The sequence below is a fragment of the Streptomyces sp. NPDC059718 genome (assembly GCF_042733315.1).
In the GTDB taxonomy this organism is placed as follows: Bacteria; Actinomycetota; Actinomycetes; order Streptomycetales; family Streptomycetaceae; genus Actinacidiphila.
In genome coordinates, this window is sequence record NZ_JBHWGA010000028.1 from 12,583 (window position 1) to 69,350 (window position 56,768).

The 56,768-nt window shown below is 73.7% G+C and carries 50 protein-coding genes and 2 pseudogenes (1 of these 52 running past the window's edge); 32 read left to right on the forward strand and 20 right to left on the reverse strand.

Annotated elements, in window-relative coordinates; genetic code table 11:
• Window positions 1–135: 135 nt before the first annotated feature.
• Window positions 136–2,094 (reverse strand): annotated as a pseudogene (locus ACFV3E_RS28330) (DEAD/DEAH box helicase); the annotation flags it as partial.
• Between the two features lie 194 nt (window positions 2,095–2,288).
• On the opposite strand from ACFV3E_RS28330, the gene ACFV3E_RS28335 reads away from it, so the two are divergent.
• Window positions 2,289–3,023 carry a ferritin-like fold-containing protein gene (locus tag ACFV3E_RS28335; RefSeq protein WP_499513804.1) on the forward strand — a complete coding sequence of 245 codons (735 nt, stop codon included), beginning with the start codon at window positions 2,289–2,291 and terminating at the stop codon, window positions 3,021–3,023.
• 19 nt (window positions 3,024–3,042) lie between these two features.
• Here ACFV3E_RS28335 and ACFV3E_RS28340 read toward each other — a convergent pair whose 3' ends face one another.
• The 4 genes from ACFV3E_RS28340 to ACFV3E_RS28355 form a co-directional block, all read right to left on the reverse strand.
• Window positions 3,043–3,318 (reverse strand): hypothetical protein, encoded by a 276-nt coding sequence (locus tag ACFV3E_RS28340; RefSeq protein ID WP_500537228.1) that lies wholly within the window; start codon window positions 3,316–3,318, stop codon window positions 3,043–3,045.
• Window positions 3,319–3,471: 153 nt separating this feature from the next.
• Window positions 3,472–3,702, reverse strand: coding sequence for a DUF3107 domain-containing protein (locus ACFV3E_RS28345; RefSeq protein ID WP_499513806.1), 231 nt, complete (start codon window positions 3,700–3,702; stop codon window positions 3,472–3,474).
• A 135-nt stretch (window positions 3,703–3,837) separates the two neighbouring features.
• Complete coding sequence (locus ACFV3E_RS28350) at window positions 3,838–4,473, reverse strand: TetR/AcrR family transcriptional regulator (RefSeq protein ID WP_499513807.1); 636 nt, start codon at window positions 4,471–4,473, stop codon at window positions 3,838–3,840.
• A gap of 100 nt (window positions 4,474–4,573) precedes the next feature.
• Window positions 4,574–4,792 carry a hypothetical protein gene (locus ACFV3E_RS28355; RefSeq protein WP_500366566.1) on the reverse strand — a complete coding sequence of 73 codons (219 nt, stop codon included), beginning with the start codon at window positions 4,790–4,792 and terminating at the stop codon, window positions 4,574–4,576.
• A gap of 186 nt (window positions 4,793–4,978) precedes the next feature.
• Here ACFV3E_RS28355 and ACFV3E_RS28360 point away from each other — a divergent pair, with 186 nt between their 5' ends.
• The 7 genes and pseudogenes from ACFV3E_RS28360 (at window position 4,979) to ACFV3E_RS28390 (ending at window position 12,936) form a co-directional block, all read left to right on the forward strand.
• Window positions 4,979–5,947, forward strand: a complete 969-nt coding sequence (locus tag ACFV3E_RS28360) for an alpha/beta fold hydrolase (RefSeq protein ID WP_500537229.1) — start codon at window positions 4,979–4,981, stop codon at window positions 5,945–5,947.
• Window positions 5,948–5,951: 4 nt separating this feature from the next.
• The gene (locus ACFV3E_RS28365) at window positions 5,952–7,343 is read left to right on the forward strand and encodes a DUF3152 domain-containing protein (protein ID WP_500537230.1); all 1,392 of its coding nucleotides are present in this window, start codon (window positions 5,952–5,954) and stop codon (window positions 7,341–7,343) included.
• Window positions 7,344–7,383: 40 nt separating this feature from the next.
• A complete protein-coding gene (locus ACFV3E_RS28370) occupies window positions 7,384–7,500 on the forward strand; it encodes an Ms4533A family Cys-rich leader peptide (RefSeq protein ID WP_018561500.1) in 117 nt (38 codons plus the stop codon).
• A gap of 160 nt (window positions 7,501–7,660) precedes the next feature.
• Window positions 7,661–9,376: an ABC transporter substrate-binding protein gene (locus ACFV3E_RS28375; RefSeq protein WP_500366560.1), complete on the forward strand. Its 1,716-nt coding sequence runs from the start codon at window positions 7,661–7,663 to the stop codon at window positions 9,374–9,376.
• Window positions 9,377–9,398: 22 nt separating this feature from the next.
• A pseudogene (locus ACFV3E_RS28380) lies at window positions 9,399–10,325 on the forward strand (ABC transporter permease); the annotation flags it as partial.
• A complete protein-coding gene (locus ACFV3E_RS28385; protein WP_500366557.1) occupies window positions 10,322–11,320 on the forward strand; it encodes an ABC transporter permease in 999 nt (332 codons plus the stop codon). The pseudogene ACFV3E_RS28380 and the gene ACFV3E_RS28385, both read left to right, overlap by 4 nt.
• On the forward strand, window positions 11,317–12,936 hold the full coding sequence (locus ACFV3E_RS28390; protein ID WP_500537231.1) for a dipeptide ABC transporter ATP-binding protein: 1,620 nt from the start codon (window positions 11,317–11,319) through the stop codon (window positions 12,934–12,936). Before ACFV3E_RS28385 ends, ACFV3E_RS28390 begins: the two co-directional genes overlap by 4 nt.
• Window positions 12,937–13,001: 65 nt before the next feature.
• Here ACFV3E_RS28390 and thrS read toward each other — a convergent pair whose 3' ends face one another.
• Window positions 13,002–14,288 carry a threonine--tRNA ligase gene (thrS, locus tag ACFV3E_RS28395; RefSeq protein WP_500537232.1) on the reverse strand — a complete coding sequence of 429 codons (1,287 nt, stop codon included), beginning with the start codon at window positions 14,286–14,288 and terminating at the stop codon, window positions 13,002–13,004.
• A 306-nt stretch (window positions 14,289–14,594) separates the two neighbouring features.
• On the opposite strand from thrS, the gene pelF reads away from it, so the two are divergent.
• The 5 genes from pelF (at window position 14,595) to moeZ (ending at window position 20,371) form a co-directional block, all read left to right on the forward strand.
• The gene (gene pelF / locus ACFV3E_RS28400) at window positions 14,595–16,259 is read left to right on the forward strand and encodes a GT4 family glycosyltransferase PelF (RefSeq protein ID WP_500537233.1); all 1,665 of its coding nucleotides are present in this window, start codon (window positions 14,595–14,597) and stop codon (window positions 16,257–16,259) included.
• Complete coding sequence (locus tag ACFV3E_RS28405; RefSeq protein WP_500537234.1) at window positions 16,256–17,299, forward strand: hypothetical protein; 1,044 nt, start codon at window positions 16,256–16,258, stop codon at window positions 17,297–17,299. Before pelF ends, ACFV3E_RS28405 begins: the two co-directional genes overlap by 4 nt.
• Before the next feature lie 118 nt (window positions 17,300–17,417).
• Window positions 17,418–18,338 carry an NAD-dependent epimerase/dehydratase family protein gene (locus ACFV3E_RS28410; protein WP_499513818.1) on the forward strand — a complete coding sequence of 307 codons (921 nt, stop codon included), beginning with the start codon at window positions 17,418–17,420 and terminating at the stop codon, window positions 18,336–18,338.
• Window positions 18,326–19,087: a spherulation-specific family 4 protein gene (locus tag ACFV3E_RS28415; RefSeq protein ID WP_500327956.1), complete on the forward strand. Its 762-nt coding sequence runs from the start codon at window positions 18,326–18,328 to the stop codon at window positions 19,085–19,087. The genes ACFV3E_RS28410 and ACFV3E_RS28415 overlap by 13 nt, the downstream gene beginning before the upstream one ends.
• Window positions 19,088–19,192: 105 nt before the next feature.
• Window positions 19,193–20,371 (forward strand): adenylyltransferase/sulfurtransferase MoeZ, encoded by a 1,179-nt coding sequence (gene moeZ / locus ACFV3E_RS28420; protein WP_500537235.1) that lies wholly within the window; start codon window positions 19,193–19,195, stop codon window positions 20,369–20,371.
• Window positions 20,372–20,449: 78 nt separating this feature from the next.
• Here the strand turns inward: moeZ and ACFV3E_RS28425 are convergent, their stop codons facing one another.
• The 5 genes from ACFV3E_RS28425 to ligD all read right to left on the reverse strand — a co-directional run bounded on the left by ACFV3E_RS28425 (window position 20,450) and on the right by ligD (window position 26,170).
• Window positions 20,450–21,637, reverse strand: coding sequence for an acyltransferase family protein (locus ACFV3E_RS28425; RefSeq protein ID WP_500537236.1), 1,188 nt, complete (start codon window positions 21,635–21,637; stop codon window positions 20,450–20,452).
• Between the two features lie 111 nt (window positions 21,638–21,748).
• Window positions 21,749–22,618, reverse strand: a complete 870-nt coding sequence (locus ACFV3E_RS28430; protein ID WP_500537237.1) for a glycerophosphodiester phosphodiesterase — start codon at window positions 22,616–22,618, stop codon at window positions 21,749–21,751.
• A 282-nt stretch (window positions 22,619–22,900) separates the two neighbouring features.
• Entirely contained in the window at window positions 22,901–23,968 is a 1,068-nt protein-coding gene (locus ACFV3E_RS28435) for a phosphotransferase family protein (RefSeq protein WP_500537238.1), read from the reverse strand.
• The gene (locus ACFV3E_RS28440; RefSeq protein WP_500366543.1) at window positions 23,965–25,056 is read right to left on the reverse strand and encodes an Rv3169 family protein; all 1,092 of its coding nucleotides are present in this window, start codon (window positions 25,054–25,056) and stop codon (window positions 23,965–23,967) included. The genes ACFV3E_RS28435 and ACFV3E_RS28440 overlap by 4 nt, the downstream gene beginning before the upstream one ends.
• An 82-nt stretch (window positions 25,057–25,138) precedes the next feature.
• Window positions 25,139–26,170: a non-homologous end-joining DNA ligase gene (ligD, locus tag ACFV3E_RS28445; RefSeq protein ID WP_500366541.1), complete on the reverse strand. Its 1,032-nt coding sequence runs from the start codon at window positions 26,168–26,170 to the stop codon at window positions 25,139–25,141.
• Between the two features lie 76 nt (window positions 26,171–26,246).
• On the opposite strand from ligD, the gene ACFV3E_RS28450 reads away from it, so the two are divergent.
• Window positions 26,247–27,299, forward strand: coding sequence for an ATP-dependent DNA ligase (locus ACFV3E_RS28450; protein ID WP_500366539.1), 1,053 nt, complete (start codon window positions 26,247–26,249; stop codon window positions 27,297–27,299).
• On the opposite strand, the gene ACFV3E_RS28455 is transcribed toward ACFV3E_RS28450, so the two are convergent.
• Together ACFV3E_RS28455 and ACFV3E_RS28460 are read right to left on the reverse strand one after the other, a co-directional pair.
• Window positions 27,272–27,898, reverse strand: a complete 627-nt coding sequence (locus ACFV3E_RS28455; protein ID WP_500537239.1) for an NIPSNAP family protein — start codon at window positions 27,896–27,898, stop codon at window positions 27,272–27,274. The genes ACFV3E_RS28450 and ACFV3E_RS28455 overlap by 28 nt on opposite strands.
• A gap of 52 nt (window positions 27,899–27,950) precedes the next feature.
• Entirely contained in the window at window positions 27,951–30,860 is a 2,910-nt protein-coding gene (locus ACFV3E_RS28460; protein WP_500537240.1) for a lysylphosphatidylglycerol synthase transmembrane domain-containing protein, read from the reverse strand.
• 173 nt (window positions 30,861–31,033) lie between these two features.
• On the opposite strand from ACFV3E_RS28460, the gene ACFV3E_RS28465 reads away from it, so the two are divergent.
• Window positions 31,034–31,435, forward strand: a complete 402-nt coding sequence (locus ACFV3E_RS28465) for an MGMT family protein (protein WP_500537241.1) — start codon at window positions 31,034–31,036, stop codon at window positions 31,433–31,435.
• Window positions 31,436–31,669: 234 nt separating this feature from the next.
• Window positions 31,670–34,957, forward strand: coding sequence for an ATP-dependent helicase (locus ACFV3E_RS28470; protein WP_500537242.1), 3,288 nt, complete (start codon window positions 31,670–31,672; stop codon window positions 34,955–34,957).
• 10 nt (window positions 34,958–34,967) lie between these two features.
• Here the strand turns inward: ACFV3E_RS28470 and ACFV3E_RS28475 are convergent, their stop codons facing one another.
• Together ACFV3E_RS28475 and ACFV3E_RS28480 are read right to left on the reverse strand one after the other, a co-directional pair.
• Window positions 34,968–35,375, reverse strand: a complete 408-nt coding sequence (locus ACFV3E_RS28475) for a type II toxin-antitoxin system VapC family toxin (RefSeq protein ID WP_500537243.1) — start codon at window positions 35,373–35,375, stop codon at window positions 34,968–34,970.
• Window positions 35,372–35,563, reverse strand: coding sequence for a hypothetical protein (locus ACFV3E_RS28480; RefSeq protein WP_500537244.1), 192 nt, complete (start codon window positions 35,561–35,563; stop codon window positions 35,372–35,374). The genes ACFV3E_RS28475 and ACFV3E_RS28480 overlap by 4 nt, the downstream gene beginning before the upstream one ends.
• 121 nt (window positions 35,564–35,684) lie before the next feature.
• Here ACFV3E_RS28480 and ACFV3E_RS28485 point away from each other — a divergent pair, with 121 nt between their 5' ends.
• Genes ACFV3E_RS28485 through nudC form a run of 3 tightly spaced genes read left to right on the forward strand, consistent with a single transcriptional unit; the run spans window position 35,685 to window position 41,524 of the window.
• The gene (locus ACFV3E_RS28485; protein WP_500537245.1) at window positions 35,685–39,128 is read left to right on the forward strand and encodes an ATP-dependent helicase; all 3,444 of its coding nucleotides are present in this window, start codon (window positions 35,685–35,687) and stop codon (window positions 39,126–39,128) included.
• A 10-nt stretch (window positions 39,129–39,138) separates the two neighbouring features.
• A complete protein-coding gene (locus tag ACFV3E_RS28490; protein WP_500537246.1) occupies window positions 39,139–40,527 on the forward strand; it encodes a dipeptidase in 1,389 nt (462 codons plus the stop codon).
• 43 nt (window positions 40,528–40,570) lie between these two features.
• Window positions 40,571–41,524: an NAD(+) diphosphatase gene (gene nudC, locus ACFV3E_RS28495; protein WP_500537247.1), complete on the forward strand. Its 954-nt coding sequence runs from the start codon at window positions 40,571–40,573 to the stop codon at window positions 41,522–41,524.
• A gap of 54 nt (window positions 41,525–41,578) precedes the next feature.
• On the opposite strand, the gene ACFV3E_RS28500 is transcribed toward nudC, so the two are convergent.
• The gene (locus tag ACFV3E_RS28500; protein WP_500366519.1) at window positions 41,579–41,836 is read right to left on the reverse strand and encodes a glutaredoxin domain-containing protein; all 258 of its coding nucleotides are present in this window, start codon (window positions 41,834–41,836) and stop codon (window positions 41,579–41,581) included.
• A gap of 153 nt (window positions 41,837–41,989) precedes the next feature.
• Here ACFV3E_RS28500 and ACFV3E_RS28505 point away from each other — a divergent pair, with 153 nt between their 5' ends.
• From ACFV3E_RS28505 to ACFV3E_RS28525, 5 genes are all read left to right on the forward strand, one after another.
• Window positions 41,990–44,200 carry an ATP-dependent DNA helicase UvrD2 gene (locus tag ACFV3E_RS28505; protein WP_500537248.1) on the forward strand — a complete coding sequence of 737 codons (2,211 nt, stop codon included), beginning with the start codon at window positions 41,990–41,992 and terminating at the stop codon, window positions 44,198–44,200.
• Between the two features lie 152 nt (window positions 44,201–44,352).
• On the forward strand, window positions 44,353–44,643 hold the full coding sequence (locus tag ACFV3E_RS28510) for a hypothetical protein (protein ID WP_500537249.1): 291 nt from the start codon (window positions 44,353–44,355) through the stop codon (window positions 44,641–44,643).
• A 105-nt stretch (window positions 44,644–44,748) separates the two neighbouring features.
• The gene (locus ACFV3E_RS28515) at window positions 44,749–45,096 is read left to right on the forward strand and encodes a WhiB family transcriptional regulator (protein WP_499513838.1); all 348 of its coding nucleotides are present in this window, start codon (window positions 44,749–44,751) and stop codon (window positions 45,094–45,096) included.
• Entirely contained in the window at window positions 45,093–45,404 is a 312-nt protein-coding gene (locus ACFV3E_RS28520; protein ID WP_499513839.1) for a putative WhiB-interacting protein, read from the forward strand. The genes ACFV3E_RS28515 and ACFV3E_RS28520 overlap by 4 nt, the downstream gene beginning before the upstream one ends.
• Window positions 45,405–45,477: 73 nt before the next feature.
• Window positions 45,478–45,678, forward strand: a complete 201-nt coding sequence (locus ACFV3E_RS28525; protein ID WP_500537250.1) for a hypothetical protein — start codon at window positions 45,478–45,480, stop codon at window positions 45,676–45,678.
• Between the two features lie 21 nt (window positions 45,679–45,699).
• On the opposite strand, the gene ACFV3E_RS28530 is transcribed toward ACFV3E_RS28525, so the two are convergent.
• Window positions 45,700–47,070, reverse strand: a complete 1,371-nt coding sequence (locus ACFV3E_RS28530) for an ABC1 kinase family protein (protein ID WP_500357354.1) — start codon at window positions 47,068–47,070, stop codon at window positions 45,700–45,702.
• A 70-nt stretch (window positions 47,071–47,140) separates the two neighbouring features.
• Window positions 47,141–48,262, reverse strand: coding sequence for a TOMM precursor leader peptide-binding protein (locus ACFV3E_RS28535; RefSeq protein WP_500537251.1), 1,122 nt, complete (start codon window positions 48,260–48,262; stop codon window positions 47,141–47,143).
• A 216-nt stretch (window positions 48,263–48,478) separates the two neighbouring features.
• Between ACFV3E_RS28535 and ACFV3E_RS28540 the strand changes: the two genes are divergently transcribed.
• The 4 genes from ACFV3E_RS28540 to ACFV3E_RS28555 all read left to right on the forward strand — a co-directional run bounded on the left by ACFV3E_RS28540 (window position 48,479) and on the right by ACFV3E_RS28555 (window position 52,289).
• A complete protein-coding gene (locus tag ACFV3E_RS28540; protein ID WP_500537252.1) occupies window positions 48,479–49,054 on the forward strand; it encodes a M48 metallopeptidase family protein in 576 nt (191 codons plus the stop codon).
• An 87-nt stretch (window positions 49,055–49,141) separates the two neighbouring features.
• A complete protein-coding gene (locus ACFV3E_RS28545) occupies window positions 49,142–50,815 on the forward strand; it encodes a TerD family protein (RefSeq protein WP_500537253.1) in 1,674 nt (557 codons plus the stop codon).
• 12 nt (window positions 50,816–50,827) lie between these two features.
• Window positions 50,828–51,511, forward strand: a complete 684-nt coding sequence (locus ACFV3E_RS28550) for an AIM24 family protein (protein ID WP_326572541.1) — start codon at window positions 50,828–50,830, stop codon at window positions 51,509–51,511.
• 16 nt (window positions 51,512–51,527) lie between these two features.
• The gene (locus ACFV3E_RS28555; protein WP_500537254.1) at window positions 51,528–52,289 is read left to right on the forward strand and encodes an AIM24 family protein; all 762 of its coding nucleotides are present in this window, start codon (window positions 51,528–51,530) and stop codon (window positions 52,287–52,289) included.
• 33 nt (window positions 52,290–52,322) lie between these two features.
• Here the strand turns inward: ACFV3E_RS28555 and ACFV3E_RS28560 are convergent, their stop codons facing one another.
• Both ACFV3E_RS28560 and ACFV3E_RS28565 read right to left on the reverse strand, forming a co-directional pair.
• Window positions 52,323–52,850 carry an NUDIX hydrolase gene (locus tag ACFV3E_RS28560; RefSeq protein ID WP_500537255.1) on the reverse strand — a complete coding sequence of 176 codons (528 nt, stop codon included), beginning with the start codon at window positions 52,848–52,850 and terminating at the stop codon, window positions 52,323–52,325.
• Complete coding sequence (locus ACFV3E_RS28565; protein WP_500537256.1) at window positions 52,847–54,295, reverse strand: zinc-dependent metalloprotease; 1,449 nt, start codon at window positions 54,293–54,295, stop codon at window positions 52,847–52,849. The genes ACFV3E_RS28560 and ACFV3E_RS28565 overlap by 4 nt, the downstream gene beginning before the upstream one ends.
• 128 nt (window positions 54,296–54,423) lie before the next feature.
• Between ACFV3E_RS28565 and ACFV3E_RS28570 the strand changes: the two genes are divergently transcribed.
• The 4 genes from ACFV3E_RS28570 to ACFV3E_RS28585 form a co-directional block, all read left to right on the forward strand.
• The gene (locus ACFV3E_RS28570) at window positions 54,424–55,527 is read left to right on the forward strand and encodes an SDR family oxidoreductase (protein ID WP_499513846.1); all 1,104 of its coding nucleotides are present in this window, start codon (window positions 54,424–54,426) and stop codon (window positions 55,525–55,527) included.
• Between the two features lie 68 nt (window positions 55,528–55,595).
• Window positions 55,596–56,045, forward strand: coding sequence for a molybdenum cofactor biosynthesis protein MoaE (locus ACFV3E_RS28575; RefSeq protein ID WP_500537257.1), 450 nt, complete (start codon window positions 55,596–55,598; stop codon window positions 56,043–56,045).
• 146 nt (window positions 56,046–56,191) lie between these two features.
• Complete coding sequence (locus ACFV3E_RS28580; protein ID WP_179279782.1) at window positions 56,192–56,359, forward strand: hypothetical protein; 168 nt, start codon at window positions 56,192–56,194, stop codon at window positions 56,357–56,359.
• Window positions 56,360–56,403: 44 nt separating this feature from the next.
• Window positions 56,404–56,768, forward strand: the 5' end (the start) of a protein-coding gene (locus tag ACFV3E_RS28585; protein WP_500537258.1) for a YlbL family protein. Its footprint extends 703 nt past the window's final position; 365 of the gene's 1,068 nt are visible here — the first part of the coding sequence; the start codon lies at window positions 56,404–56,406; its stop codon lies beyond the right edge, outside the window.

A 56,768-nucleotide genomic window follows, 5' to 3' on the forward strand; every position in this document is an offset into this window, starting at 1 on the left:
GCGGTGGCTCGCGGGGCGGGTGGCCCCCCCCCCGCCGGGGGCCCCGCCCCCGGGCGCCGCCCGGGCCACCGCGGACGGGGGGGCGCCCCACGAGGGGCGCCCGGCCGTCCGGGTACGGGTGTCGTGTCAGCCGGTGGCCTCGTCGGCCGGCTTGGCCGTCCGCGTGCGGCGACGGCGGCGGACGGTCTTGGCCGCGCCCTCGCCCTCTGCCGGAGCCGCTTCCGGGGCCGCCGCCTCGGCGGCGGCCGGAGTCTCGGCACCGGTGGCGGCGCCGGACCGCGTACGGCGACGGCGCGGGGCCGGGACCTCCTCGGCCGTCGGGGCGGCGGCCGCGACGGTCTCGGTGCCCGAGGTGCCCGAGGTGCCCGAGGTGCCCGAGGTGCCCGAGCCCGTACGGGTGCGGCGACGGCGGCGCGGAGCCGCAGCCTCGGAGGCCGGGCCCTCGACGGTCTCGACGACCGCCTCCGCCTCGGCGGACACCCCGTCGACCGTCTGTCCGCCGCGGGTGCGGCGGCGCTGGCGCGGCGTACGGGTGCGGGCCGGACGCTCCTCCGCCTCGGCCGAGGCGGCCGGGCCGGACTTGCGGCCACCACGGCCGCGCCCGCGGCCGCCGGTCTCGCCGAGGTCCTCGATCTCCTCCGCGTCGAGGCCGGCCCGGGTGCGCTCCGCCCTCGGCAGGACGCCCTTGGTGCCCTCGGGGATGCCGAGCAGCTCGTAGAGGTGGGTGGAGGTGGAGTACGTCTCCTCCGGGGCGTTGAACGGCAGGTCCAGCGCCTTGTTGATCAGCTGCCAGCGCGGGATGTCGTCCCAGTCGACCAGCGTGATCGCCGTGCCGGACGCCCCCGCGCGGCCGGTGCGGCCGATGCGGTGGAGGTAGGTCTTCTCGTCCTCCGGCGTCTGGTAGTTGATCACGTGGGTGACGCCCTCGACGTCGATGCCGCGGGCGGCGACGTCGGTGCAGACCAGGACGTCGACCTTGCCGTTGCGGAAGGCGCGCAGCGCCTGCTCGCGGGCGCCCTGGCCGAGGTCGCCGTGGACGGCGCCCGAGGCGAAGCCGCGCTGCTCCAGCTGCTCCGCGAGGTCGGCCGCGGTGCGCTTGGTACGGCAGAAGATCATCGCCAGACCGCGGCCCTCGGCCTGCAGGACGCGGGAGACGAGCTCCGGCTTGTCCAGGGAGTGGGCGCGGAAGATGTGCTGGGTGATGTTGGCGACGGTGGCGCCCTCGTCGTCCGGCGAGGTGGCGCGGATGTGCGTGGGCTGCGACATGTAGCGGCGCGCCAGACCGATGACGGCGCCCGGCATCGTCGCGGAGAAGAGCATGGTCTGCCGCTTGACCGGCAGCATCTCGATGATCTTCTCGACGTCGGGGAGGAAGCCCAGGTCGAGCATCTCGTCGGCCTCGTCGAGGACGAGGGCGCGGACGTTGCGCAGGCTGAGCTTCTTCTGGCCGGCGAGGTCCAGCAGACGCCCCGGGGTGCCGACGACGACCTCGATGCCCTTCTTCAGGGCCTCGACCTGGGGCTCGTACGCGCGGCCGCCGTAGATCGCCAGCACGCGCACATTGCGCACCTTGCCGGCGGTCAGCAGGTCGTTGGTGACCTGCTGGCACAGCTCGCGGGTGGGGACGATCACCAGGGCCTGGGGACCGTCGACGACGTCCTCGGGCTTGGCGCGCCCGGCCTCGACGTCGACCGGGACGACGACCCGCTCCAGGATCGGGAGGCCGAAGCCCAGGGTCTTGCCGGTGCCGGTCTTGGCCTGGCCGATGACGTCGTTGCCCGCGAGGGCGACCGGGAGCGTCATCTCCTGGATCGGGAAGGGAGTGGTGATGCCGACGGCCTCGAGGGCCTCGGCGGTCTCGGGGAGGATCCCCAGGTCACGGAAAGTCGTGATGGTGGTCAGGATGCTCTGCCTCTTCTGTTTGGGACGCGGCGCTGAGCGTGTGAACGGGGGAGGGTCGAGCGCAGGGAACTGCGCTGACCGCGCGAGGTGTCGTACGGCCCTGGGTGGCCGAGGTGCGCGGGACCGCTGCCCTCGCGCGCGCCGCGATACGGGCCCCTCCCCATGTGGGGAGGGCGGTCGGTAGGAGCCGATCGGGCCACCGACCGGGCATCCATTCATGCGTGACCCGCCGGGTCACCTGGCGGGTCCATATCACTGTACCCCGGAATGACACACCTGCGGCGGATGGATTTCGGGGTACGTGGGACAGGTCACGTCGCGGCTTCCGCGCGCCGGGGCCGCACGGGATGGTTGCCGCGCTGGTGGGGTTGGCTATTGTGCGCAGCATGGAGACGCCTGACACCCCCGCCGACACCCCCGCCGAGACGACCATCGCCGCCAAGGACTGGGCCGCCGCGTCCGCGGACCCGCAGTACCGCGCGGCGGTCGTGGACCTGCTCGGGGCACTCGCGTACGGCGAGCTGGCCGCCTTCGAGCGGCTCGCGGAGGACGCCAAGCTCGCGCCGTCCCTGGAGGACAAGGCGGAGCTCGCGGCGATGGCGTCCGCCGAGTTCCACCACTTCGAGCAGCTCCGCGCGCGGCTCACCACCGTCGAGGCGGACCCGACCGCGGCGATGGAGCCCTTCGCCGCCGCACTGGACGAGTTCCACCGCCTGACCGCGCCGTCGGACTGGCTGGAGGGCCTGGTCAAGGCGTACGTCGGCGACTCCATCGCGTCCGACTTCTACCGCGAGGTCGCCGCCCGCCTCGACGCCGACACCCGCGAGCTGGTGCTTGCCGTGCTGGACGACACCGGCCACGCCTCCTTCGCGGTGGAGAAGGTGCGCTCCGCCATCGAGGCCGACCCGCGGGTCGGCGGGCGGCTCGCGCTGTGGGCGCGCCGGCTGATGGGCGAGGCGCTGTCGCAGGCGCAGCGGGTCGTGGCGGACCGGGACGCGCTCAGCACGATGCTGGTCGGCGGGGTCGCGGACGGCTTCGACCTCGCGGAGGTCGGCCGGATGTTCACCCGGATCACCGAGGCCCACACCAAGCGGATGGCGGCGCTGGGCCTGGCCGCCTGAGCGGTCCGGGCCGTGCGGCTCAGGCCGTGCGCGGCGACGACCGGCGGGCGTTCCGCGGCGGGCGCACCAGCAGCGAGAGCAGGGCGGCCGCCACCCCCACCGACACGGCGAGGCTGATCAGGAACCGGTCCGAGCCGAGGACGGTACGGGTGATGAGACCGCCGAGGACGGCGGCGACCGTTCCCGTGGCGAGCACCAGCGTGGCCGCGGGAAGGCGGCGGCGGGGGAGCATCCGGGTCGCGGCGTACGCGACGGACAGTCCGACGGCGGCGAACGCGAGCGCTTCCCACATCATCGTGCGGCCCCTCCCGGAGACTTCGGTCGCACGGGTCCTACCCCGCGGGCCCGCACGGCGAAACGGCGGGTCACCCCATTCGGGGGTGACCCGCCGTGCGTCGTCCCGGTGCGGGAGCGGCGAGGCTCTGACCTGCCCTGCTCCCTGCCCTGCTTAGAGCTGGGCGCCGAAGCCCACCCGGCGCGCCGCCTGCTCACCGATCTCCACGTAGGCCAGCCGTTCGGCCGGCACGAGCACGCGCTTTCCGTGCTCGTCGGTGAGGCTGAGCAGCTTGGCGGTGCCCGTGAGCGCCTCGGCGACGGCCTTCTCGACCTCCTCGGCCGTCTGCGCGCTCTCGATGATGATCTCGCGCGGCGCGTGCTGCACGCCGATCTTGACCTCCACGGCTTTTGTCCCTCCGAACGGTCTGCGGTGTGCGCGGTTGGAAATCGCGCCGTACGCAGGACACATTAGCCGCGCCCGGCACCAGGGCACCGGCCGACGGGCACGCCCAGAGCGAACAGCCGCCGGGCGGAGGCGTCAGTGCTCGGCGCCGTGCAGCGGGAAGCCCGCGATGCCGCGCCAGGCCAGCGACGTCAGCAACTGCACCGCGGTCTCGCGGGGCATGGAGCTGCCGCTGGAGAGCCAGTAACGGGCCACGACCTGCGAGACGCCGCCGAGGCCGACGGCGAGCAGCATGGACTGCTCGGTGGTCAGCCCCGTGTCCTCGGCGATGACCTCGCTGATCGCCTCGGCGCACTGCAGCGCGACCTTGTCGACGCGCTCGCGGACGGCCGGCTCGTTGGTGAGGTCGGACTCGAAGACCAGGCGGAACGCACCGCCCTCGTCCTCCACGTACGCGAAGTAGGCGTCCATGGTGGCCGCCACGCGCTGCTTGTTGTCGCTGGTGGAGGCCAGTGCGGTGCGCACCGCGTCCAGCAGGGCCTCGCAATGCTGGTCCAGCAGGGCCAGGTAGAGCTCGAGCTTGCCGGGGAAGTGCTGGTAGAGCACGGGCTTGCTGACGCCCGCGCGCTCCGCGATGTCGTCCATCGCGGCGGCGTGGTAGCCCTGGGCGACGAACACCTCCTGGGCTGCGCCCAGCAGCTGGTTTCTCCGGGCCCGGCGCGGCAGGCGTGTGCCGCGAGGGCGCGCCTCAGTCTGCTCGATGGCTGTCACGCCGCCTCCCATGTGATGTCGTTCTGCGCTGCGGGTGCCATCGTACTTTTCGGTAGCGGGGGCATGCGCTGTGCGAACGCACATTCTCACCAAGTGGAACTCAGCGATAGTCGTCCTCGTCGAGTTCCACCACCCTGTGCTGCTCGGCGACGTCGGCCGGATCGGCGTCGTCGGGGCGTTCGGTGATCGGGACATCGCGGTGCTGCAGCAGTTCGAGGTGCTGTTCGGCGATGTCCGCCTCGGGCGCCTCGATGTCGGTCTCGGCGTCCTCCAGGTCGTCGATGACGTCGTCGTCGAAGGTCTCGATGTCGTCGGACACGGGCACCTCCCGTCTGGTCGTGCGCTGCCGTCCCCCGCTGCTACCCACTGTCCCCCTCTTTCCCCTTCTGCGAGCGTAGGAGACAGGAACGGGGTGTGCAGAGTGACGGGAGGGGCGGAAAATCCCCACGACGCGTGTGAGGGCGAACACACGAGCGCACGCGTGATCACCTCGTAACATTGCCCCATGTCCTCGACGGAGTCGCCCGAAGCCGCGTTCGCCGCCGTGCCCGTACCGCCTTCGGGAGCCAGAGCCGGGGACGGGGAGACGGTGCGGACCGTGGCCTTGCCGGGGCGGACGCTGACCGTACGGGCGCGGGCGGAGCAGGCCGAAGGGCTGCCGCCCGCGCTCTTCGTGCACGGCCTGGGCGGGTCGTCCTCCAACTGGTCGGCGCTGATGCGGCTGCTGGCGGACCGGGTGTCCTGCGAGGCCCTGGACCTGCCCGGTTTCGGGCACTCCCCGCCGCCGGACGACGGCAACTACTCGATCGGGGGGCACGCGCGCGCCGTCGTGCGCCTGCTGGAGGCTTCCGGGCGCGGGCCCGTGCACCTCTTCGGCAACTCGCTGGGGGGAGCGGTCGTCACCAAGGTCGCCGCGGCCCGGCCCGACCTGGTCCGCACCCTGACGCTGATCTCGCCCGCGCTGCCGGAGGTGCCGCCCCAGTACGGCGCCTGGCCGACCGCGTTCCTCGGGCTGCCGGGCGCGACCGCGCTGGTGTCCCGCGCCACCCGCGACTGGTCCGTGGAACGGCGCACCCGGCAGCTGCTGTGGCTCTGCTACGGCGACCCGTCGCAGGTCAGCGAGGAGTCCTTCGCCGAGCACGCCACGGAGTACGAGCGCCGGCTGGCGCTGCCGTACTTCTGGGACGCGCTGACCCGCTCGGCGCGCGGCATCGTGGACGCCTACACGCTCGGCGGCCAGCACAGCCTGTGGCGGCAGGCCGAGCGGGTACTCGCGCCGACACTGCTGGTGTACGGGGGCAAGGACAAGCTGGTGGCCCCCCGGATGGCGTACCGTGCCGCCCGGACGTTCCGTGACTCGCGGTTGCTGACGCTCCCCGACAGCGGGCACGTCGCGATGATGGAGCACCCCGATGCGGTGGAGCGGGCCTTCCGCGAACTGCTGGACGCCACGGACGCGCGGACGGATCACTGACTTCATGGGCAGGCACAGCGCACCGGGCGGCCGTGACGGCCGCCGCGACGACGTACCGGGCATAGCCGGCGGCAACTCGGGCACCGGCCGCCGCCGGCGTTCCGGCCCGGGGACGACGACCCCGCAGCGGCCGGGCGGACCGGGCCAGGCGCCCGGTGGTTCCGTGCCGGGCGGCCGGGACGGCTTCCGGCCCGGGGACGCCGGGCACGGTCACGACGACGTCCCGGGCCACTCCCACCCCGAGCACCGCGAGCACTCGGCCTGGGGCCGGGCCGGTTCCTGGGCCCCGCCGCGCACGCCGCGCGGGACCCGGCCCGCGGAGCTGGCGGACACCGCGCTCGGCACGGAGAACCCGGAGGACGACGACCCCCTCGACGCGGACCTCTTCACCGCGCCCCGAATAGCGGGCTTCCCGCGCCAGCGCCGGGCGCCCGGCGCGGGAGCCCGTGGCGGCCCCGGCCCGCGGCGGGACTTCGTCGCGGCCTTCGACGCGCCCTCCGCCACCACGGAATCCGGGGCACCCGTGGAGGGCGCCGCGGAGGCCGGGGAGGGCGGCGAACAACCCGAACGGCCCAAGAAGGGCGTCAGGGCTCGCGCGCTCGGCGGCGCCGCCGCCGCGGCGGTCGTGACCGTGCTGGCCGTCGTCGTCGCGGGCCAGATGGCCGCCGGGGGTGAGAAGCGTCACTCGTCCGCCGCCGCGGCACCGGGCGGCAGCCGGGGCGCCGACGACTCCGCGTCCCGCTCCCAGGGCCGGGCGACCCCCTCGACCTCACCCTCCGCGGTCACGGCCCCGCTCACCTACGACCAGGCGATGGTCCGGCGCTACCCGCTCGACCAGGACCTGAGCCTGGCGGGGAAGTTCCAGACCGTGGCCGGCCACGAGAAGGCCCCCGGCAAGGGCAAGCTGCTGCGCGTGCGGGTGGACGTCGAGAAGGGGCTGCCGCTGGACGCCCGGCTCTTCGCGGACGCGGTCTACAAGACGCTGAACGACAAGCGGAGTTGGGCGCACGCCGGGTCCCGCACCTTCGAGCGGGTCTCAACGGGCCCGGCCGACATCGTGATCACCCTGGCCAGCCCCGGCACCACGGCCACCTGGTGCGCGAAGTCCGGCCTGGACACGACGGTTGACAATGTGTCATGTGACGCGGCGTCGACTCCCCGGACGATGATCAACGCGTACCGCTGGGCGGAGGGGTCAACGACGTACGGCCCGGACCGGATGCCGGCCTACCGCGAGATGCTGATCAACCACGAGGTCGGGCACCGGCTCGGCTACGACCACGTGCTCTGCCCCAAGCAGGGCGCCCTGGCCCCGGTCATGATGCAGCAGACGAAGTTCCTCTCCTACGGGGGCCTGACCTGCAAGCCCAACGCCTGGCCCTACCCCCGGGGCTAGCTTTTTGACATCGGGCGATTAATCGTTCAATGTTTTCGGCATGCCGCACAGCCCTGCCACAGACGCCGACGCCAGCATCGAGCTGGCGCTCATCGGCGTGGCCGGGCACTGCGTCGCCGACATCCTGTGTCGCCGTTCCACGGTGCCGGGCGCGTAGAGGGCGCATCTCCCCTCGCCCCGGTCCTCTCCGACCCGTGGGCGCGCGTCTCGACGTTTGATCGATCCTTCACGGTCCCCTTCGCGGGGTCCGTCGCCGCTGCCTGCGGGCCTTCCCCAGCCCCGCCCTCTCCAACTCGCAGCCGCGAAAGGGATCTTCGATGTCTCACCTGTCCGTCACACCTCGCCGCCTCGCAGCGGCAGCCGTCGTCCTGGCGATCACCGGCGGCGCCGCCGCCTGCGGCCCGGAGGACAGCGGGGCCAAGGCGGCGGCCGACGGCAAGCCCGCCAAGGGCGGCACGCTCTACGTCCTCAACCAGTCCCCGCAGGAGGACTTCGACCCGGCGCGGCTCTACACCTCCGGCGGCGGCAACGTCCCCGGCCTGGTCTTCCGCACGCTGACCACCCGCAACCGCGAGAGCGGCGCGGACGGCGCGAAGGTCGTCCCGGACCTCGCCACCGACACCGGCACGCCCAACCAGGACGCCACCGTCTGGACGTACCACCTCAAGGACGGCCTGAAGTACGAGGACGGCAGCCCGATCACCACCGCCGACATCAAGTACGGCATCGAGCGCTCCTTCGCCGCCGAACTGTCCGGCGGCGCCCCCTACCTGCGCGACTGGCTGGTCGGCGGCAAGGAGTACCAGGGCCCGTACAAGGACAAGGGCGGTCTGGACTCCATCGAGACCCCGGACGCGAAGACCATCGTCTTCCACCTGAACAAGCCCGAGGGCGACTTCCCGTTCCTGGCCACCCAGACCTCCTTCGCCCCGGTGCCGAAGGCCAAGGACACCGGCACCAAGTACGAGAACCACCCGTTCTCCTCCGGCCCGTACAAGGTCGTCGGCAACGAGAACGACGGCGAGCACCTCGTCCTGGAGCGCAACACCCACTGGGACCCGAAGACCGACGAGGAGCGCAAGGCCTACCCGGACCGCATCGACGTCCGCTCCGGCCTCGACGCCGCCGTGATCAACCAGCGGCTGTCCTCCGGCTCCGGCAAGGACGCCGCCGCCGTCACCACCGACACCAACCTCACCGCCGCCGAACTCGCCAAGATCACCGGCGACAAGGAGCTCGCGGGCCGCGTCGGGACCGGGCAATTCGGCTACACCGACTACATCTCCTTCAACCCGAAGGTGAAGCCGTTCGACAACCCCAAGGTGCGCCAGGCGATCTCCTACGCGGTCGACCGCAGCACCGTCGTCAACGCCCTCGGCGGCTCCTCGCTCGCCGAGCCGGCCACCACCTTCCTGCCCGCGCAGGAGTCCTTCGGCTACACCCCGTACGACGCGTTCCCGGCCGGCAAGAGCGGTGACGCCGCCAAGGCCAAGGAGCTGCTGAAGGAGGCCGGTTACCCGAACGGCCTGACCGTCACGCTGACCCACGACAGCAGCGGCGGCGACGAGCAGGGTCCCGAGGTCGCCACCGCCCTGCAGGACGCCCTGAAGAAGGCCGGCATCACCGTCAAGCTGGAGGGACTGGAGTCCAGCGCCTACAGCGAGAAGATCCACGGCATCAAGACCGAGCCGGGCTTCTTCCTCGCCGGCTGGGGCGCCGACTGGCCGTCCGGCGGTCCCTTCCTGGCCCCGATCTTCGACGGCCGGCAGATCGTCAAGGACGGCTACAACTTCAACAACGCCCAGCTCGACGACCCGGCCGTGAACCAGGAGATCGACGAGATCAACAAGCTCACCGACCTCAAGGCCGCCGCCGTGCGCTGGGGCGCCCTCGACAAGAAGATCGGCGAGCAGGCGCTGACCGTGCCGCTGGTCCACCCGGTCTACAAGCGCCTGTACGGCAAGGACGTCAAGAACGTCGTCATCAGCGACTGGACCGGCGTCCTCGACGTCTCGCAGGTCGCGGTCAAGTGACCACGACCGACGTGCTCGCCGCGCCCGGCAGCTCTGGCGGCGGCTGCGCGCCCAGCGCGCCGCCCTCGCCGGGGTCGCCGTGATCGCCCTGCTCGTCCTGGTGGCCCTCGCCGCCCCGCTGCTCGCCGCCCTGGAGGGGCAGGACCCGGACGCGTACCACGCCTCGGCCGTCGACTCCGCCCTCGGCGGCGTACCGACCGGCTCCTTCGGCGGAGTGAGCGCCGACCACTGGCTCGGTGTCGAACCCGGCACCGGGCGCGACCTGTTCGCCCGGCTCGTGTACGGCGCGCGGATCTCGCTGGGCATCGGCCTCGCCGCCACCGTCGTGCAGGTCGTCCTCGGGGTCACGGTCGGCCTCGCCGCCGGCCTCGGCAACCGCTTCCTGGACAACCTGCTCAGCCGGACGACCGACGTCATGCTGGCGCTGCCCACCCTGGTCTTCTCCATCGCCCTGCTGGCGATCGTCCCCGCCGGCTTCCCGCGTCCGGTGCTGCTGGTCCTCGTCCTCGGCCTGCTCGGCTGGGGCGGCACCTCCCGCATCGTCCGGGCCCAGACCCTGAGCCTCAAGTCCCTCGACTACGTGGCCGCCGCCCGGCTCGGCGGCGCCGGCCGGTGGCGGATCGCGCGCCGCGAACTGCTGCCGTCGCTGGCCGCGCCCGTGGTGACGTACAGCGCGCTGCTGGTGCCCTCCAACATCGCGTCGGAGGCGGGACTGTCCTTCCTCGGCATCGGCGTCAAGCCGCCCACGCCCTCCTGGGGACAGATGCTCTCCTCCGCGACCACCTGGTACCAGGCCGATCCGACGTACGTGCTGCTGCCCGCCGGCCTGATCTTCGTCACCGTCCTCGCCTTCACCGCCCTCGGCGACGGCGTGCGCACCGCCCTGGACCCGCGCGCCGGCAGCCGCCTGCGGTCCGTGGCCCGCAGGCGCAAGGAGGCGCGGTCATGATCCTCCTCACCCGGTTCGCACTGCGCCGGCTGCTGGCGGCCCTGCTGGTCCTGCTCGTACTGAGCATCGCGGTCTACGCCCTCTTCTACGTCCTGCCCGGTGACCCGGCACGGCTGGCCTGCGGGCCCAAGTGCACCGCCGACCAGGTCGCCCAGGTCCGCACCCAGCTGGGCCTGGACGACCCGGCCTTCGCGCAGTACGCCCACTTCCTGCACGGCCTGTTCGCCGGCACCGACATCAGCACCGGTGTCGGCACCGAGCACTGCGGCGCACCGTGCCTGGGCTTCTCGTACCAGAGCGGCGAGCAGGTGACCTCCCTGCTGGCCCAGCGGCTGCCGGCCACCGCCTCGCTCTCGCTGGGCGCGATGGTGCTGTGGCTGGTCATCGGCGTCGGCACCGGGGTGCTCTCGGCGCTGCGCCACGGCGGGCTCACCGAACGGCTGCTGACCGGGCTCACCCTCGCCGGCAACGCCGTGCCCGTCTTCATCATCGGCATCCTGCTGATGCTGCTGTTCGTCTCGGTGCTGGGCTGGCTGCCCTTCCCGTCCTACGTCCCGCTGACCGAGGACCCCGAGCAGTGGGCGTGGAACCTGGTGCTGCCCTGGCTCTCCCTGGCCATCCTGGAGAGCGCCAAGTACGCCCGGCTGACCCGCAGTTCCATGTTGGACACGCTCGCCGAGGACCATGTGCGCACCTTCCGCGCCTATGGCGTCCGCGAGCGTTCGGTCATCGGACGGCACGCCCTGCGCGGCGCCCTGCCGCCGGTCATCGCACTGACCGCGCTGGACCTGGGGACGATGTTCGGCGGCGCGGTGCTCACCGAGTCGCTCTTCGGCATCCCCGGGCTCGGCAAGAGCCTGGTGGACTCGGTGAAGACCGAGGACCTGCCGGTCGTCGTCGGACTGGTACTGGTCACCGGCTTCTTCGTGGTCCTCGCCAACGCCCTCGCGGACGTCCTGTACGCGGTGGCCGACCGACGGGTGGTGCTGGCATGACGTCACGGCTGATCGAGGTCGAGGACCTCACGATCGACTTCCCCACCGGCACGGGCACCGTCCGGGCCGTGGACGGGCTCTCCTTCTCCGTGGAGCAGGGCGGCGCCCTCGGCGTCGTCGGCGAGTCCGGCAGCGGCAAGAGCGCCACCGCCTTCACCCTGCTGGGACTGCACCGCGGCAGCGGTGCGCGGATCGGCGGCTCGGTGCGGGTGGCCGGCGTCGACGTCCTGACCGCGGGGGAACGGGAACTGCGCGGGCTGCGCGGCGGGCTCGCGGCGATGGTCTTCCAGGACCCGCTGTCCTCGCTCGACCCGTACTTCGCGATCGGCGACCAGATCGCCGAGGTGTACCGGGTCCACCACCCCAAGGCCTCCCGGCGGGCGGCCCGCGCGCGGGCGGTCGAGGTGCTCGACCGGGTCGGCATCGCCGACGCACCGAGGCGGGCCCGCTTCCGGCCGCACGAGTTCAGCGGCGGCATGCGCCAGCGGGCCCTGATCGCCATGGCGCTCGCGTGCGAGCCGCGGCTGCTCGTCGCGGATGAACCGACGACGGCCCTCGACGTCACCGTGCAGGCGCAGATCCTCGACCTGCTCGGCGAACTGCGGCAGGAGACCGGCATGGGGCTGCTGCTGGTCACCCACGACCTGGGCGTGGTGGCCGGGAGCGTCGACGAGGTCCTGGTGATGAAGGACGGCCGTGCCGTGGAGCGCGGACCGGTCGGCACCGTGCTGGGCGCGCCGCGACAGCCGTACACGCGGGACCTGGTGGCCGCGGTCCCGCGGGTGGAGACGGCGAAGCCGCGCGGCGCGGCCGTGGGCGAGGTCCTCCTCGAAGCCGTCGGCGTGCGGCGGGAGTTCGGCCGGCGCGGCTCCCGGGTCGCGGCGGTCGACGGCGTCTCGCTGACCGTGCGCGCGGGCGAGACGCTCGGCGTCGTCGGGGAGAGCGGCAGCGGCAAGACCACGCTCGGGCGGATGCTCGTGGGGCTCCTGGAGCCCACGGGCGGCGAACTGCGGCGCCCGGGCGCACGCTCCGTCGCGGGCACGCCGGGACTGCAGATGGTGTTCCAGGACCCGGTGTCCTCGCTCAACCCGCGGCGCAGCATCGGCGAGTCCATCGCGGACCCGCTGCGGACGGCCGGGGTCCTCGACGACGCCGCGGTCGTCGCCCGCGTGCGGGAACTGCTGGAACGGGTCGGGCTCGACCCCGACTGGTACCACCGCTATCCGCACGAGTTCAGCGGCGGTCAGCGGCAGCGGGTCGGCATCGCCCGGGCACTGGCGCCCGAGCCCCGTCTGATCGTCTGCGACGAGCCGGTGTCGGCGCTCGACGTCACGACGCAGGCGCAGGTCATCCGGCTGCTGGGCGAGTTGCAGCGCGAACTGGGGCTCGCACTGGTCTTCATCGCCCACGACCTGGCCGTGGTGCGCCAGGTCAGCGACAACGTCGCGGTCATGCGGGTGGGCCGGATCGTGGAGTACGGCCCCGCCGGGCGGGTCTACGAGGCGCCGGAGCACGAGTACACCAAGGGGCTGCTGGCGGCGGTCCCGGTGCTCGACCCGGAGGAGTCCGCCGCCCGGCGCGCCGCCCGGCGCCACGCACTGGCGGCCACCGCCTGACGCGCCGGGGTGCGCGCCCGGCCCGGTCGGACGGGCGCGCCCCGGTCCGCCGTGCCGGGCGGGGGTCAGGCGGGGTCCTCACGCCCGGGCCACAGCTCCACGTCGTGGGCGGCCACGGCCGCACGGACGCGCTCCGGTACCACGTGCGCGGGCAGCGGCGGAAGGCGGCGGCCGTCGCGGAGCCGCAGGGCGACGTGCGCGTCCGCGGCCTCCTTCGGGCCGATGACGGCCTGGTAGGGGACGAGGCGGGCCTCCCGGACGCGCGCCCCGAGGGTGCCGCGGTCCGGTGCGCGCAGGTCCGCGCGCAGCCCCAGGTCGAGGCACCGCCCCACCAGCGCCTGGGCCTGCGGCAGCTCCGCCTCCGACACCGGGAGGACGACCACCTGGGTGGGCGCGAGCCACGGCGGGAACGCTCCGCCGTGCTGCTCGACCAGGTGCGCCACGGCCCGCTCCACGCTGCCGACGACGCTGCGGTGCACCATGACCGGACGGTGCTTCGCGCCGTCCGCGCCGATGTAGTGCAGCCCGAACTGCCGGGGCTGGTGGAAGTCGATCTGCACGGTGGACAAGGTGGCCTCGCGGCCCGCGCCGTCGGCGACCTGGACGTCGATCTTGGGCCCGTAGAACGCGGCCTCGCCCGCAGCCGCCTCGTAGGGCAGCCCCGAGCGGTCCAGGACCTCGGTCAGCAGGGCGGTGGAGCGTTCCCACAGCTCGGGCTCGGCGACGTACTTGCCGCCGGGCCCGGGGAGGGAGAGCCGGTGACGGGCGGGGGTGATGCCCAGGGCGCGGTACGCGCGGCCGATCATCTCCAGGGCGGCGCCGGCCTCGTCGGCGACCTGGTCGAGGGTGCAGAAGATGTGCGCGTCGTTGAGCTGGATGGCCCGTACGCGGGTGAGCCCGCCGAGCACGCCGGACAGCTCGGAGCGGTACATGCCGCCCAGCTCGGCCATGCGCAGCGGCAGTTCGCGGTGGCTGCGGGAGCGCGAGCGGTAGATCAGCGCGTGGTGGGGACAGAGGCTGGGCCGCAGCACGACCTGCTCGCCGCCGAGGTCCATCGGCGGGAACATGTCGTCGCTGTAGTGCGCCCAGTGCCCGGAGATCTCGTACAGCTCGCGTTTGCCGAGCACGGGTGAGTACACATGGCGGTAGCCCGCCCGGCGTTCGGCCTCGCGGACGTACTCCTCCAGGGCGTGCCGGACGGCGGCGCCGTCCGGCAGCCAGTAGGGCAGTCCCGCGCCGATCAGCGGGTCGGTGTCGAACAGGCCGAGCTCGCGGCCGAGTTTGCGGTGGTCGTGCATGGCGGTCTCCTCGCGGACGGCGGGCGGATGACCGCAAGCGAAAGCCCCGGGCACTCGCCCGGGGCTTCCTCATGACAGGGGTCAGCGCGCCGGGACACTCTCCGGCGTCGTCGTCATGGCAGCGCGCTTCATGCCGGTGACGATAACAGCCACCGCCGGCGTCCGCGCGGGAATGGCACCGCGCCCCGCTCGCCCGGGAACGACCCGGCGAACGTCTACCCGGTCACAACGCACAACGCTGGGGAAAGTTACGTCTCTTCACCCCTTTCGGTGGCACGGCGGACAACCGTCCGTCGTGCCCCCACTTCGCCGGAATACGGTCATCGCGCCCGAACAGACCGCTGCGGAGAGGGGGCAGACGTGCGTGTCGCATTACTCGCGGAGGGTGGTTATCCGTACGCCCGGGGTGAGGGGGGCGCCTGGGTCGACCGGCTCGTGCGCGGGCTCCCCGGGCACGAGTTCGCGGTGTACGCGATCGGCAGGAGCGAACGGGCCGGGGCGGCGGGGATGCCGGCGCTGCCGCCGCAGGTGCGGGACGTACGCGTGCTGCCGCTGTGGGGGCCGGCGCCGGGGCCCGGGGGCGTGCCGGGCAGGGCGCGCCGGCGGAGGGCGCAGGCGCTGGAGCAGTACCGCGACCTCGTCGGGGTGCTGGCGGGGGACGCCGGGGCCAATGGCGTGGCGGACCGTTTCGCCTCCGCGCTCTACGGCCTCGCCGAACTCGCCCGCGAGGACGGTGGCGTCCCGGCGCTGCTGCGCTCCGAGCACGCGGTGCGCGTGCTGGAGGAGGTCTGCCGGGCGCCCGGCGCGCGACCCCTGGTCGGGGAGGCCGGGGTGGGCGATCTCCTGCTCGCGGCCGACCAGTTGGAGCGCGCGCTGCGGCCGCTGGCCGCGCCCTGGTACGACGAGTTCGGCGACGCGCTGGCCACCGCCGACCTCTGCCACGCCGTGACCGGCGGCACCGCCCTGCTGCCCGCGCTCCTGGCCAAACGGTTCTTCGGCACGCCGCTGCTGGTGACCGAGTACGGCGTGCGGCTGCGCGAGACCCTGCTGCTGCACCGCGCCGCGGGACTGTCCGCCCCCGTACGCGCCCTGCTCGCCGCCTTCCACCGCCACCTCGCGGGCGAGGCGTACCGCCGGGCTGCCCTGGTCACCCCCGGCAACGCCCACGCACGCCGCTGGCAGGAGCACTGCGGCGCCGAGCGGGACCGCGTCCGTACGGTCTACCCCGGCTACCAGGGGCCCGTGCCCGAGCCGCCGGCCGACGCCGAGGGCGGCGACCCGGCGCTGGTGTGGGTCGGCCGGGTCGACCCCGGCAAGGACCTGGTCGGGCTGCTGCACGCCTTCGGGGAGGTGCGCAAGGAGGAACCCGGAGCGCGGCTGCGCGTCGTCCGCGCCGGCGAGGGCGACCCCGCGTACCTGGAGCAGTGCCGCTCCCTGGCGGCGCAGCTCTTCCCCGACGAGGCGGCCGACGCCGTCACCGCCGGGGAGAACCCGGTCACCTTCGAGGAGCTCGGCTCGCCGGGCGCCCCGGCGCTCCCCGACGCCTACGCGGCCGGGGACGTGGTCGTCCTCTCCAGCGTCGTCGAGGGCTTCCCGGTCACCCTGGTCGAGGCCATGTTCTGCGGCCGGGCCACCGTCTCCACGGACGTCGGCGCCGTACGGGAGGTCATCGGCGGGACCGGCCTGGTCGTGCCCCCGCGCAACCCGAAGGCGCTCGCCGAGGCCTGCGTCGCCCTGCTGCACGACCCCGAGCGCCGGCAGCGGCTGGGCGCCGCCGCACGCGAACGCGCCCTGGAGCTCTTCACCGTCGAGCGGAACCTGGCGGCGTTCCGGGAGATCTACCTCGACCTGGTGGCCCACGCGCCCGGCCGTCACGCCCCGCTGCGCGACCCGGACGGCACCCCCGTCCCCTTCGGCAGGCCCGCCGAATCCCGTGTCCCCGGCCACTGGACGGCCGCGCCGGCCTGGGCGCTCGCCGCCCGTGAGCCCGCGTACGCCGGAGCCGAGAGGCGGGAACGCGCATGAGCCACGTGCAGGAGAGCGAAGCCGGCGCCCGCGGGGGCGGCCCCCGCAAACGCGGCCCCGCCGACCCCGTCCGCGCCCTGATGCACCGTCACCGGCAGCTGTGCGCCGAAGCCGTGGACCCGCTGGAGATCGTGGCCGGACTGGAGGCGCAGGGCGTCACCGACCGCGTCGCGGCGGGCTTCCGGCACCGCGACGTCTTCTCCCTCGCCGAGGAGCTCTACGCCCGGGTGCCCCGCGCCACCGCCCCGCCCGCCGCGGGCCGGCCGGCGGACCGCCCCGCCCTGCTGCTCACCCTCGCCCCGGGCGCCGTCTGCGCCGCCGCGAGCGGGGCACTGCGCGTGCTGCCGCCGGTCACGGTGGCCGCGGTGGCCGTGCCGCTGCTCCTGCTCGTGCTCCTCGCCGCCCTGCGCCGCGGACCGCTGAGGGCGCCGTACGGCACCGGCCCGGCCGGCGCGGTGTGGAGCTGCTGGCTGGTGGGGTTCGGGCTGTACGGGCCGCGCGCCGTCGACGGCTTCGCCGGGGGCGTGCTGCCCGCCGCGGACGCCGCCGAGCTGACCGCGCTCGCGCTGTCCCTCGCGCCGGCCGCCTGGTGCGCCCACCGCTTCGCGGAGCGCTCCCGCGGGCACCTGCTGCGCAGCCGCAGCCTGGAGGAGTTCGGCGGTGCCGTGCGGCCGCTGCTGGCGGGCACGCTCGCGCTCTTCCTCGCCTTCGTGCTCGCGCTGCTGTGCGCCGCCCGGGCCGTGGCGGGTGCCCCGCTCACCCCCGCCGCGCTCGCCGGGCCCGCGGCGCTCGCCCTGCTGCTGTTCACCGCCCGTCTGCTCGCGGTGCACGGCCACCCCGACCCGGCCGCCATCGGCACCGGGCTCGCCTGCGCCACCGAGGCCGTGGTCCTGGCCGCGGCCCTGCTGAACCGGTCCCCCCTCCCGCCGGCCGCCGTCCCCGCGCTGGCCTGCGCGGCCGCCGCCCTGGCGCTGGCGGCCCACGCCCTGACCACGCTCTCGCGCGCGTCGGCGCACACGGCCGCGGCGGCGCCGCGATGAGCGGCCGGCGGCCGGGGCGGCCCGGCACACCCCGCAGTTCCGTAGAAGAAGCCAAGGAGCCATTCACGATGACCCACCCGCACCCCCGACCACGGCGAGCGCAGCGGAGGCGCTCGCTATGAGAGTCCTCCTCCTGGGCGCCAACGGATTCGTCGGCCGTCACGTGGCCGAACGGCTGCTGGCCGACCCCGCCGTGCAGCTGACCGCCCTCGGCCGCAGCGACGACGCGGACGTGCGCTTCGACCTGTCGTCCGGCAGTCCCGGCGCGCTGGCGCGCTTCATGGACGCCGTCCACCCCGGGGTCGTCGTCAACTGCGCGGGCGCCACGCGCGGCGGGGCACGCGAACTCACGCGGCACAACACGATCGCCGTCGCCTCCGTGTGCGAGGCGATGCGCCGCAGCGCCACCTCCGCCCGGCTGGTCCAGGTGGGCTGTGCCGCGGAGTACGGGCCCTCGCCCACCGGTTCCTCGACGGCCGAGGACGCCGTGCCCCGGCCGGGCGGTCCGTACGGGGTCAGCAAGCTCGCCGCGACGGAACTGGTGCTCGGCTCCGGGCTCGACGCCGTCGTGCTGCGGGTCTTCACCCCGGTCGGGCCGGGGACGCCCACCGCCTCGCCGATCGGGCGGCTCGCGGAGGCGATGCGCCGGGCCATGCAGACCGGCGACGGTGAGCTGAAGCTGACCGGACTCGGCGTACAGCGGGACTTCGTGGACGTGCGCGACGTGGCCCGCGCCGTGCACGCGGCCTCGCTCTCCGCCGCCCAGGGCCTGGTCAACATCGGCACGGGCCGCGCCGTACCGCTGCGCGAGGTGGCCGCGGCCCTGGCCAACGCCGCGGGCTACGCGGGCGCCCTCCACGAGGTCGAGGACCCGCACCTGATGGCGAACGGCACCGGCCACCCCCACTACCCGGACGGCTGCGGCGCCTGGCAGCAGGCCGACATCCGCACCGCCCGCGACCGCCTCGGATGGCGCCCGCGCATCGCCCTCGAGGAATCCCTCGCCGACGTCTGGATGGAGGCGGCATGCCGCGTGTGACACCGAGCGGCCTGCGCAGGCCGATCGACCGCTGTGACGGACTGGGCTTCGGGGTCCCCGCGTACGCGCACCCGCTGGTCGCCCCGGGCGAATGGGCCGAACTGGCCCGCCCCGAGGCGCCGATGCACTGGGTGGTGCTCAACGTGGCGCGGGGCCCGGGCGCCCGGATCGACCCGCTCTACACGCAGGCGTGCGCCCGGCTGCGCGACGCGGCCGTGCCCGTGCTCGGCTACCTGGACACCCGGCACGGGGCGCGTCCCTTCGGCCAACTGGTCGCCGACGCACACCGCTTCCTCGACTGGTACCGGGTCGACGGCTTCTACCTCGACCGTGCCCCGACCACGAGTTCGGAGCTGTCCGACTGCCGCCGGGTGATCACCACCCTGCGCGCGCTGCTGACGGTTGAGGGTGGCAGCACCGGGCACGTCGTGCTCGGTCACGGCTGCCATCCGTACGAGGGCTACGCCGAAGCCGCCGACCAACTGGTGACCTTCGCCGGGCCGTGGATGCAGTACCGCTGGTCGGAGGCCCCGGAGTGGACGGCCGCGTACCCGCCGGAGCGCTTCTGCCACCTGGTGCACGGCGTCCCCGCCCCGCACCTGGAGAACGCCATGCGGATCGCCCGCTGGCAGGGCGCGGCGACCGTCTACTTCACCGACCGCACCGACCACGCGGCTTGGGACGGCCTGCCGGGCTACTGGGACGAGGCCTCGCGCATGCTCCGCCGCCAGCCGCCGCCCAGCATGTGACCAAAATCAGTCTCGCCCCTCGGGACGGCGGTCTCGGAATGAAGAAGGGCGTGGCAGTGTTACGGGAATAACCACCGTAGTGATCGATCGACAAACGGAGTCCCCGTGTCGCTGCCACCCCTGGTCGAGCCGGCCGCCGAGCTCACCGTCGACGAGGTCCGCAGGTACTCCCGCCACCTGATCATCCCCGACGTGGGGATGGACGGGCAGAAGCGGCTGAAGAACGCCAAGGTGCTCTGTGTGGGCGCCGGCGGTCTCGGTTCGCCCGCCCTGATGTACCTGGCCGCCGCCGGGGTGGGCACGCTCGGCATCGTGGAGTTCGACGAGGTCGACGAGTCCAACCTGCAGCGCCAGATCATCCACAGTCAGGCGGACATCGGCCGCTCCAAGGCGGAGTCCGCCCGCGACAGCGTCAAGGGCATCAACCCCTACGTCGACGTGGTCCTTCACGAGGAGCGGCTCGAGGCCGACAACGTGATGGACATCTTCAGCCAGTACGACCTGATCGTCGACGGCACGGACAACTTCGCGACCCGTTACCTGGTCAACGACGCGTGCGTGCTGCTGAACAAGCCGTACGTCTGGGGCTCCATCTACCGCTTCGACGGCCAGGCGTCGGTCTTCTGGTCCGAGCACGGCCCCTGCTACCGCTGCCTGTACCCCGAGCCCCCGCCGCCGGGCATGGTGCCCTCCTGCGCCGAGGGCGGTGTCCTGGGCGTGCTGTGCGCGTCCATCGGCTCCATCCAGGTCACCGAGGCCATCAAGGTCCTCACCGGCACCGGCGAGCCGCTCGTCGGCCGCCTGATGATCTACGACGCCCTGGAGATGCAGTACCGCCAGGTCAAGGTCCGCAAGGACCCGGACTGCGCGGTCTGCGGCGAGAACCCGACCGTCACCGAGCTCATCGACTACGAGGCCTTCTGCGGCGTCGTCTCCGAGGAGGCGCAGGAGGCGGCGATGGGGTCGACGATCACTCCCAAGCAGCTCAAGGAGTGGATCGACGACGGTGAGAACATCGACATCATCGACGTCCGCGAGCCCAACGAGTACGAGATCGTCTCCATCCCGGGCGCGCGTCTGATCCCCAAGAACGAGTTCCTCATGGGCAACGCCCTCCAGGACCTCCCGCAGGACAAGAAGATCGTCCTGCACTGCAAGACCGGCGTCCGCTCCGCCGAGGTCCTCGCCGTCCTGAAGTCCGCGGGCTTCTCGGACGCGGTCCACGTCGGCGGCGGCGTCATCGGCTGGGTCAACACGATCGAGCCCGACAAGCCGGTGTACTGACCGACAGGTGAGGCCAAGGCCCGCGGCGTCCGACCGGTTCGGACGCCGCGGGCCTTCGCCGTCCCCGGGGGCCGGACGTCACGGACCTGCCGGCGCGGCCTCGGCCGGCGCTGGGAGGGCCGGGCCGGTGGTCCGCGAACGGACCGGCGCGAGCAGGGACTTCCAGGAGCGGTGCCGCTTGAAGGGCAGCTCGAAGACCCGGGCGAACAGCCACGCCACCAGCAGCGAGACGGGCAACGCCAGTACGAGGGTGAACCAGAACGTGGGCAGCCCGGGGGAGACGAACCTGGGGGCGACGCGCCTGATGACGGTCATGACGACGGGCAGGTGGACGAGGTAGAGGCTGTACGAGAAGTCGCCGAGGACACGGACGGGGCGTGCGGTCAGCAGCCGTAGCAGGAGGGCGGGCCGTCCGGTGGCGACCGCGGCGATCAGCATCGTCATGGCGGGCGCGACGGCGAGATCCACCCAGAAGTAGTGGTCCACCGTCCAGACCTGTCCCTTGACGGCGGCGAGCGCCACGACCGGCGCGGCGGCCAGGACGGCGAACCAGTGCCACGGCAGGCGCCGGACCCGGGCCGACGCGACGACGATCCCCGCGCCCGCCAGGCCGGCGACGAACACCGGGGCGAGATGCGGGGTGAGCCAGTTGTTCCCCTCCACCGGGGTCACGTGCGCGGCCATCAGGCCCCGGGCGACGACCAGGAGCGTCACTCCCGCGACCAGGACCACGGCGCCCAGCCGCCGCCGGACGAACAGCAGGAGCGGGAAGAGGAGGTAGAGCTCCGCCTCCACGCCGATCGACCAGAACGTGCCGTTCGGCGTCGGCGCGGTGAACACGTCCTGGGCGACCAGCCCGTACACCAGGACCGTCGCGCCGGTGGGCGGCCCGAAGTGCGAGGCCGGCACCACGAACAAGGCGACGACCAGGCTCAGCGCGAGCGCCGCCCAGTACGGGGGGAGGATGCGCCAGGCCCGGCGCCGCAGGAAACGGGCGGCACCGCCCAGCCGCCAGCCGTCGCGCGCCGGGGAGATGGCCAGGGAGAACCCCGACAGCACGAGGAAGAAGACGACGGCGAGACGGCCGTACACGAGCCCGTCCAGCCACCAGGGGGCGGAACTGTCGGGATACCCCGGGAACGTGTACAGCCAGCAGTGGAACAGGAGTACGTACAGTGCGGCCAGGCCGCGGAGACCTTCGAGGCCCGGCACTTCCTGCCGGCCGTGCGCCGTGCCGGCGCTGCTGACGGGGCGGCTCGCGTCCAAGGGGATCGTTCGGCCCTTTCCTTCCGCGTCGGCGACCCGGTGCCACCCACGGTGACTGGTACGTCGCGTTCGGCCGAGCGGTTCAGCGGGCCGCGCACGCGACCGTCCGGGTCACTGCACGCCGTTGCGGATGACGTCCGGGCGGTTGGTGATGATGCCGTCGGCGCCGAGGGCCGCCATGCGGACGGCGGTGGTGAGGTCGTCGACCGTCCACGCGTTCACGCGCAGCGGCTTGCCGTCGGGGCCCTTCGTGCCGTGGACCGCCTGCACGTAGGCGTAGGTGACGTCCTTCTCGTCCGGGTTGATCTGGTCGGCGAAGGCCGCGTACTCCTTCAGCTGTGAGACCGGCGGGCTGCCCAGGAAGCCGGTCTCCACGGCCGGGCGCAGTTCGTGGGTGCGGCGCAGGGCGTCGGCGCTGAAGCTCTGGATGACCAGGCGGCCGGAGAGGTGGGCCCGGTCGAGCCAGCCGGCCTTCTCCAGGGTGTCGACGGTCTGCTTCTCGATGCCGGGGTAGAGCTCGGGCTGCTTGAGCTCCAGCAGCAGCCCCTGCTGGTCGCGGTCGAGGAGGGTCAGGTACTCCTGGAGGGTGGGGACGCGCTCGCCGCGGAAGCGGGGGGCGAACCAGCTGCCGGCGTCGAGCCGGCGGATCTCGGCGAGCGTGAAGTCGGCGACGCGCCAGGGGGCGCGGTCCGGGAAGACCTGCTCGACGTCGGTGGTGCGGTTCAGCGTCGCGTCGTGGATCACGACCAAAGCCCCGTCCTTGGTGCGCTGGACGTCGTTCTCGATCCACTTGATGTGCTGCTCGTTGGCCCGGCGTACGGCCGCCAGGGTGTTCTCGGGGGCCTCGGTGGACGCGCCCCGGTGGGCGAAGACCGTGGGGGAGGAGGGGTCCGCGGGGGCCGCGTGGGCCGGCATGGTGACGAACGCGGAGGCTCCCAGCAGGGCGGCGGCCGTGGCGGTACGGGCGAGGTGCTGGTGCATGCGTACTCCTCACGACGGCGCGGGTCCCCTCCCCGACCGAGGGTCGCAGCCCGCACCCGGACACGGCAGTGCACGACGTGACAAACGGGTGAATATCATCATCCCGTTCCCCCGCCAGGGTGGCACGGATGACGTCCGGCCGCAGGTCCTGAGGTCCACCCGGGCGGCAGCCTTGCCACAACGGGCCGCGGGGCCGTCCGGAGCGCCGCTGCGGGCACCCCGGGCAGCCCCGCCGTCACGGAACGTGAGGTTCCGCGTGAGGTTCCGGGCCGGGTCCTGGGATCAGCGGTGGGGGCCCTCCACCATCGCCTCCAGCGTGTCCCGGTGCAGGATCAGCGCGTCCGGGTCGGCCGGCATCTCGCGCTCGCCGAAGTGCACCTGGCGGTGACCGATCCGCAGCATCACGACCGCGTGCCGCAAAGCGGCGTACAGGAGGTGGAAGTCCAGGTGGCGCGGGGTGTGCCCGGTGAGCTCCGCGTAGGTCCCCGCGACGCGGTCGCGGTCGAGGAAGTCCGGCATGCCGGGGAAGCCGGCGGTGACGGTGAGGTCCTGGAAGAAGCGGTGCAGGTACACCAGCCAGGCGAGATCCAGTTCCCGGGGGCCGGCGGAGGCCATCTCCCAGTCGAGGACGGCGACGGGGGAGAAGTCGGCGTCGTAGACGATGTTGCCGACCCGGGCGTCGCCCCAGCTGAGCACGGACGGGCCGGGGTCGGCGGGCCAGTGCTTCTCCAGCCACGCGAAGGCCCGCTCGATGACGGGCGAGGGGGCCAGCCCGTCCACGACCCACTCGTAGTAGGCGCGTTGGGCGTCGACGTGCGCGCGCAGCGTCCCCTCGCCGGGGACGGTGTGGAGTTCGGCGAGGACGCGCACCGTCGAACGCTCCAGCCGCGCCCGGTCCTGCTCGGAGGCGTCGAAGAGCCAGTTGCCGCCGTAGGTGTAGGGCATGACGTCCGGCGGGACGCGCCCCGGGACGCGCTCCATGACGAAGAAGGGCGCGCCGAGCGGCCCCGGGTCGGGCTCCAGCCACAGCAGTTCGGGCACGGGGACGCGGGTGCGCGCGGCGACCGTCCGGATGACGCGGTACTGCGCGGCCATGTCGTACGTCGGGAAGACGGTGTAGGCGTCGGGGTCGCCGGCCAGCCGCAGCACGCAGGGGCGGATGCGCTGGCGCGCGGTGCCCGCCGGATGGGGGACGGCCAGGTCGAACAGGACGGTCTCGCTGGACAGGCCGTTCGCGGAGGGGGCGTGCACCGCGCGGCTGTGGGCGCCGGGGTGCTTCGCGGCCAGCCACTCGTCGAGGCGGCTGCGCAGCAGTCGGGGATCGCGGGTGGTGGTGCGCACCGTTGTCACATGGCCTCCTGACCGGTGAAGCCGCTGGGGGTGTGGCGGCCGAAGCTGCCGTGCTCAAAGATGCCGTAGCCGACCCGGCCGTCCCAGGCGAAACGCGCGGCGTGGTCGGTGACTCCGTAGGCGGCGGGCGCCATGACCGCCGGATCCGTCAGGTCATACGCACGGCGGTCGAGCCATCCGCGGCCCTTCCACTCGCCGTGCTGCCAGTCGCGGGCCGGCGGGTAGCCGGCCCCGACGGCGAGCGGGCTGGAGACCAGCACCTCGGCCTCGATCTTCCCGCCGTCGAGGTGGACGACGGCGGAGACCGGGGTGCGGGTGCCCTCCCGGTAGGTGATGCCGACGTGGGCCCGGCCCAGTTGCCGGTCCGGGCCGTGCTCGGTGATCTGCAGGGCCTCGTCCAGGGAGCGGTAGCCGTCGGCGTCCTCCTGGGCGATCACCATGACGAAGCGGTCGTCGAACCGGATCGGTATCCACAGCCAGTGGAAACCCTGCGGGCGGTGCTCCTCCTCGGCCCGTCCCGGGGCCTCGCCGGGCACCGGGCGCACACCCCAGCTGCGGTCCCGGGTGGCCGTCCAGCGGCCGCGCTCCACACGGATCTCCTCGCCGTCGCCGGTGCGGACCACACCGTGGCAGGTGCCGGCCTGGACGAAGCGGCTGGCCTCCAGGAAGAGCCGGCCGCCCCGGTACTGGGCGTGGTGCGGCTCCTCGACGGCCGGGAACGCGGCCTCCCATTCCAGGTCGTACGAGAGGAATTCGTCGTCGCAGGTCAGCCGCAGCCTGCGGAGCGGTTCCAGGACGTCGATGCGCAGCGGCCCGACCTGCTGCCGCATGCGGTCCTCGCCGAGCGCGTCCGAGGCGCGCACCGCGAGCATGCCGGTGCCGCGCGTCAGGGTCGCGTAGGCGTCGGTGACGCCCAGGTTGGGGTGGACGCCGAGGCCGGTGACGAGCAGGGCCCGGCCCTCGTGGTCGAAGAAGTGGAAGATCGAACGGTCGTAGGCGTTGCGGTCACCGGTCGCGACGTGGCGCATGGAACGGGCGATCTGATGGACCGGGTACTCGTCCAGGGGCACGGGTCGAGGCGCGGGCATGCGCCTGATGATGCGTCAGCGCGGTCGCGGTGGGAAGGGGTCGTGCCGCGCCGCCGTGCGGCCGCGCCGTCCTGGCGCGCCGTCAGTCCCCGCCGGCGTCGCCGTCCGGCGTCCGCCTGGCCCGGCTCGGCTGCACCCGCAGCGGCTCCCCGGGCATCTTGGGGTGGTCCGGCGGGTACGGCATGTCACCCAGCCCGCGGTCGTGCTCGTCGCGTTCGGCCAGTTCCAGGACGGCGTCCAGCCGGAAGGCGTGCTCCTCCATGCCGCCGTGGACGTCGCCCAGCTCGGCGTAGCGCGCGGGCATGGTGACCAGGTCGAAGTCCCGCGGGTGTGCCTGCGGCACCTCCTCCCAGCGCAGCGGCGCGGAGACCGGGGCGTGCGGCTTGGGCCGTACGGAGTAGGCGGAGGCGATGGTGCGGTCGCGCGCGGTCTGGTTGTAGTCGACGAAGATCTTCTCGCCGCGCTCCTCCTTCCACCACGCGCTGGTGACCTGCCCGGGCATCCGGCGTTCCATCTCGCGGGCGATGGCGATGGCGGCCCGCCGCACCCCGGTGAACGTCCACTCGGGCTCGATGGGCACGAAGACGTGCAGGCCCCGCCCGCCGGAGGTCTTGGGCCAGCCGCGCAGACCCAGCTCCTCCAGCAGCCCGCGCAGTTCGCCGGCGACGCGCACCGCGTCGGCGAAGTCGGTGCCCGGCTGCGGGTCCAGGTCGATGCGCAGCTCGTCCGGGTGGTCGAGGTCGCCGCGCCGGACCGGCCACGGGTGGAAGGTGAGGCAGCCGAGGTTGGCGCCCCAGACGACGGCGGCCACCTCGGTCGGGCAGATCTCGTCGGCGTGGCGGCCGGAGGGGAAGCGGATGCGGCCGGTGGGGATCCAGTCCGGGGTGTTCTTCGGCGCGCGCTTCTGGAAGAACGACTCGCCCTCGACCCCGTCCGGGTAACGCTCCATCGTCGTCGGCCGGTCGCGCAGCGCCCGCAGGACGCCGTCGCCGACCGTGAGGTAGTAGCGGGCCACGTCCAGCTTGGTGAAGCCCGGTTCCGGGAAGTACACCTTCCCCGGGTTCGAGATCCGGACCGTCCGCTCGCCGACGGTCAGCTCGACCGCCTCTGCCATGCCGTCACCGCCTCTCCCGTCCCCGACACGGTAGGCCCGACGGGCGGGCGGCGCGCGCCGGGCGGAGAATCGCGGCATGGACCTGCCGGTGATGCCGCCCGTGAAGCCGATGCTCGCCAAGTCCGCCACCGAGATCCCGCCCGGCATGCTGTACGAGGGCAAGTGGGACGGGTTCCGCGCCATCGTCTTCCGCGACGGTGCCGAGGTGGAGATCGGCAGCCGCACCGGCAAGCCCCTGACCCGCTACTTCCCGGAGGTCGTCGAGGCGGTCCGCGCCCAACTGCCGCCGCGCGCCGTCGTCGACGGGGAGATCGTCATCGCCGGCGGGGGCAGGCTGGACTTCGACGCGCTGCTGGAGCGCATCCACCCCGCCGACTCCCGTGTGCGGCAGCTCGCCGAACGCACCCCCGCCTCCCTCGTCGCCTTCGACCTGCTGGCGCTCGGCGACCGCTCCTTGATGGCGGACCCGCAGACCTGGCGCCGCCAGGCCCTGGTCGACGCGCTCGGCACGGCACGGCCGCCGGTCCACGTCGCCCCCGCCACCACCGACATCGAGCTGGCCCGGCGGTGGTTCGAGCAGTACGAGGGCGCGGGACTGGACGGCGTCGTCGCCAAGCCCCCGGACGTCGGCTACCGCCCCGACGAACGCGTCATGATCAAGGTGAAGCACGAGCGCACCGCCGACTGCGTGCTGGCCGGCTTCCGCTGGCACAAGTCCGGTCCCGTCGTCGGCTCCCTCCTGCTCGGCCTGCACGACGCCGCCGGCCGACTCCAGCACGTCGGCGTCTGCGCCGCCTTCCCGATGCGCCGCCGCGAGGAACTCGTCGCCGAACTGGAGCCGCTGCGCATGGAGTCCGCCGAGGGCCACCCCTGGGCCGACTGGGCCGAGGCAGAGCCCGGCGGCCGCATGCCCGGGGCCCAGAGCCGCTGGAGCGCGGGGAAGAACCTGTCCTGGATCCCGCTGCGGCCCGAGCGCGTCCTGGAGGTCGCGTACGACCACATGCAGGGCGACCGCTTCCGGCACACCGCCCGGTTCCGCCGCTGGCGGCCCGACCGCGACCCCGCCGGCTGCACCTATGCGCAGCTGGAGGAACCGGTCGGCTACGACCTCGGCGACATCCTGCGCTGAGGCCCCGGAACGCGCACCGGGGCGAGCCGCAGCCGCTGCGGCGGCCGCAGCAACCGCCGCTCCGGGCCGGCGGGCAGGACGGGCTCCTCGGGGCGTGCGCCGGCCTCCGCGTAGGCGGCGAACCAGACCACGACGTCCTCGCCGGTGCGCACGGGCAGCGCCGGGAAGCCGTTGGCCGCGTGCTCGGTGCGGTGCACGGCGCGGGCGGAGTCCGGGGGCGCGAAGCCGGACGGGTCGGCGGGGTGGCAGACGGTCGCGACGACCAGCCCGGCGTCGTCCGGCACGCGGTAACCGGGGCCGCGCAGCAGCAGGACGTCGTCGGAGTCGGTCATGGTCGCGTTGGCCTCCTCGCGGTGCGCCCGCCAGACGGGGCCGTCGTAGAAGGCGTGCAGGGCGCGGGTCCTGGCCGCCATGTCGGGGAAGGCCCGCATCCATACAAAGCGGTCCGGGTCGTCCAGGTCGCGGAACCGGCCGCCCACCCGGATCCCGGCGGCCTCCTGACCGGTGACGAACTCGCGCTCGAACAGCTCGACCAGGGTGTCCCGGGCGCCGGGGTGCAGGGTGTACTGGCGCAACTCGACGATGTGCGTGGTGTCCATGACCGGGGACCGTAGGGGCGGCCCACTGACATCCTCTGTCAGTGGGCCCGCGTCACAGCGCCTGCCGCCTGGTGAGCTGGGTGAACGCCAGCCAGCCGGGCAGCACCGGCAGCCAGAAGGTCAGCACCCGGAACAGCAGCACCGCGGAGGTGGCCGTCGCCGAGTCCAGGTGGCCGATGGTGGTCAGACCGGCGATCAGCGCGCCCTCGACCGCGCCCAGGCCACCCGGGGTCGGGGCGGCGGAGCCCAGCGCGTTGCCCGCCAGGAAGATCACCGCGACCGCCGCGAAGTTCACCTCGCCGTGGAAGGTGCGGATGCTGGCGTCCAGGCACAGCACGAAGGCGAGGGTCAGCAGCAGCGTGCCGCCGATGCCCGTGGTGAGCTTCATCGGCTGCTGCAGCACGTCCAGCATGCGCGGCACCACCCCGGCGAACAGCGCCCGCACCCGCGTGGACACGAAGCGCCGCAGCGGCGGCACCGCGGTGACCACCAGGAAGAGCACGCCGGCCGTGAGCAGGCCCGCCATCACCGTCCGGGACGGCGACAGGGAGGGCGTCTTCTCGGTGCCCGTGATGTAGCCGAACACCAGCAGCAGGCTGATGTGCGAACCGAGGCCGACCAGCTGCGAGGCCCCCACGCTCGCCACCGCGAGCCCCGGGCGCACGCCCGACTTCTGCAGGTAGCGCGTGTTGAGCGCCACGCCGCCGATGGCCGCGGGGGCCACCAGCTTCACGAAGGAACCGGCGATCTGCGCCAGCGTGGTGCGGACGAAGGACAGCTTCTCCGGCACGAAACCGGACAGCGCCATCGCCGCCGCGACGTAGCTGAGCGCGGAGGCCAGCACGGCCACGATGACCCAGATCCAGTTCGCCTCGGCCAGCAGTGTCGCCGGGTCGATGCTGCTGATCTGGGAGAGCAGGAAGTACGCGGCGAAGGCGCCCGCGATGATGCTGATCAGCGTGCGCGGCCGCACCCGCTCCAGCCGTACCGGCTCGACCGGGGCCTGCGGACGGATGAGCAGCACCTGGTGGCGGATCCGGGTGAGCAGGTCCTCCTCGCGGACCCCGTCCAGCGCGTCCTCGATCGCCTTCTTCTCGGCCCGCCGCTCGGCCTTGGTCTCCTTGCCCGCGTCCTTGCCGGCTGCCTCACCCGCGTCACCGGCCTCCCCGTCCGCCCGTCGGGCGCGGGAGGCGGCCAGCACCGCCTCGCGCTCGCGCTGCGCCCGCTCCCTGGCGAGCTGCTTCAGCGTGGCCCGGGTGGTGCGGCTCAGCGCGATCGGCTGCAGCAGCGGCAGGGAGTCGGCGACGGCGTCCGGGCCCAGCACGGCCACGGCCGAGGCCACCGACCGCTCCGGGCCGACGCGCAGCGCCAGGGTGGTGAGCAGCTGCGCCACGTCCATGCGCAGCACGATGTCGCCCGCCGCGATCTCCCCGCCGCGCAGGTCGGTCAGGAAGACGTCGCCGTGGCGATCCATCTTCAGGGCCTCGCCGACCAGCCTGCGGTGCGCGATCCGCCGCGACTGCAGCGCCCGCACCTGCTCCCAGGCGCCGTGCAGCACCTCGTCGGTGATCTCCTCGTCCGACAGCGCGTCCAGGGAGCGCCCGCCCATGTGCTCGTACACCAGCATCACGGCGTCCGGGCCCAGCTCGGAGGTGGCGATCAGCCGCGGGGCGTTGGCGCCGGCGGCGATGGCCGCGTAGGCCAGCAGCGCCTCCTGCTCCAGCGCCTGGCGCAGCGACTGGAGGCTGCGCCGCTGGGTGATCCCGCGCAGCTGGAGTCGGCGCCACATGCGGTAGAAGAAGCCGTGCGCCTGCTGCTCGCGGTCCACGACCGTGACGTCGAGCAGCGGGCCCCGCTCCAGGGTCACCAGGTAGCGGCGGCCCCGGTCGGAGTCGGGCGCGTCGGGGAACTCGTCCTCCGCGCGGACCGCCGTCAGCGGGGCGAAGCCCACCCGGCGCAGACCCGCGAGCAGGTTCTGGCCGGTCGGGCGGACGTTCGGCGAGCCGACCCCGTAGAGCGTGCCGTACGCCACGGTCCAGCCGATGAGCACGGTCACGATGATCGAGAACGGTGTCGTGTAACCGCCCACCAGCACCGCGAAGGAGTCCACGACCAGCACGAACCACAGCGCCACCCGCCAGCGCGGGCGCCGGGCCATGCCGACCGCCGTCATGTAGGCGATCACCGGGGCCAGGTAGCCGTGGACCGGGTCGGTGATCCCGCCGCCGGGTGCGTCGCGGGTCAGCGCGTCCCGGATCGCCACCGGCGCCGCGTCCGACACCCACAGGTCGGTGGCGAGCGACACCCCGTGGGCCAGGACCGCGGCCAGCACGCCGTCCGCGATGCGCAGCCCGTCCCGCTTGATCAGCCGCTCCACGGCGAACGCCACGGGCACGATCAGCACCGCCACGGTCGCCAGCAGCCCGGCGATCGTGATCAGCGGCTCGGGCGCGTGCGTCGCGCCCTCGGCGATGTCCTGCTCCACGCCGGAGGTCGTCGCGTGCGCGAAGCCCGCGATCATCAGCACGATCGCGATGCCGAGGAGCCCGAAGAGGAAGCGCATGAGGTCGACGGGCCGGTGCACGCGTGCGGGCAGCAGCGGCTCGTCCCGCGCCACCGGGTCGGTGTGCGGGGTGGTGCCGGTGACGGACTCTTCGGCGCCGGGGCCGTCGGCGGTGTCCGGGGCCTCGGCCGTGCCGGGAGCCTCGGTGGTGCCGGGAGCCTCGGTGTCCGGGGCCTCGGCGGTGCCGGGGGTGTCGTTCTGGGCGTCGTCCCCGGACCGCGCGGGCGTCACCGCCGGCTGCCCGGCCGGGGCCTTCGATGTGGCGCGGGTCTCACCGCGCGGGGCGTCACCGGACGCGGACACGGCCTGCTCGGCGCGCTCGTCCGGGGTCGCCGGGGAGCCGTCCCCGGGGCCCTCGGAGGCAGCGGGGACCGCGCGAGCGGCTCCGTTCCCGCTCACGTCGTGCTCTCCGGCTGTCTCTTTTTGATCTCGTATCACCAGTCACCGCCCGGATGATGGTGGCACGAGCGGCGCGCGCATGGGCGCAGGAGGGGGCAATTCGCCGTCCCGGGCGCCCCCGCACGCGCGGGCGCCGGCCGCGACTGTCGGTGCCGTGGGGCACCATGTGACGGATGAGCAAGGACACCGCGCACGACCCGGACGACGGTCCGGACGACGACGTCCAGGAGCTGCCCGCGTACGCGGAGCGCGTGCTGGACGTCGCCGAGCGGATCCCGCCCGGACGGGTCATGACCTACGGCGACGTGGCCGAGTGGCTGGGGGAGGGCGGTCCCCGGCAGGTGGGCCACGTCATGGCGCTGTACGGCGGGGCCGTGCCGTGGTGGCGCGTGGTGCGCGCGGACGGCGGGCTGCTGCCGGGCCACGAGCTGCGCGCCCTGGAGCACTACCGCGCCGAGGGCACCCCGCTGCGCCCGGCCCCCCGGGCCGCGAAGGGCCACATACCCCGCCTCGACATGCGCGCGGCCCGCTGGGACGGCACGGACCCCGTGCCCGCCCCCGGCGGGGACGACTGACGACCGGACGCTCACACCATCCAGCTTCCGCCATCGGGGACCGGTTGATGCCATCGGCCGTCCGGACGGAGTACGGCGCCCCGCGTCCGGCCGCTCCCGCATCCGTACGGGAAGGACGGAACGCGCGGCGGTCCGCTCGACCGGTGGCGTACCGTCGGCACCCGGCCTCCCCCGGCCACCGGCGGCACAGGCCGCCGCACACGCACCCGCACGCACACGGAACCGGCGAACCACGTGACCTCCTCCTCCACCCGCCAGACGGACGCCGCCGCACGGCGCTCCGGGGGGACGGTCGGGCCTTCCGGCGGCTACCGACTGCTACGGACCGCTCCGGAACCGGTGACGCCCCCTGAACTGGACGCCGCACAGCGCGCGGTGGTTGAGCACGCGGGCGGTCCGCTTCTGGTCCTCGCCGGTCCGGGCACCGGGAAGACCACCACCCTGGTGGAGGCCGTCGCCGAACGCGTGCGGCGCGGCACCGACCCGGAACGGATCCTCGTCCTCACCTTCAGCCGCAAGGCCGCGGGGGAACTGCGGGACCGCATGGCCGCCCGGATGGGTGGCGCGGCCGCACCGCAGGCGACCACCTTCCACTCGTTCTGCTACGCCCTGGTCCGCGCCCACCAGGACCCCGAGCTGTTCGCCGACCCGCTGCGGCTGCTGTCCGGCCCCGAACAGGACCTGGCGGTGCGCGAGCTGCTGGTGGGCGAGGCCGAACTGGAGCGGCGGGGGCGGACCCGAGTGCGCTGGCCGGACGAGCTGCGCGCGGCGCTGACGACCCGCGGCTTCGCCGACGAGGTGCGGGCCGTGCTGGCCCGCACCCGCGAGCTCGGCCTCGGCCCGCGCGCCCTGGCCGCCTCCGCCGGCCGCACCGGCCGCCCCGACTGGTCGGCGGCGGCCGGCTTCCTCGCCGAGTACCTGGACGTCCTCGACCTCCAGGGCGTCATCGACTACGCCGAACTGGTGCACCGCGCGGTGCTCCTGGCCGGGCGTCCCGAGGTGGCCCGCCACCTCGCCGGGGCGTACGAGGCCGTCTTCGTCGACGAGTACCAGGACACCGACCCGGCGCAGGTGCGGCTGCTGCAGGCGCTCGCGGGCGGCGGCCGCCACCTGGTGGCCTTCGGCGACCCCGACCAGTCCATCTACGCCTTCCGCGGCGCCGACGTGAACGGCATCCTCGGCTTCCCCGAGGAGTTCCGGCACGCCGACGGCCGCCCCGCCGGCGTCCGCGTCCTCACCACATCCCGCCGCTCCGGCGCCGCCCTGCTGGCCGCCACCCGGCTCCTGACGCGGCGGATGCCGCTGACCCGGCTCCCGGCCGCCGCCGTCCGCGCCCACCGCGAGCTCGCGCCGGTCCGCGACGGCGGCTCGGCCGCCGTCCGCACCTACCCCACGCCCGGTGCCGAACTCGACGGCATCGCCGACGTGCTGCGTCGCGCCCACCTCGAGGACGGCGTCCCCTGGTCCGACATGGCCGTCCTGGTGCGCGCGGGTTCCCGCTCGCTGCCCGTGCTGCGGCGGGCCCTGACCTCCGCCGGGGTGCCGGTCGAGATCGACGGGGACGACCTCCCGCTGCGCGACGAGCCCGCCGTCGCCCCCCTCCTGCTCGCCCTGCGGGTCTGCGCGCACGCCGCCCTGCCCGACGCCCCGGAGCCGGGCCTGCGCGTCGAGGACGCGCTCACCCTGCTGGTCTCCCCGCTCGGCGGCATGGACGCCGCCGACCTGCGCCGCCTGGGCCGCGCCCTGCGCGAGGAGGAGCGGGCCGCCGGGGTCGCCGTACCGCGGCCCTCGGACGAGCTGATCGCCGAGGCGCTCGCGGAGCCCGAGCGGCTCGTGGCGCACGACCCGTCGTACGCGCGGGGCGCCCAGCGGCTCGGCGGGCTGCTGCGCAAGGGACGCGAGCTGCTGGCCGGCGGCGGCACCGCCGAGGAGGCGCTGTGGGAGCTGTGGGACGGCACCCCCTGGCCCGGCCGGCTGGAGCGCGCCGCGGCGCGCGGCGGCGCGGCCGGACGCAACGCCGACCGGGACCTGGACGCGGTGTGCGTGCTCTTCGACACCGCCGCCCGCGCCGAGGAGCGCACCGGCGGCCGTGGCGCGCTGAACTTCCTGGAGGAGCTGTCCGCCCAGGACATCGCCGCCGACGTGCTGACCCGGCGCGCTGTGCGGCCCGACGCCGTTCGGCTGATGACCGCGCACCGCTCCAAGGGCCTGGAGTGGCGGCTCGTCGTCGTCGCCGGCGTCCAGGAGGGGCTCTGGCCCGACCTGCGCCGCCGCGGCTCGCTGCTGGAGGCCGACCGCATCGGCCGCGACGGCCTCGCGGAGCCGCTCACCCCGGGCGCCCTGCTCGCCGAGGAGCGCCGGCTGTTCTACGTCGCGGCCACCCGCGCCCGTGAGCGGCTCGTCGTGACCGCCGTGAAGGCCGCCGCCGACGACGGCGACCAGCCCTCCCGCTTCCTCACCGAACTCGGCGTCGAGCCCGTCGACGTCACCCACCGGTCCCGCCGCCCGCTGTCGGTCGCGGCCCTCGTCGCCGAGTTGCGCGCCACGACCGTCGACCCGGCCGCCTCCCCCGCCCTGCGCGAGGCCGCCGCCCGGCGCCTGGCGCGCCTGGCGGCCCTGGAGGACGCGGGCCAGCCGCTGGTGCCCGCCGCCCACCCCGAACGCTGGTGGGGCCTGTACGAGCAGACCCGCTCCGAGGTCCCGCTGCGGGACCGTGACCAGCCGGTCACCCTCTCCGGCAGCGCGCTGGACCAGCTGGCCAACACCTGTGCCCTGCAGTGGTTCCTCGGCCGCGAGGTGAAGGCCGAGCCGCCCTCCACGGCGGCCCAGGGCTTCGGCAACGTCCTGCACGTCCTCGCCGACGAGGTCGCCTCCGGCAGCACCCCGGCCGACCTGGACGTGCTCATGGAGCGGCTGGACTCGGTGTGGAACGCCCTGGCCTTCGACGCCCCCTGGAAGTCCCAGCAGGAGAAGGAGAACGCCCGGGCCGCCCTGGAGCGCTTCCTGCGCTGGCACGTCATGGAACGCGGCCGCCAGGCCGTCGCCTCCGAGCACGGCTTCGACGTCACCTTGGAGACGGGGGACGTGGCCGTCCGCATCCGCGGCAGCATGGACCGCGTCGAGACCGACGCCGACGGCAACGCCTACGTCGTCGACTTCAAGACCGGCAAGGCCAAGCCCACCGCCGCCGAGGTCGAGGGCCACCCGCAGCTAGCCGTCTACCAGCTCGCCGTCCGCGAGGGCGCCGTCGACGAGCTCTTCCACGGCACCCGGCCCGCCCCCGGCGGCGCCGAGCTCGTCCAGCTCCGCCTCGGCGCCGCCCGCCGCGACGGCGGCGACACCCAGCCCACCGTCCAGCACCAGGAGGCGCTCAGCGGCGACTGGGCCGACACCCTGCTCGCCGGCGCGGCCGCCCGCGTCCTCGACGAGCGCTTCACCCCCTCCACCGGCCAACACTGCGAGAACTGCGCCTTCCGGGCCTCCTGCAGCGGCCGCCCCGAGGGACGGCACGTGGTGGAGTGAGGCGGGGGTCTCAGCCGCCCGGTGCCTCGGCCCGCAGCCCGATGTCCTGGGCCGCCTTCAGCAGGCGCTGGTCGTACGTGACGAAGACGAGCGGATCCGCGCCCACCTGGTCGGCGAGGAGCTGCGCCGTCGCGAGGTGGATCGAGTCGAGCGGGCGGAGGAGCGGATCGCCGTAGGCGCAGGCCGTGGCACGGACGGTCGCGTCAATCTCGACCCGGTAGAGCCGGGTCACCACACCGGGGACGCCGGCGAGCGCCTGCGGGGCCGATCGGCGCAGAGCCCGTGGCACCTCCACCTCGACGAGCGACGACGACACCAAAGGCTCGTCGGGGCGGTCGTTCAGCCAGGCGACCAACTCCCGGGTGCCCTGTTCCCGGCGGACCATCTTCACGATCGCCGCCGAGTCGAGGTAGATCACCAGCGCTCCTCGTCGCGCAGCGAGACCAGCACGGCCGCCGTGTCGATCCCCGGATCGCCGAGCACGGGCGGCACCGGGACCGGACCTGAGGCCGCCGGTGGTGTGGCGCGTCCCTCGGCGACCATGCGGTCCAGCACGGACTGGCTGCCCGAGATGGGTACGAGGCGGGCCACGGGGGTTCCGCTCACGGTCACCTGCAAGGTTTCGCCGTGCTGCACGCGCGCGAGCGCGGAATGCGCCCGAACGGGTGACAGCCGGCGGACCGGGCGGCGGCGGCCGGTGTCGGTGGTGCCCGATAACCTCCCCTTCGTGTCCTCCCTCATCACCGGTCCCGAGCAGCTCAAGGAGCTGCTGGGCATCCCGTTCACCCCGGAGCAGCTGGCGTGCATCACCGCGCCGCTCGCCCCGCAGGTGATCGTGGCCGGTGCCGGTTCCGGGAAGACGACGGTCATGGCGGCCCGCGTGGTGTGGCTGGTCGGCACCGGGCAGGTCGCCCCCGAGCAGGTGCTGGGGCTGACGTTCACCAACAAGGCCGCCGGTGAGCTCTCGGAGCGCGTGCGCAAGGCCCTCGTCCGGGCCGGCGTCACCGACCCGGACCCGGCGGACCCCGACCACGCGCCGGGCGAGCCGCAGATCTCCACCTACCACGCCTTCGCCGGACAGCTCCTGAAGGAGCACGGGCTGCGCATCGGGCTGGAGCCGACCGCGCGGCTGCTCGCCGACGCGACGCGCTACCAGCTGGCGGCGCGCGTCCTGCGGGCCGCGCCCGGTCCCTTCCCGGCGCTCACCAAGGGCATCCCGACCCTGGTCAGCGATCTGCTGGCGCTGGAGGGCGAGCTCGCGGAGCACCTGGTGCCGCCCGAGCGGCTGCTCGCCCACGACCGGGAGTGGCTCGCCGCCCTCGACGGCGTCCGGCTCACCAACGCGGATCTGCGCAGGCTCCCCGAGACGGCGCGCGCCCGCATCGACCTGACCGGGCTCGCCGCCGCGTACCGCACCGAGAAGAAGCAGCGCGACCTGCTCGACTTCGGCGACCAGATCGCCCTGTCGGCGAGCCTGGCCCGCACCCGCCCCGAGGTCGGCCGCATCCTGCGCGAGCAGTACGCCGTGGTGCTGCTCGACGAGTACCAGGACACCTCCGTCGCTCAGGGCCTGCTGCTCTCCGCCCTGTTCGGCGACGGCACGGGCCATCCGGTGACCGCGGTCGGCGACCCCTGCCAGGCCATCTACGGCTGGCGCGGCGCCTCGGTGGCCAACCTCGACGACTTCCCGCTCCACTTCGCGCACGCCGACGGGACGCCCGCCCGGCGCCAGTCCCTGTCGGAGAACCGGCGCAGCGGCGGCCGGCTGCTCGACCTCGCCAACGACCTCGCCGCCGAGCTGCGCGAGCGTCACGAGGGTGTCGAGGCCCTGCGGCCCGCGCCCGGCGCCGAACGGGACGGCGTCGTGCGCTGCGCGCTGCTGCCCACCCAGGAGGCGGAGATCGCCTGGATCGCCGACTCCATCGCGCACCTGGTCCGCACGGGCACCGCGCCCGGCGAGATCGCGGTGCTGTGCCGGGCCGCCGCTCACTTCGCCGACATCCACGCGGCGCTCGTCGCCCGTGACGTGCCGGTGGAGGTGGTCGGCCTGTCCGGGCTGCTGCACCTGCCGGAGGTCGCCGACCTGGTCGCCGTCTGCGAGGTGCTGCAGGACCCGACGGCCAACGCCGCCCTCGTCCGGCTGCTCACCGGGCCGCGCTGGCGGATCGGGCCGCGCGACCTGGCGCTGCTGGGACGGCGGGCCCGGCTGCTCGTACCCGGCCGCGGCGACACCGCGGACCGGCTGGCGGCCGCGGTGGAGGGCGTCGACCCGGCCGAGGTGATCTCGCTCGCCGACGCCCTGGAGACCTTCGTCGACGGCGAGCCCGCCGACCACCTGCCCTTCTCGGCCGAGGCGCGGGTGCGCTTCGCGCGCCTGGCCACCGAGATACGCGAGCTGCGCCGGTCCCTCGCCGACCCGCTCATGGACGTACTGCACCGGGTGCTCGCCGTCACCGGCCTGGAGGTCGAACTCTCCGCGTCCCCGCACGCGCTGGCCGCCCGCCGCCGGGAGACCCTGCACGCCTTCCTGGACGTGGCGGCCGGCTTCGCCGCCCTGGACGGCGAGGCCACGCTGCTGGCCTTCCTGGGCTTCCTGCGCACCGCCGCCCAGTACGAGAAGGGCCTGGACAGCTCGCTGCCCGGCGGCGAGGACACGGTGAAGGTGCTCACCGCGCACAAGTCCAAGGGGCTGGAGTGGGACGTCGTCGCCGTCCCCGGGCTGGTGCGCAAGGGCTTCCCGAGCGAGCGGGGCCGCGAGCTGTGGCACTTCAACGCCAAGGCGCTGCCGCACGCGCTGCGCGGTGACGCCGCCACCCTCCCCGACGTCGAGGAGTGGTCCCGGGCGGGCCTGGCCGCCTTCAAGGCGGCCATGGCCGAACACAACCGGGTCGAGGAGCTCCGGCTCGGCTACGTCACCTTCACCCGGCCGCGCTCCCTGCTGCTCGGCTCCGGCCACTGGTGGGGGCCCAGCCAGAAGCGGGCCTTCGGCCCGTCCGCCTTCCTCGACGCCCTGCGCACGCACTGCGAGGCCGGCCACGGCGAGGTCGAGCACTGGGCGGAGGAGCCCGCGCCCGACGCCGTCAACCCGGCCCTGGCCCGTACGGCCGAGACGCCGTGGCCGCTGCCCCTGGACCCGGCCGCCCTGGCCCGCCGTCGCGAGGCCGCACGCAAGGTGCTGGCCCACCTGCGGGCGCCGGTCGCGTACCCGGTGGCCGCCCCTCCCGACCCCGACTGGCCGCCGCCCCCCGAGGACGAGGAGGAGCCGCCGCCGTACGACGCGTACGACGACCAGTACGGCGAGGAGGACGCCGGCGACTGGGAGGACTGGTCCGACGACCGGCCGCCCGCCATCCCCGGGCAGCCCGGCCCGCCCGCACCCGGGCCCGCCTCCGTACCCGTACCCGTGGCCGTGTCCGGGTTCGACGGGGGTGAGGCGCTGCTCCCCGAGGAGGCCCGTGCCGTCGCGTCCTGGGACCGGGACCTCGACGCGCTCACCGAGGAGCTGCTCCGCTCGCGCGCGGCCGTCCGCGACGTCCCCCTGCCCACCACGCTCACCGCCTCCGCGCTGCTGCGGCTGGCCGCCGACCCCGACGGCTTCGCCCGCGAGCTGGCCCGCCCCATGCCCCGCCCGCCGAGGCCCGCGGCCCGGCGCGGCACCCGCTTCCACGCCTGGGTCGAGTCCCGGTTCGAGGAACTGCCGCTGATCGCCCCCGAGGAACTGCCCGGCATCGAGGGCGACGACGAGATCGCCGACGAGCGCGACCTCGCCGAACTCAAGGAGGCCTTCCTGCGGACGCCGTACGCCGAGCGCACCCCTTACCGCGTCGAGGCGCCGTTCCAGATCGACCTCGCCGGGAGGGTGATCCGCGGCCGGATCGACGCGGTGTACCGGGAGGGTGAGGGCTACGAGATCGTCGACTGGAAGACCGGGCGGGCCGGCACCGCCGACCCGCTGCAGCTCGCCGTCTACCGGCTCGCCTGGGCCGAGCGGCGGGGAGTGCCGTTGTCGCAGGTCACGGCCGCTTTCCTGCACGTGAGGACGGGGGAGCTGATCCGGCCCGAGGCGCTGCCCGACCGAGCCGCGTTGGAACGCCTCCTGCTGGGCGGCCCGGAGCCCGGGCCGGGGGGCGCGCCCGGTGCCGACGCCGAGGGTCCCGGCGTCGCCCGATAGGCTCAAGGACATGAGCACCACCCCGGACAGCGCCGTCCGCAGTTACGTCGAAGCACATCGTGACGCCTTCCTCGGCGACCTCGCCGAGTGGTTGCGCATCCCCTCGGTCTCGGCCGATCCGGAGCGCGCCGCCGACGTACGGCGCAGCGCCGAGTGGCTGGCGGCGAAGCTGAAGGAGACCGGCTTCCCGGTGGCCGAGGTGTGGGAGACCCCGGGTGCTCCCGCGGTCTTCGCCGAATGGCCCTCCGACGCGGCGGAGGCGCCGACGGTGCTGGTCTACGGCCACCACGACGTGCAGCCCGCCGCCCTCGAGGACGGCTGGGACGGCGAGCCCTTCGAGCCGCGGATCCGCGACGGCCGGATGTACGGACGGGGCGCCGCCGACGACAAGGGGCAGGTGTTCTTCCACACACTCGGCGTCCGCGCCCACCTGGCCGCCACCGGCCGCACCGCCCCCGCGGTGAACCTGAAGCTGCTGATCGAGGGCGAGGAGGAGTCCGGCTCCCCGCACTTCACCGACCTCGTCCGCGCCCACGCCGGGCGGCTGGCCTGCGACACCGTGATCGTCTCGGACACCGGCATGTGGGACGAGGACACCCCCACCGTGTGCACCGGCATGCGCGGCCTGGCCGATTGCCAGATCGACCTGTACGGCCCCGACCAGGACATCCACTCCGGTTCCTTCGGCGGCGCGGTCCCCAACCCGGCGACCGAGGCCGCCCGGCTGGCCGCGGCGCTGCACGACGCGGACGGCCGCGTGACGATCCCCGGCTTCTACGACGGCGTCGTCGAGCTCACCGACCGCGAGCGCGAGCTGTTCGCCCGGCTGCCCTTCGACGAGGAGCGCTGGCTGCGCACCGCGAAGTCGCACGCGACGAGCGGCGAGGCCGGCTACTCCACCCTGGAGCGGGTCTGGGCCCGGCCGACCGCCGAGGTGAACGGCATCGGCGGCGGCTACCAGGGCCCCGGCGGCAAGACGATCGTGCCGTCCTCGGCCCAGCTGAAGCTGTCGTTCCGGCTGGTGGCCGGGCAGGACACCGACCGGGTGCAGCGGCTGGTCGCCGACTGGGTCGCCGCGCGCGTCCCGGCCGGGATCCGGCACGAGATCACGTTCTGGGGGGCCACCCGCCCCTGCCTGACCCCGCTGGACCACCCCGCGCTGGGCGCGGTGACCCGGGCCATGGGCCGGGCCTTCGGCAAGGAGGTCCTGTTCACCCGCGAGGGCGGCTCGGGCCCGGCGGCCGACCTGCAGGACGTGCTCGATGTCCCCGTCCTGTTCCTGGGAATTTCCGTGCCGTCCGACGGTTGGCACTCGGTGAACGAGAAGGTGGAACTCGACCTTCTGCTCAAGGGCGTGGAGACGTCCGCGTACCTCTGGAGCGAGTTCACGACTCTGTGAGCATCCGCATCCATCCGCGCGCTACGGGGAGTTGACAGCAATCTTGTCCGATACGTCCGGAACCGGAACCACCTTCGACGCGGCGGCCTTCCCGCCGCCCCTCGCCCGCCCGTCGGGCGTGGACCGCGCCGCCGAGCACCGGCTCGACGAGGCGTGGCTGGCGGCGGCCTGGAGCCACCCGAAGACGCAGGTGTTCGTGGTCTCCGGGGGGCAGGTCCTGGTCGAGGACACCCCGGACGGCCGCACCGAGCTGGTCATGATGCCGAGCTTCGAGGCGCCGGAGAGCGAGGTGCACCGCTACTTCCTCGGCGTCGACGAGGAGGGGGTGCGCTACTTCGCGCTGCAGAAGGACGCGCTGCCGGGACGCCTGGACGAGGCCGCCCGCCCGGCGGGGCTGCGGGAGGTCGGGGCCCTGCTGTCGGACCGCGACGCGGGGCTCATGGTGCACGCGGTCGCCCTGGAGAACTGGCAGCGCATGCACCGCTTCTGCTCGCGCTGCGGCGAGCGCACCGTGGTGGCCGCCGCGGGTCACATCCGCCGCTGCCCGGCCTGTGGCGCGGAGCACTACCCGCGTACCGACCCGGCGGTGATCATGCTGGTCACCGACGAGGACGACCGGGCGCTGCTGGGCCGCCAGGCGCACTGGCCGGAGGGACGCTTCTCGACGCTGGCCGGCTTCGTCGAGCCGGGGGAGTCCATCGAGCAGGCCGTGGTGCGCGAGGTCGCCGAGGAGGCCGGAGTGACCGTCGGCGAGGTGGGTTACGTCTCCAGTCAGCCCTGGCCGTTCCCCTCCAGCCTGATGCTGGGCTTCATGGCGCGCGCCACGTCCGCGGAGATCACCGTGGACGGCGAGGAACTGCACGAGGCGCGCTGGTTCTCCCGCGAGGAGTACCGCAAGGCGATGGAGACCGGCGAGGTGCTGCCGCCGTACGGGATCTCCATCGCGGCGCGGCTGATCGAGCGCTGGTACGGGATGCCGCTGCCGGCCCGCCGCTGAGCGCGGGCCCGTGCGGCCCGGCCGTGCCTGCCGCGCGGCCGGGCCGGGCCGGCCTCAGCCGGCGAGGGCCTGCTTGACCTGGGCCAGGCTCGGGTTGCTGAGCGCGACCGCCTCGGCGCCGCTCTTGGGGGACACCAGGAGGGTCGGGACGAGCTGGTTGCCCCCGTTGACGCTCTCGACGAACTTCGCCGACTCCGGGTCCTGCTCGATGTTGACCTCCGTGAAGGTGATTCCCTCACGGTCCAGCTGACCCTTCAGGCGGCGGCAGTATCCGCACCACGTGGTGCTGTACATCGTCACAGTGCCGGACATCGGTGTTCGCTCCTCAAGGCGGGGGATGACGTCGATCCCGAGAACGCTAACCCCTTGCCTCGGCATTCCTTGCAATCGTTCGCGGTACGACCATCCCACCTCAGCTGTGGATAACTTTCCCGGCCGTCTCCCGGGACCTGGCAGCATGGCGGGGTGACTGCACCAACCCACACCCCGCTCTTCCCGGACTTCCCCGCCGTCCCGGACTCGGCGGACGCCGTGCTCGCCGGGCTCGACCCCGAGCAGCGCGCGGTCGCCACCGCCCTGCACGGCCCGGTGTGCGTGCTGGCGGGAGCCGGCACGGGCAAGACGCGCGCGATCACCCACCGGATCGCGTACGGGGTGCGGGCCGGGATGATGCAGCCCGCCAGTGTGCTCGCGGTCACCTTCACCGCCCGTGCGGCCGGTGAGATGCGCGGGCGGCTGCGGCAGCTCGGGGCGGGCGGCGTGCAGGCGCGCACCTTCCACTCCGCGGCGCTGCGCCAGCTGCAGTACTTCTGGCCGCGGGCCATCGGCGGCGAGATGCCGCGGCTGGCCGAGCGCAAGATCCAGCTGGTCGCGGAGGCCGGGGCGCGCTCCCGCATCCGGCTGGACCGCAACGAGCTGCGCGACGTCACCGGCGAGATCGAGTGGGCCAAGGTCACCCAGACCGTCCCGGAGGACTATCCGGCGGCCGCCGCGAAGGCGGCCCGGGACATCCCGCGCGACGCCGCCGAGATCGCCCGCATCTACACGACGTACGAGCAGCTCAAGCGCGACCGCGGGGTCATCGACTTCGAGGACGTGCTGCTGCTCACCGTCGGCGTCCTGGAGGACCGGCCGGACGTCGCCGAGGCCGTCCGCTCCCAGTACCAGCACTTCGTCGTCGACGAGTACCAGGACGTCAGCCCGCTGCAGCAGCGGCTGCTGGACCTGTGGCTCGGCGGCCGGGACAACCTCTGCGTCGTCGGCGACGCCTCGCAGACCATCTACTCCTTCACCGGCGCCACCCCGGAGTTCCTGCTCGGCTTCCGCAGCCGGCACCCGGAGGCCACGGTGGTCAAGCTGGTCCGCGACTACCGATCCACCCCCCAGGTGGTGCACCTGGCCAACGGGCTGCTGTCCCAGGCCCGGGGCCAGGCCGCCCAGCACCGTCTGGAGCTGGTCTCGCAGCGCGAGGCCGGCCCCGAGCCGGTCTACACCGAGTACGCCGACGAGCCCGCCGAGGCCGAGGGCACCGCCCGGCGGATCCGCGAGCTGATCGACGAGGGCGTGCGGCCCAGCGAGATCGCCGTGCTCTACCGGGTGAACGCCCAGTCCGAGGTCTACGAGCAGGCGCTGGCCGACGCCGGCGTGCCGTACCAGCTGCGCGGTGCCGAGCGCTTCTTCGAGCGTCCCGAGGTCCGCGAGGCCGGGATGCTGCTGCGCGGGGCCGCGCGGGCGGGCGGCGGTTCCGACCCGGGTCTGGACGACGCGGACCTGCCCGCGCACGTGCGGGCGGTGCTCAGCAGCCGCGGCTGGTCCTCCGAGCCCCCGGCCGGGTCGGGCGCGGTCCGCGACCGCTGGGAGTCGCTGGCGGCGCTGGTGCGGCTCGCCGAGGACTTCGCGCGGGCCCGGCCGGAGGCCACGCTCGCGGACTTCGTCGCCGAGCTCGACGAACGTGCAGGCGCCCAGCACGCCCCGACCGTCGAGGGCGTCACCCTGGCCTCGCTGCACGCCGCCAAGGGCCTGGAGTGGGACGCGGTGTTCCTGGTCGGCCTGACCGAGGGCACGATGCCGATCACCTACGCCAAGACCGACGAGCAGGTCGAGGAGGAGCGCCGGCTGCTCTACGTCGGCGTCACCCGCGCCCGGTTCCACCTCGCCCTGTCGTGGGCCCTGTCCCGCTCGCCGGGCGGTCGCGGCGGCAGGCGGCCCTCGCGCTTCCTGGACGGGCTGCGGCCGGGCTCGGCGGCCCGGGGCAGGGCGGGCGGCCGTTCGGCCGCCACGGGCGGCGTGGAGCGCGGCTCGGGCGGCAGGAAGCGGCGCGGGCCGGTGCAGTGCCGCGTGTGCGGCCGCACCCTGTCCGACGCGGGTGAGATCAAGCTGATGCGCTGTGAGGACTGCCCCTCCGACATGGACGAGGCGCTGTACGAGCGGCTGCGCGAGTGGCGGGTGGAGCAGGCGAAGGCACTGGGCCAGCCGGCCTACTGCGTCTTCACCGACAAGACGCTGCTGGCGATCGCCGAGGTGCGGCCCACCACGGAGGGTGAATTGTCCGTCATCTCCGGGGTCGGGGCCCGCAAACTGGACAAGTTCGGCGCCGACGTCCTCGCCCTGTGCACGGGGCGGGAGCCCGTCGGCGAGGCCGGTGACGAAGCTGTTGCGGAAGAGCCCGGAAAATAGTTTGCGTGCCCCGAGGAAATCCCCATAGCCTGCGTGAGCGCGAACGGCGCGGCTCTGTGAAGGACCTTCCCGGAGCGGTGCGATCCGTGATGTACTGACCCAGCACCACCTGTCAGACCAGCCCAACGAGACGCCGAGAGGAGGCGAGACCAGTGACCAGGTTCATGACGAAAATGACCGATCGTCCGGTCGCCGCCGCCTGCTCCCTTGGTGCCTCGCTCCGTGGCACCGGTCTGTCCAGCCGCCTGTCCGGCGGTCTGCCCACCACCGTTCTCTCCATCCGGGAGCGCGGCGGCGAGCGACCGACGCAGGCGCCGGCGGTGGCAGTAATGGCTGAGGCCCAGGCCTATGCCTTTGCGGCGACCAATGGTGCCGGAACCCAGAAGCAGCAGCACCCGAAGTGGGCCTCCCGCGGGCTCGAACCCTGGAGTGATCCAGTCTGATCGACGATCAGGCCGGCACCTTCAGGGCCGCGGAATCCCAGACCGGGATCCGCGGCCCTTCTGTTTTCCCCACCCCCAGACAAACAGATGAGGAACGAAGCGATCGTGCATCTCACCCCGCACGCACCGTCCGTACCCGCCCCCGTACGCCCGCCTGACCCGGAGGTCCCCTTGCTGCCCCTCACCGAGCTCGACGACGAGATCGACCGCCTCGGCGTCCCCGTCCCGTGCCGGACCTACGACCCGGAGGTCTTCTTCGCCGAGTCTCCGGCCGATGTCGAGTACGCCAAGTCGCTGTGCCAGACCTGCCCGGTCCTCGAGGCCTGCCTCGCCGGCGCGAAGGACCGCCGTGAGCCCTGGGGTGTCTGGGGTGGAGAGCTCTTCGTCCAGGGCGTCGTGGTGCCGCGCAAGCGTCCCCGTGGCCGTCCGCGCAAGAACGCGGTTGTGGCATGAAGCGCCCTGCCGTCGGAACGATCGACCGTCCCCTCACGCACGACCCCAAGAAGCAGGCCCCGATGAACCCGTCCGCCACCGAACGCCCCGCCCCGCCCTCCGACGCTCCCGCTGAGCGTCAGAACAGGAACCTCGAAATGCAACTCATGCCAGAAGCCATGGCCCGTGCCCATATGCAAGAGCGCCTCTACGAGGCCGAGCACGAACGGATGGCCCTCCGCGTGCTCAACGCCCGGCGCCTGCAGCGCCGCGCCGAACGCGCCTCGCTGCGCGCCCGCCGGGCGCTGGCGATGGCCGTGATGCAGTAGCACTCACACATCGGCAACGACACACAACCGCGGGGCCGGTCGATTTCGACCGGCCCCGCGATATCGTCACGAAGTGGACCAGAAGACTCAATTCGAACGGGTCGGGACTGCTCCCACCGCGACGACGTGCGCCCGCTGCGGGGCCGTCGCCGAGGGACTCCCCCTCACCTGGACCTGCTCCGTCGAGAACGGCAGCCGCGTGTACTTCTGCGACGACTGCGCCCGCACCAACCTCCGCAGTATCGAGGGCCGGCTGGACTCCTCCTGGTGGTAGGGCCGCCCCGGCCCCCTGGGACTAGGCCGAGGCGTCCTCGGCCTCGGGCAGCGGGGCCAGGTCCTCCCCGGAGAAGCCCGGCAGCCACTCGAGCAGCTCGTCCCGCAGCCTGACCGTGGCCGCCAGCTGGCACAGCACCCCGATGGTGCTGAGCGTCACCCGGTGGATGAGCAGGTACGAGGGCGGCAGGTTGAGCTGCTTGCCCAACTGGTGCGCGGGTGAGCGCGGGTCGGCGACCCGCGCCGCCTGCGCGCGCATCCAGCCACGCGCGAAGGTGAACTCGTCCACCGCCGCGGGCTCGATGATCGGCCGCAGGTAGTCCAGCACGGCGTCCGGGTCGAGTGCGATCGTCGGCTTGACGAAGCCCTCCTGGCGGAGCATCGAGTGCACCGACTCCGCGTCGTCGGCCAGCGCCAGGCGCAGCGCCGTCCCTATCGGCACCGGCAGGCCCTCCGGCAGGCGGTCGACGGTGCCGAAGTCGAGCACGCCCAGCCGCCAGCCCTCCGCCGGGCCGTCGTCGACGAGCAGCCGGAAGTTGCCCGGGTGCGGGTCGGCGTGGAGCAGCCCCGTGCGGGCCGGGCCGGCGAACAGGAAGCGTGCCAGCAGCTGACCGGCGCGGTCGCGCATCTCCGGCGTGCCCCGCGAGATCACCTCCGCCAGCGGCACCCCGTCCATCCACTCCGTGACCAGCACCTGGTCCGTGCGGTGCACCACGTCCGGCACCTCCACGTCCGGGTCGTCGGCGAACTCCACCGCGTGGGCGTGCTGGGCCTGCGCCTCCAGCTCGTAGTCCAGCTCCTCCGAGACCCGGTCGCGCAGTTCCGAGATCAGCGGCTTGATGTCCATGCCGGGGATCAGCGGCCCGAACAGCCTCGCCACCCTGCCGAGTTGGTTGAGGTCCGACAGCAGGGCGTCCCCCGCGCCGGGGTACTGGACCTTCACCGCGACCTTGCGGCCGTCGTGCCACACGGCACGGTGCACCTGCCCGATCGAGGCGGCCGCCGCCGGCTGGTCCTCGAACTCGGTGAAGAAGGTGCGCCAGTCCTCGCCGAGACGCTCGGCCAGTACGGCGTGCACGGTGCGGGCGGGCATGGGCGGCGCCGCGTCCTGCAGCTTGGTGAGGGCGGCGCGGTAGGGGCCCGCGACCTCCTCGGGCAGGGCGGCCTCGAAGACCGACAGGGCCTGCCCGAACTTCATGGCACCGCCCTTCAGCTCGCCGAGGACCTTGAAGAGCTGTTCGGCCGTCCGCTCCTGCAGCTCGGTGGCGACCTCTTCCGCGGGGCGCCCTCCGAGCCGCTTGCCCAGTCCCAGCGTCGCCCGCCCGGCGAATCCCAGTGGGAGCGCCGCCAACTTGGCGGTACGGGTCACCGCTTTGCGCGGAAGATCAGACATGCGCCCCCTCTTTCCGATCGGTCACGTCGTCATTGTCCCCCGCCCCTCCCGGACCATGGCACCGGCCGTGTCACAAACCTCCGGCGTCGTCCGCCGCGCCGGCACCCGCGGCGTGCGCACCGCAGCCGCATCTGCGGTCACCCGGCACCGGCCGCACCTCCGTCGTCAGCCGGGCGAGGCCCATCTCGACGCGCCCCCCGCAGCTCGGCGGCCGGCCGCCGTCGACGAAGGCCAGGGCGTGCGCCGCGGCGAGCCCCGCGACCGTGGTGGCCAGCGCGACGTCGCAGGCGGGGACCCCGCTCCGCCCGGACCTCAGCTGCGCCAGCACCCTGGGCCAGGCCGCGTCCGCGTCCGCCATTCGCAGTCCCAGGCATCCCGCACACCCCGTGCTCCCCGGCACCACCAGGGGACCCACCACGCCACGGCCTTCCAGCACCCCCGCGTAGAGATGGGGGATCCCGGCGGCCATCAGCGGTTCGGCCTCCTGGGCGTCAGGGGCGTAGGCGGCCAGGCCGTCGCGCGGCGCGACCACCACCAGCGACAGTCCGGGCTCGGGCGCGGCGGACGGCCCCCGGCGGCCCACCGCCGCCGCCCGCGGATCGGGCGCAGCCCTGCGCACCAGACCCCGCGCCGCCGCGTCCCGGCGCTCACCGATGTGCTCGGCGGGGATGCCGCCCGGCGCGGTGTCCCAGGGCTCGACCCGGCCGCCGTCGCGCACGTCGACCCGGCCGACCCCCGCCGCGGAGAGGACCGACGCGATGGTCGCGCCGACCCGGCCCGCCCCGGCCACCCGTACGCGGGCCGCCCGCCGCCGGCCCATCCGTTCCGCCGCACCACCGGGGTCGGAGTGCACCACGGACAGCGCCGCCAGGTCGGGGCGGAGCCGGTCCAGCGCGGCCGAGTGGTGCCGTATCGTCTCGGACAGTTCGGCGTGCGCCGTCGCGTCGTCGAGCACACCCCCCTCGGCCAGCAATCCGAGCAGCCGCCGCGCCTGCGGGGGCCGCAGCCCCAGCGATTCGGCATCGCGGGCGAGCGGACCGAGTCCGCGCGTGCCGTCGAGCAGGTCGAGGAAGGCGGCGGCCGCACCGTCCACCGGGTCCAGGACCACCGCGTGCGCCGGGTCGACGCCGAACTGCAGGCTTTCCCGGCTGCGCCAACTGCGGCGCATCGCCGGCTTGAGCATGGGACGCATCGCCACCCCCGTGGGCCGAGTTCCCGATCGAGAGATCGTTCCGATTCCGTGTCAGGCCAGCATGCCCGAAATCCCCGCACGGACCGTGAAAGTTATCCACAGGCGATGCAAATGATCATTCGATATGACTACGGCCCGGTATCTCTCCGCTCTCCTTTCTCACCGAGCACCCCCGCGGGCGGGACTTCCCGGACCCGGTGCGGGTAACGTCGGGGCGTGTCCGCCGACCCCGCCCAGAGCCTTTCCGGCCAGCCCCCGCGCGCCCCTCGGACCAGCGCGGTGGAAGTGCGCCGAAGCGCCCGTCGACGCCGGACGGTGTCGGCGTACCGCGAGGGCGACGTCACCGTGGTCCTCATCCCCGCCCGGATGTCCGTCGCCGAGGAGAAGCGCTGGGTGACGGTCATGCTGGACAAGCTCGCCGCCCAGGAGAGCCGCCGCAGGCTCGGCGACGACGGGCTGGCCGCCCGCGCCGCGCAGCTGTCCGCGCAGTACCTCGGCGGCCGCGCGATACCGCGGACCGTGCGCTGGGTCACCAACCAGAACTCCCGCTGGGGCTCGTGCACACCGGCCGAGGGCAGCATCCGCCTGTCCCACCGCCTCCAGGGCATGCCCGAGTACGTCGTCGACTACGTGCTCCTCCACGAGCTCTCCCACCTCCTGGTGCCCGGCCACGGGGCGGACTTCTGGAAGCTGCTGGAGTCCTACCCGCGCACCGAACGCGCGCGCGGGTACCTCGAGGGCGTCGCCGCCGCGGCCCGGTTGCCCCACCCGCCCACGGCAGGCGAGGAATAACGGGGGAATAGCCCCTGTCACGGCCAGCGGTTAGCCTGGCGCAACGCAACAAGTACGTACGTACGGATGGGGGGACGGTCCTTAGCAATGGCCAGGGAATTCCAGCGCGGCCACAAGGCCAAGATCAGTGACCTGACCGCAGGGACGGATCTGTACATCGGCGTGCAGATCAGCGGCCCCGGTCTCGGCTTCGACATCAGCTGCTTCGGGCTCGACGCCGGGGAACAGCTGTCCGACGACCGCTACTTCATCTTCTTCAACCAGCCCAAGTCGCCCGAGGAGGCGATCCAGCAGCTGGGGGCGCAGGCCGGGGACACCGAGTCCTTCCGCGTGACGCTGGACCGGATCCCCGCGCAGATCCAGAAGCTGAGCTTCACCGCGACGATCGACGGCGCCGGGCAGATGTCGCAGATCGGCCCGGGCTACGTCAGGATCGTCGCCGGGGGCGAGGAGGTCGCCCGCTACACCTTCACGGGCGCCGAGTTCAGCACCGAGCGCGCGGTCATGCTCGCCGACTTCTACCTCAAGGACGTCTGGCGCTTCGCCGCCGTCGGCCAGGGCTTCGACGGCGGGCTGGACGCCCTGCTGAAGAACTTCGGCGGCGAGGTCGCCGAGGAGCAGCAGGCCGCGCCGCAGCAGCCCGCCGCGGTACCGGGCTTCGGGCCTCCGGCGGGTGCCGCGCCCGGGTTCGCGCCCCCGGCTGCCTCCGCGCCGCCCGCCCCGCCGCAGCCCGCACCGGCCTTCGGCGCTCCGCCCGTACCGGCTCCGGCCCCCTCTCCGGCCCCCGTGCACGCCGCCCCCACCATGGTGGCGCCGATGACCACGCCGCCGCAGGCGCCCCCGGGTCAGCCGCCGTTCGGCCAGGTCCCGCCGCCGCAGGCGCCTCCGGGCCAGGTCCCCGGCCAGATGCCGGGTCAGCCGCCCTACGGCCAGCCCCCGTACGGCCAGCCCGCGCCGGGCCAGACCCCGTACGGCCAGCCCTCCTACGGTCAGCCCGTCCCCGGTCAGCCGATGCCGGGTCAGGGCATGCCCGGCCAGCCCGCGTTCGGCCAGCCGCCGCAGGCCCCGCACGCCGGCCAGGTCCCGCAGGCCCCGGGCGCCGGTCTGGCGGCCGCGATGCAGAAGTACCGCGAGCTGCCCACCGGACAGCGCTGGACCCAGCAGAACCCGAAGCTGATGCGCGCCGACCTCTCGCAGGCCGGCGGCCAGCCCGTGCTCGCGCGTCAGGGCAGCATGGTGCTCTACCAGGGCAAGGTCGAATTCGGCTACAAGGGTGCCGGGTTCACCGGACGCATCGTCGGCAACATGACCGGCCAGGAGATGCAGCTGATGCGCTGCACCGGCCGCGGCCAGGTCTTCTTCGCCGAGGACGCGTCCTACCTGCACCCCATCGAGCTCCAGGGCGACGCCATCTGCGTCTCCGCCGAGAACGTGCTCGCCTTCGACGAGTCCCTCCAGCACGAGGTGCGCCGCATCGAGGGCCACGGCATCCCCGGCGGCGCCCTGTTCACGATGCAGTTCCAGGGCACGGGCACCGTCGTGGTCAAGACCCACGGCACCCCGGTGGTGCTGCCGGTCACCCCGACCACCTACGCCGACAGCAACGCGATCGTCGCCTGGTCGGCGGCCTCGCAGGTGGTGCTCTCCAGCCAGGTGCGGCTGCGCAGGAACGCCTACCCGGGACACAGCGGGGAGACCGTGAACCTGCAGTTCCGGGGCGCCCCCGGCAACTTCATCATCGTCCAGCCGTACGAGGTCTGAGGGGAGCCCGTCATGGACCAGTCACTGATCTCCGGGTACGCCCCGGCACCGGTCACCGCCCGCATGGAGAACCACGGCAGCAGCATGCTGAAGGTGGCCATGCAGAGCGGCCAGGACCTCTTCGCGCGCACCGGTTCGATGGTCGCCTACGAGGGCTTCGTCCAGTACGAGCCCAACCCGCCCGCCGTCCGCCAGATGGCCTCGCAGTGGCTCACCGGCGAGGGCGCACCGATCATGAAGTGCTCCGGCGACGGACTGCTCTACCTCGCCGACTACGGCGCCGACGTCGTCTGCGTCTACCTCAACAACGAGGCGCTGTCGGTCAACGGCAGCAATCTGCTCGCCTTCGACGCCCACCTCCAGTGGGGCGTGGAGCGGGTGAAGGGCCTGGCCAAGTTCGCCGGCCAGGGTCTGTTCAACGTCGGGATCTCGGGCACCGGCTGGGTGGCCATCACCTCGCGCGGCACCCCGGTCGTGGTCGACTGCGGCCGCGGCGAGGACGAGACCTACGTCGACCCGGACGCCCTCGTGGCCTGGTCGAGCGGGCTGAAGACGAAGGCGAAGCGCAGCTTCAAGGCGTCGGCCCTCATCGGGCGCGGCAGCGGCGAGGCCTTCCAGATCGGCTTCTCCGGTCAGGGCTTCGTCGTCGTACAGCCCAGTGAGGACAGCACCGACCGCCTCCGAGTCCGGGGCTGAGGGGGAGCGAGACACCATGCAGAGCCCGCTTTTCGGCTACACCGAGGTCCAGACCGAGGACCAGTACGCACTCCAGAACCCGTACCTGCTGCGGGTCAGGCTCGACGGCCGCACCGACTGCCTGGCCCGCAAGGGCGCCATGGTCGCGTACCAGGGCCTGATCGAGTTCGACGGCGAGTACCAGAGCCACGCCCAGCGCACCGCCCGCTACCGCACCGGGGAGGGCCTGGAGCTGATGCGCTGCTCCGGGCAGGGCACGGTCTACCTCGCCAACCTGGCCCAGCACATCCACGTCGTCGACGTGGACCAGGAGGGCCTGACCGTGGACGGCGCCTATGTGCTGGCGCTCGACTCCGGGCTGCACTGGGAGGTCATCTCCGTCGACAGCCAGTTCGGCATCTCCGGCAGCGGCGCCTACAACCTCAACATCTCGGGGCACGGCAAGGTCGCGCTGATGACCTCGGGCAAGCCGCTGCTGATGCCGGTCACCCCGGACAAGTACGTCTCGGCCGACTCCGACGCGGTCGTCGCCTGGTCGTCCTCGCTCCGGGTGCAGATGCAGGCGCAGACCAGTTCCTCGGGCGTCTGGCGGCGGCGCGGCAACACCGGTGAGGGCTGGGAGCTCAACTTCCTCGGCCAGGGCCACGTCCTGGTGCAGCCCAGCGAGCTGATGCCGCCGCAGAACGCCCAGGTCGGCGGTGGCGCCGCCGCCCAGTACGGCTTCGGTCAGCAGGGCGCGCACGGGATGAACCAGGGCAACATCTTCAGCAACCGCTGAGCTCCCGCCGCCGGTCCCGCCCCGCGCGCCGCCTCAGAGCAGCGCGCGGGTGCGGGCCAGCAGCGTCCGGACGGAACCGTCCGCGACGTCGGCGACCTCGTCGTAGGAGAACCACTTCAGGTCCAGCGACTCCTCGCTGATCTCCTCCACCGCGCCGGGCGGCGCGACGGCGGCGTACTGCACGTCGAGGTGCCAGGCGCACGGCGTCAGGTGCCGGTCGAGGTTGACCGGCCCGGGACGCAGCAGGGTGAGTCCGGGGATGCCCGACTCCTCGACGCCCTCACGCAGCGCGGCTCCGGCCAGCGAGGTGTCCTCCGGCTCGCAGTGCCCGCCCATCTGCAGCCACATGCCGAGCTTCTTGTGCAGGGTCAGCAGCACCCGCCCGCGCTCCGGGTCCAACACCAGGGCGCTGCCCGTGACGTGCCCCTCGGCGCAGGCCTTCCACATGCCGTCCGGGTGCGCCTCCAGGTGGGCCAGGTAGGTCTCCCGGAGCCGCTCCTGTCCCGTGTCGGGCGCGGACCAGTCCTTCAGGACGCGCACGGCGTCGTCGTGCAGGCTCACTTCTCGTCGTCGCCCTTGTCCTCGTCGGTGCCGTCGCGCTCGTCGTCGCCCCGCCGGACGTCCTTGCCGTGGCCGCCCGCGGCCTCGCCGAGGATCTTGTCCAGCTCGGAGAAGTCCAGCTGCTCGTGGTGGACGAAGCCGTCGGGGTCGTCCAGGTCGGCGGCGGTCGGCAGCATGTCGGGGTGGGCCCACAGCCCGTCGCGCCCGTCGACGCCACGCGCGTCGGTGAGCGAGGCCCACAGCCGGGAGGCGTCCCGCAGCCGGCGGGGCCGCAGCTCCAGGCCGATCAGCGTGGCGAAGGTCTGCTCCGCGGGGCCACCGCTCGCCCGGCGCCGGCGCAGCGTCTCGCGCAGCGCCCCGGCCGACGGCAGGTGCGGGGCGGCGGCCGCGTGGACGACCGCGTCCACCCAGCCCTCGACGAGGGCCAGGGCCGTCTCCAGACGGGCCAGCGCCGCCTTCTGCGCCGGGGTGTCCTCGGGCTGGAACATGCCCTGCTGCAGGGCGTCCTGGAGCGCCTCGGGGTTCGACGGGTCGAGCTGGCCGACCGCGTCCTCCAGCTTGGCGGTGTCCACCTTGATACCGCGCGCGTACCCCTCGACGGCGCCGAACAGGTGTGCCCGCAGCCACGGCACGTGGGCGAACAGCCGCTGGTGCGCCGCCTCGCGCAGCGCCAGGTAGAGCCGGACCTCGTCCTGCGGCACGCTCAGGCCCTCGCCGAAGGCCTCCACGTTGGCGGGGAGCAGCGCGGCCTTGCCTGCCGGGCCGAGCGGCAGGCCGATGTCGGTCGAGCCCACGACCTCACCGGCGAGCGTGCCCAGCGCCTGCCCGATCTGCGTGCCGAACATGGCGCCGCCCATGGAGCGCATCATGCCGAGCAGCGGGCCCGCCATGGCCTGCATCTCCTCGGGCAGCACATCGCCCATCGCCGTCCCGACGCGCTCGGCGACCGGGTCGACCAGCTCCTTCCACACGGGCAGGGTCGCCTCGACCCATTCGGCCCGGCTCCACGCCACGGCCGAGCCGGCGCCGGAGGGCATCGACGTCACCCCGTCGAGCCACAGGTCCGCCAGCCGCAGCGCCTCCTGGACCTTCGCCCGGTCCGCGGGACCCACGCTGACGTCCTTCGAGCCCTCCGGTGTGCCCTGGGCCACCGTCTGCCGGGCGATGTCCTTGGCCATGTCCCAGTTCACCGGGCCGCCCTCGTACGAGAGCATCTGGCCCAGCTGCTGGAAGGCCGCGCCCAGGTCGTTGGGGTTCAGCGAACCGAACATGGCGGCGAACGGGTTGTCCCCGCCGGCGCCGCCGCCGAAGGGATTCCCGCCGCCGTAACCGAAGGGATTGGCCGGTCCCCGGGAGCCGCCGCCGGAACCGCCGGACTTCTCGCCGTCGTCCCCTTCCTCGGGCTCCTCCGGAGGGACTCCGAATCCGAATGGGATGTCGCTCACGGTTTCCTCGGCTCTGTGTGTTGTGGGCTGTACCTCCAGCCTAGACACCCGTCAGGCAGGATGGCTGCGTACGGACCGCGGTTGCGGACCGCGCACCCGGTACCAGAGACAACCGTGGGAGACACCTGGTGAGTTCCCCAGAACCGACCGTTCGCCCAGAGCGGAGCGGCGGCAGGGCCCCCGCCGGACCTGTGGTCGCCGTCACCGGCGCCGCCTCCGGTGTCGGCCTGCTGCTGGCCCTGCGGCTGGCCGAATCCGACCAGGTCAAGAAGGTCGTGGCGATCGACGAGCGCCGCGGTGACGTCCCCGGTGCCCAGTGGGCGGTGCTCGACGTACGGGACCCGGCGATCGCCGAGCGGCTGCGCGGCGTGGACGTCGTCGTCCACCTCGCGCTCGACCTGGACCTGGAGTCCGACCCCAAGGCACGCAGCGCGTTCAACGTGCGCGGTACCCAGACGGTGCTCACCGCGGCGGCCGCCGCCGGCGTGCCGCGCGTGGTGCTGTGCACCTCGGCCATGGTCTACGGCGCCCACCCGGACAACGACATCCCGCTCGCCGAGGACGCCCCGCTGCGCGCGACCGCGGAGGCGTCCTTCGTGGGCGACCTGCTGGAGATCGAGCGGCTCGGCAAGCGCGCCCCCCGGGCGCACCCCGGCCTCAACGTGACCGTCCTGCGCCCGGCCGTGCTGGTCGGCGGCACCGACACCGCGCTGACCCGCTACTTCGAGTCGCCGCGGCTGCTGGTGGTGGGCGGCAGCCGCCCCTGCTGGCAGTTCTGCCACGTGGAGGACCTGGTGACGGCGCTGGAGCACGCGGCGCTGGAGAAGGTGGACGGCGAGATGACGGTGGGCTGCGACGGCTGGCTGGAGCAGGAGGAGGTCGAGGAGCTCTCGGGCATCCGCCGCATGGAGCTGCCGCCCGCGGTGGCGCTCGGCGCGGCCTCCCGGCTGCACCGGCTGGGGCTCACCCCCTCCCCGGCGGGCGACCTGGCGTACACGATGCACCCGTGGGTGGTCAGCGGCAGCCGGCTGCACGAGTCGGGCTGGCGGCCGAAGTGGACCAACGAGGAGGTGCTGGCCGTCCTGCTGGAGGAGGTCTCCGGCCGCAACTCCGTCGTCGGGCGGCGCCTGGGCCGCAAGGACGCGGCCACGCTCGGCGCGGCCGGTGCGACGGTCGCCCTGGTCGGCACGGCGGCGATGGTGCGACGGGCGCGCAAGCGCCGCGGTGTCTGAGCGTCGCCGCGCGAACTCGCTCCGGAAGGGGGTTTCCGCATGGCGGGTGATGGGGCAGCATGAGCCGCATGGCACAGACGCACGACCAACCCGTCCGGCTCATCGAGATCCGGGACACGGAGCTGTCCGTGGACGAGGTCTTCCGCGCCGTGGGGCACGACTCCGCCGGGGGCACCGCGCTGTTCGTCGGCACGGTCCGTGACCACGACGGCCCGTCGGGCGCGGAGGTGACCGGGCTCGGCTACTCGGCGCACCCGGGCGCGGAGGCCGAACTGCGTCGGGTCGCGGAGAAGGTCGTCGCGGACTTCCCGGTCAAGGCACTGGCCGCCGTCCACCGGGTGGGCGACCTGCGCGTCGGCGACCTCGCGGTCGTCGTCGCCGTCTCCTGCCCGCACCGGGCCGAGGCCTTCGCCGCCTGCCGGCGGCTCATCGACGACCTCAAGCGCGAGGTCCCGATCTGGAAGCACCAGGCCTTCGCCGACGGCACCGAGGAGTGGGTCGGCGCCTGCGCCCACTGACCCCCGGGGGAGGGCGGCCGGCGCCCGCCTCGCCACTGAGTGGCCCACCTGCGGTTGCGTAACCTGCCACCCACTCTGAACGTTGTAGCAGCAGAAGATTAGTCTGCTCATAGTTCTTGATCGGCATGCGCGTCCAGGAGGCCGAAGTGGCAGCGCTCGCATGGTTGCTCATCCCGCTGGTCGCCGCGATCGCCGCGGCCGTCTGGGGAAGCTGGGCGGCGCGTACGCGGTCCACCGGGGACGGCGCCTCGCTCGCCGATTACGAGCGTTTCCGCGAGGCCATGCAGCGCACCGGATCGGGCGGCCCGGCCTGAGGCCCCACGGGGCGGCTGCGGGTTCCGTACCGTACTGTCGTTCCATGCCACGCCGCACCGCGACGCTGCTCGCATCGACCCTGACCCTGATAGCGCTGCTGTGTGTCGCGCTCCTGTGGCCCGTGCCGTACGCGGAGATGTCGCCGGGTCCGACGGTGAACACGCTCGGGTCGCACGGCGGGGCTCCGGTGCTGCAGATCTCGGGGCACAAGACGTACCCGACCAGCGGTCACCTCAACATGACCACGGTACGGGTGACGAGTGCGGACTACTCGATGAACCTGGTCGAGGCGGTCGTCGGCTGGCTGGCGCACGACCAGAAGGTCGTCGAGCACGACACGCTCTACCCCAAGGGGCAGACGGCCGAGGAGGCCGACCAGGAGAACGCCGAGGAGTTCACGCAGTCCCA

Excerpts from the sequence above, each read along its gene's own strand:
- ACFV3E_RS28390 (WP_500537231.1), top strand. The coding sequence starts at position 11,317 with ATGACGTCACGGCTGATCGAGGTCGAGGACCTCACGATCGACTTCCCC.
- ACFV3E_RS28375 (WP_500366560.1), top strand. The coding sequence starts at position 7,661 with ATGTCTCACCTGTCCGTCACACCTCGCCGCCTCGCAGCGGCAGCCGTC.
- ACFV3E_RS28385 (WP_500366557.1), top strand. The coding sequence starts at position 10,322 with ATGATCCTCCTCACCCGGTTCGCACTGCGCCGGCTGCTGGCGGCCCTG.
- ACFV3E_RS28430 (WP_500537237.1), bottom strand. The coding sequence starts at position 22,618 with ATGCACCAGCACCTCGCCCGTACCGCCACGGCCGCCGCCCTGCTGGGA.
- ACFV3E_RS28550 (WP_326572541.1), top strand. The coding sequence starts at position 50,828 with ATGGACCAGTCACTGATCTCCGGGTACGCCCCGGCACCGGTCACCGCC.
- ligD (WP_500366541.1), bottom strand. The coding sequence starts at position 26,170 with ATGGCAGAGGCGGTCGAGCTGACCGTCGGCGAGCGGACGGTCCGGATC.
- ACFV3E_RS28575 (WP_500537257.1), top strand. The coding sequence starts at position 55,596 with ATGGCACAGACGCACGACCAACCCGTCCGGCTCATCGAGATCCGGGAC.
- ACFV3E_RS28365 (WP_500537230.1), top strand. The coding sequence starts at position 5,952 with ATGGGCAGGCACAGCGCACCGGGCGGCCGTGACGGCCGCCGCGACGAC.
- ACFV3E_RS28450 (WP_500366539.1), top strand. The coding sequence starts at position 26,247 with ATGGACCTGCCGGTGATGCCGCCCGTGAAGCCGATGCTCGCCAAGTCC.
- ACFV3E_RS28500 (WP_500366519.1), bottom strand. The coding sequence starts at position 41,836 with ATGTCCGGCACTGTGACGATGTACAGCACCACGTGGTGCGGATACTGC.
- ACFV3E_RS28410 (WP_499513818.1), top strand. The coding sequence starts at position 17,418 with ATGAGAGTCCTCCTCCTGGGCGCCAACGGATTCGTCGGCCGTCACGTG.
- ACFV3E_RS28490 (WP_500537246.1), top strand. The coding sequence starts at position 39,139 with ATGAGCACCACCCCGGACAGCGCCGTCCGCAGTTACGTCGAAGCACAT.
- ACFV3E_RS28440 (WP_500366543.1), bottom strand. The coding sequence starts at position 25,056 with ATGCCCGCGCCTCGACCCGTGCCCCTGGACGAGTACCCGGTCCATCAG.
- ACFV3E_RS28520 (WP_499513839.1), top strand. The coding sequence starts at position 45,093 with ATGAAGCGCCCTGCCGTCGGAACGATCGACCGTCCCCTCACGCACGAC.
- ACFV3E_RS28530 (WP_500357354.1), bottom strand. The coding sequence starts at position 47,070 with ATGTCTGATCTTCCGCGCAAAGCGGTGACCCGTACCGCCAAGTTGGCG.
- ACFV3E_RS28415 (WP_500327956.1), top strand. The coding sequence starts at position 18,326 with ATGCCGCGTGTGACACCGAGCGGCCTGCGCAGGCCGATCGACCGCTGT.
- ACFV3E_RS28555 (WP_500537254.1), top strand. The coding sequence starts at position 51,528 with ATGCAGAGCCCGCTTTTCGGCTACACCGAGGTCCAGACCGAGGACCAG.
- ACFV3E_RS28465 (WP_500537241.1), top strand. The coding sequence starts at position 31,034 with ATGAGCAAGGACACCGCGCACGACCCGGACGACGGTCCGGACGACGAC.
- ACFV3E_RS28405 (WP_500537234.1), top strand. The coding sequence starts at position 16,256 with ATGAGCCACGTGCAGGAGAGCGAAGCCGGCGCCCGCGGGGGCGGCCCC.
- ACFV3E_RS28535 (WP_500537251.1), bottom strand. The coding sequence starts at position 48,262 with ATGCGTCCCATGCTCAAGCCGGCGATGCGCCGCAGTTGGCGCAGCCGG.
- ACFV3E_RS28340 (WP_500537228.1), bottom strand. The coding sequence starts at position 3,318 with ATGATGTGGGAAGCGCTCGCGTTCGCCGCCGTCGGACTGTCCGTCGCG.
- ACFV3E_RS28455 (WP_500537239.1), bottom strand. The coding sequence starts at position 27,898 with ATGGACACCACGCACATCGTCGAGTTGCGCCAGTACACCCTGCACCCC.
- ACFV3E_RS28335 (WP_499513804.1), top strand. The coding sequence starts at position 2,289 with ATGGAGACGCCTGACACCCCCGCCGACACCCCCGCCGAGACGACCATC.
- ACFV3E_RS28360 (WP_500537229.1), top strand. The coding sequence starts at position 4,979 with ATGTCCTCGACGGAGTCGCCCGAAGCCGCGTTCGCCGCCGTGCCCGTA.
- ACFV3E_RS28370 (WP_018561500.1), top strand. The coding sequence starts at position 7,384 with ATGCCGCACAGCCCTGCCACAGACGCCGACGCCAGCATCGAGCTGGCG.
- ACFV3E_RS28545 (WP_500537253.1), top strand. The coding sequence starts at position 49,142 with ATGGCCAGGGAATTCCAGCGCGGCCACAAGGCCAAGATCAGTGACCTG.